Raw genomic sequence first — 57671 nt, forward strand, 5'->3', positions numbered from 1 at the left:
AGAAATGCTGCAATTAGGAGTACTGATCCTTGGTGGAATTGCGCTTACTATTGCTACTGTACATGCCGCTGGAGGCGTTTCTTCAATCACCGATACCATGAAAGACTGGGATTTAATTCTGCCGGCTACGGATCAGGATTTCCCATGGACTATGTACCTGGGTGGAGTGCTTTGTATCAGTGTTTTTTATTGCGCTACTAACCAGTTCATTGTTCAAAGAGTAATGGCTTCGAAAAATGAATGGCATGCGAGAATGGGTGTAGTGTTTGGCGATTACCTGAAATTCCTGGTGCCTATTATCATTACCGTTCCTGCTTTGGTAGCACCTAAATTATTTCCAAATCTGGAGAAACCAGATTTGTTATTTCCAACCTTAGTCGAAAAATTATTGCCATCCGGATTAGTAGGGCTGGTAATGGCAGGATTGATTGCAGCAGTAATGTCTCATCTTTCCGGAGCTATTAACTCCTGTACTACCATCCTGACGGTAGATGTATATCTCCCTTATTTCAAAAAACAGGCAACTGAAAAACAAGCAGTGAGATTTGGTCGTATAGCCGGTTCCGTTATTATTATGATCGGAATACTATGTACCGGTTTATTTCTGACCCAGTCAAAGAAACCAATATTTCTTTATCTGATGAATGCCTATGGGTTATTCACTCCAGGTATTGCTGCGATGTTCCTGCTTGGAATATTATGGAAACGAACCACACATGCGGGTGCATTGGCTGCGGGAATTCTGACGATTCCAATGTCTATTGCCATGGAACTGATTTTCCCGACTATGCCTTTCTTTAACAGAACCGGTATTGTATTCTGGAGTTGCGTAGTGTTATGTGTGTTAGTGAGTTTAGTGACTAAACCTAAACCGGAAGCTGAGTTGAAAGGACTTATCTGGAATAAGGCCAGTTTGTCTTTACCTCCCGATCAAAAGGCCTTGCAACAGGGTTGGCGTAATCCAACTATCTGGTGGGCTATTATTACTGCCGCCGTTCTATTTTTCTATATCCGTTTCGCATAAGATAATAACCAGCTATGTCAACTACTCAAACAAAAAAAAGCAAATCAATAGCCTGGCTTCAATCGCTTGGTCCGGGGCTTATCACCGCTGCGCTGGTGTTTGGACCCAGTAAGGTTACTATCGCTTCAATCATGGGAGCCGATTATGGTTTCTCCTTATTATGGTTGGTAGTAGTTGCCATCTTTTTCATGATCATTTTTACAACGATGGCAGCCCGGGTGGGTATCGCTACCAATAAATCGTTGCTTAGTACTATAGCCGATAAATGGGGTACTCCTGCACGAATTGCCATTGGGGTAGGAGTGTTTCTGGTTACTGCTTCCTTTCAGGCCGGAAACTCTATTGGTGCCGGCATTACACTGGCTGAAGCCACTCATACTCCCAAAGTAATCTGGATCATAGTATGTAATTTATTAGGGATTACTATTCTTTTGCTGAAAGGCTTTTATAAAGTACTGGAGAAAATAATGATCACACTCATCATAATGATGCTTTTTGCTTTTATCGTTACGATGTTGATGTCGCAACCTCCTGTAGGTAAGATTGTAGAAGGTTTTGTGCCTTCTGTTCCTGATAAATCAATGGGATTGATCATTGCCTTTACTGCCAGCTGTTTCTCTATTGTAGGAGCTATCTATCAATCATACCTGGTGCAGGAAAGAAGACGTATCAGACCTGATTTGAAACTCACAGGTAAAGAGGCTTTACCTGGTATGCTGATCCTTGGATTTATGAGTGCCACCGTTATGATTTGTGCCGCCATGGTATTACATCCGGCAGGTATCAAAATAACAACTGCCACAGATATGGCTAAAGCACTTGAACCTGTGTTTGGTAATGCTGCTGCTGCCTTATTCCTGGTTGGACTATTCGGAGCTTCATTTTCTTCTTTATTAGGAAATGCTGCTTTGGGAGGTACTTTACTGGGAGATGCATTAGGATATGGTGGCCAGCTCAGTTCAAAGATGGTACGTGTATTCATTGCTATCATCATGTTAATCGGTGCTACTGTTGCCATCACCTTTGGTAAACTGCCATTGGAGCTGATCGTACTGGCACAGGCTGTTACCATTTTCATTGTTCCATTTATCGGAATTGCACTGTTTTTTGTTGCCAATGATGAAAAGATTATGGGGCCGTTGAAGAACAGCAGGTTTACAAACATTGCAGCAATACTGGGTTTATTACTGATGATTGGTTTAGGAATTCATAGTGCTATAAAACTGTTATCATGAGAAAAGGAATTATAGGATTAAGTTCATTAGCGTTGGTTGCAACAGTGGGATGTGAATCAAAACATGCTGCTGATCAATTCCGGCAACCAATAGAAGCCGTGCTGGAATTGGATTCTACCAAGGTGGGGATTTCTACCATCATTTCTGATCTTAATGTGCCCTGGGAAATTACATGGGGGCCCGATAATCAGATCTGGTTTACAGAACAAAGTGGTACCATTAGTAAAGTAGATCCGGTAACAGGCGTAAAGAAACAATTAGTAAATATTCCAGAGGTATACAGACAACGTACTTTAGGATTATTGGGAATGGCTGTATCTGCCGATCCTAAACAGCCCTATGTATTTGTTGATTATACGCACATGAAGGAAGATTCTTCCATTGTATCCAGACTAGTAAGGTATACCTATACAGCCGATACATTGAAAGACCCGCTAACCTTGCTTGAATTACCAGGTAACACTGGTCATAATGGCTCAAGAGTCGCTATTTCTCCGGATGGTAAGGTATTTCTCTCAACTGGTGATGCGGCGAATGGATTAAATGCTCCTGATACGACTTCTATCAATGGTAAAACATTAAGACTAAACTTTGATGGTTCCATTCCTGCAGATAATCCTTATGCCAATAGTCCTGTATGGTCTTCAGGCCATAGAAACATCCAGGGGATGGTATTTACAGATAAGGGTCACTTATTTGCCAGCGAACATGGTGATGCAATTGAAGATGAGGTAAACTATATCCAGCGTAAACATTATTATGGATGGCCGTTTATAGAAGGCCCAGCAGATTTGCCTGCCGAAAAAGCACATGCAGATTCCTTTGCTTTTACTGCACCACTCCGCAGCTGGACGCCAACCATTGCTCCTGCGGGCGTAGATTATTATGGAAGCAATCAAATTCCTGAATGGCAGAACAGTATCCTGTTAGGAACTTTAAAAGCTGCCAGTTTAAGGGTGCTTTCATTGAATAAAGCCCAGGATAGTATTTTAAAAGAGAATATTTATTTCGCCGGAAAATTCGGCCGGTTGCGCGATATATGCGTGGCTCCGAACGGCGACATTTATATAGCTACAAGTAACCGCGATTGGAACCCCGGTAAGGGGTTCCCTTTACAACACGACGACAGAATTCTCAGATTAGCAGCGATTCATCCAGGTACTAATATTCCTGCTACCGCTGAAGTGTTGAAAGAAACTCTAGCTGTTGCAACAACCGTAAATAAAGGCCAGTCAACCTATAAAAGCTATTGCGAAGCATGCCACAAGCCAGATGGAAAAGGTGTGAAAGGCTCTTTCCCTTCTTTGGATCAAAGCAAATTAGTAAACGGGAAGCCCGATGCTCTTATTCAAACTGTGTTGAATGGTCGCTCAGGTTCCAATATTGGTGAGCAAATGCCGGCTTTTGCATTTTTAGCGGATGATGAGGTAGCCGAACTATTAACGTATATACGTAATAGTTGGAGCAACCATGCAGATAGTATATCGCCAGCCATGGTTAAAGCAAATAGAAAGTAAAAATCACTGATGAAGTAAAAGAATTCCTATCTTATTGCCATACAACTAAAAATAGAATATGCAGTTGATAGCTTTAGATCCCGGACATTTCCACGCTTCATTAGTACATCGGGAACAATACCCGGGTATTGATACTACTATACAAGTATTGGCGCCAGAAGGAAAAGAAGTAGCACAATATCTTCAGGAAATTGCCAACCATAATAGCCGGGCCTCTTTTAAAGAAAATTGGACAACAGAGATTTTCAGAGGCCCGGGATATTTAGAGCAATTGAAAGCATGCAGGCCCGCAAGTATAGTGATTCTTGCAGGGAATAACCGGCTTAAACCTGGGTATATTTCTGCTGCTGTCAACGCTAATATGCATGTACTGGCAGATAAGCCAATGGCTATAGATGCCGGTGGTTTTAATATGCTTAAAACATCTTTCGAAACTGCTGCTAATAATAATACTTTGCTTTTTGATGTAATGACAGAACGTTATGAAACCCGTAACGTTTTACAGAAAGCAATATCACAGTTACCGGAGTTATTTGGAGAACTGCTGACAGGTACTAAAGATGATCCGGCAGTTATTAAGAAAAGTGTACATCATTTTAAGAAAACAGTGGCTGGTAAACCACTTATCAGACCAGTTTGGTATATGGATACCAGAGAACAGGGAGAGGGAATTGTAGATGTAACCACACATTTGGTTGATCTGGTGCAATGGACTTGTTTTCCTAACCAGATCCTGAATTATAATGAAGAAATAGAAATAGATAATGCGGTTTCCTGGCCCACAACATTGAACCTGCAACAGTTTAATGCAGTAACAGGAGCAGAAAGTTTTCCTGCAGGGTTAGAGAAAATGATTGACGAAAATGGGTTGCTGAATGTTTATGCAAATGGAGCTTTTGATTATACAATCAGAAATATTCACGCTCATATTGCAGTTCAATGGAATTATGAGGCTCCGGCTGGCACCGGAGATACACATTATTCACTGCTAAAAGGAAGTAAAGCATGGTTGTATGTGCTGCAGGATAAAGAGCAACATTATCAACCTACCTTATATATACAACCAGTAAGTAACGACAAGAAATATATTAACACCTTACATAAGCAATTTGGCTTATTGCAAACAGCGTATCCAGGAATTGAACTGAAACAGGTTAAGGAACGTTGGGAAGTAATAATCCCGGACTCATTAATCAGAAAGCACGAATTACTGTTTGGAGCTGTAATGAAGCAATTCCTAAAATACATTAAAGAAGGAAGAATGCCTGAATGGGAAATATCAGCAATGTTGTCTAAATATTATACCACTACACAGGCATTGTTAAAAGCTAAAAGACTGACTGGGGATTAATAAAATATCCGAGCTATGACAGATTTCAACCGACGCAGATTCATACGTAATTCAACCCTTACAGGATTAGGGTTAGGTATACTTTCAGGACTTCGTCCGCTTATGGCAGTTGGCAAACCAGCTACTGATACTGTTATAAGAATTGGGATAATTGGATTGGATACAACCCATGCTATTGCGTTTACCAAAGCATTTAACAATGCTACTCCGGTAGCCGGATTGGAAGGAATGAGAGTGGTAGCAGCCTTTCCTCAGGCTAGTCTTGATATTGCGCTGAATCAGCAACGGCTCCCGAACTTTACTGAACAGGTGAAGAATATGGGAGTAGAAATAGTAGATAGTATAGATAGCTTATTATCGAAGGTGGATGTAGTGTTGCTCGAATCCAATGATGGCAGACCACATCTGAATCAGGCATTGCCGGTATTGAAAGCCGGAAAGAAGATTTTTATTGATAAACCTTTGGCTGCTTCACTGGTAGATGGTATGCGAATATTTGAGGCAGCTCAGAAATATAATGCTCCTGTATTTTCGGCCTCCTCACTAAGGTTTATGGAAAGCGCTCAGCAGGCAGGTGTACAGCAGGTTTTAGGTAAAGTGCTGGGTGCCGATACTTATAGTCCGGCGGCTTTAGAGAAAACACATCCCGATTTGTTCTGGTATGGGATACATGGAGTAGAAACACTATATACGGTTATGGGTACGGGTTGTGAATCAGTTACCCGCTTTAATACACCTGATATGGATGTTGTGGTGGGTAAGTGGAAAGATGAGCGGATTGGAACATTCAGAGGTACACGTAAAGGCCCTGACGATTTTGGAGGAAGGGTTTTTGGAGAGAAAGGCAATATGCCATTAGGTCCATTCAAGGGGTATGAGCCACTATTACAACAGATTGCCATCTTCTTCAGAACTGGTGTGGCGCCTGTACAACCAGCAGAAACATTGGAGATATTGGCATTTATGGAAGCGGCAGAAGAAAGCAAACGTAAGAAAGGAGCTCCTGTTTTATTAGCAGATATCTATAAAAAAGCCTATAAAAAATTGAAGTAGCGCTTTTATTCATCTTCGAAAAAAAATATATTCAATATGACGCAACTGGAACAATTGGTTGACAGCCTTCTGCAACCTTCTGAGGCATTGATAGCTGATATAGCTAAACTGGATGGCGATATCATTATTCTGGGTGTTGGGGGAAAAATTGGCCCCAGCCTTGCAAAATTGTTAAGACAAGCCATTGACCGCGCTGGCGTTCAAAAACGTGTAATTGGTGTTTCCAGGCTTACTGAACCAGGTCTGAAAGAAGAATTGGAAAGCTATGGCGTAGAAGCCATTGCGGCCGATTTATTGAACGATGCTGAATTACAAGCTTTACCAGACGTAAAGAATGTACTGTATCTGGCAGGTACCAAATTCGGAACTACCGGTAAAGAAGCTTTTACCTGGGCAATGAATACCTATTTGCCAGGCAGAGTTGCAGAAAAATATAAGAACTCCCGCATAGTAGTTTATTCTACCGGTAACGTATATCCATTAACCCCGGTATTTGCCGGTGGTGCTGATGAAAATGTAACACCTTCCCCTGTTGGTGAATATGGTCAGTCTTGCCTCGGTCGCGAGCGCATGTTCCAACATTTTTCAAATAAATACGGAACACCTATTCTCGTTTACAGATTGAATTATGCAAATGATCTGCATTACGGTGTATTGCTGGAAATTGCGAAAACAGTAAGGGAAGAGAGAGAACTGGACGTGCGCATGGGCCATGTAAACGTAATCTGGCAAGGAGATGCCAATGAAATGGCAATCCGCAGCTTATTACAAACCAGTGCTCCTGCTAAATTATTGAATATTACAGGTCCTGAAACCGCTCCGGTTAGATGGATTGCAAATGAATTCGGAAAAATATTCAATAAAAAACCAATTCTCGTTGGGGAAGAACAATCAACCGCTTTGTTGAGCAACGCTTCTGAAAGCTTCCGCCTGTTTGGTTATCCGAAAGTTACTTTGCTGCAAATGATCCAACTCACAGCAGCATGGTTAGATGCTGGTGGTAAGATGAACAATAAAGACACTCACTTCCAGGAAAGAGAAGGTAAGTTTTAATTAATTACTAAAGAAGGAACAATGGACGCTGCTATTGAACAGTTATTATATAAAGGAACAATTATTCCTGCACACCCGTTGGCAATTGATGAACAGCGGAAATTAAATGAAAACAGACAACGACTGCTTACCCGCTATTATATAGCAAGTGGAGTTGGTGGTGTAGCTGTAGGGGTGCATACCACTCAATTTGCTATCAGAAATCCGGAAATTAATTTACTGGAAACTGTTTTACGTTTAGCCGCTGAAGAAATTGAAGCTGCACAACTCGACCGCCCATTTATTAAAGTAGCCGGAGTTTGCGGACCAACAGAACAGGCTTTGTCTGAAGCCCGCCTGGCGCTGAAGTATGGTTACCATTTTGGTTTGGTAAGTCTAGGTGGATTGAAAGATTATTCTGAAGCCCAATTACTCGATCATGTCCGCAAAGTAGCAGAAGTAATCCCTGTATTCGGATTTTATCTGCAACCTTCAGTAGGTGGTCGTATCTTTAGCTATGAGTTCTGGGAGCAGTTCGTGGAAATCAAAGGAGTTAAAGCTATAAAAACTGCACCTTTCAATCGTTACCAGACATTGGATGTTGTTAGAGCAGTAGCTTGTTCTTCACGGAAAGACGAAATTGCGCTTTATACCGGAAACGACGATAATATTGTGGCAGATCTGCTGACCACATACCGATTCAATGTAAACGGCCGTATTGTAGAAAAACAGTATGCTGGTGGATTGTTGGGTCATTGGTCTGTATGGACTCAAAAAGTGGCAGGTCTGTTTGCCAGAGTAAAAAATTGTATACTTGAGGATTATAAGGGGGCCGGAGAATTGCTGACTGAAGGGATAGCTGTTACAGATATGAATGCCGCTATCTTTGATCCGTCACATGCTTTTCAGGGGTCTATTGCCGGTATACATGAAGTATTGCGCAGGCAGGGATTACTGGAAGGGATCTGGTGTCTGGAAGATCACGAAGTTTTATCACCGGGGCAGGCAGAGGAAATTACCCGTGTAAGTGCCGCATACCCGCATCTGGTAGATGATGACTTTGTGAAGGAATTCCTGGCCCTGGAACGCAATCAAAAATTATTGCAAAATGCTTAAAGAAAGGGTCCGGCAATTGGCCAAAACCGTTCAGGAAACGGCAATAAACAATCGCCGTCATTTACATATGAATCCTGAACTTTCTTATCAGGAATACCAGACAGCAGTATTTATCGAGGATAAATTGAAAGCATTGGGTATTCCGTTCGAAAGAATGGCCAATACAGGAGTAGTAGCTTTATTACAAGGTACTAAAGCACCTTCAGACCAGGTAGTGGCCTTACGGGCCGATATTGATGCTTTGCCAATTACAGAGCTGAATGCGGTTTCGTATCGTTCCACCAATGATGGAGTTATGCATGCCTGTGGGCATGATGTACATACTGCATCCTTACTTGGAGTAGCTGAAATACTTACCCAAATGAAAGCTGAATTTGCAGGAACTGTAAAATTCGTTTTTCAACCAGCAGAAGAAGTGATTCCAGGTGGCGCCAGTCTGATGATTGCAGCCGGAGTATTGGAGAATCCAAGACCACAACATATGATAGGCCAGCATGTGATGCCTGAACTGGCAGCTGGTAAAGTCGGATTCAGAGCCGGCAGATATATGGCCAGCAATGATGAAATCAACATCACTGTAAAAGGCAAAGGCGGACATGGAGCTATGCCTCATCTGGGGGTAGATCCGCTGCTAATTGCTTCTCATATTGTAGTAGCCTTACAACAGATCGTTAGTCGCCGTGCCAACCCTTCATTGCCTTCGGTTTTATCATTCGGTAAAATGATTGCCAACGGAGCCAGAAATGTGATTCCTGATGAAGTGAAACTGGAAGGTACTTTCAGGTCAATGGATGAAACCTGGCGGAATGCTGCACATGAAAAAATCAAGAAATTAGCTATATCCCTTGCAGAAAGCATGGACGGAAGCTGCGAAATAGAGATTCAAAGAGGTTATCCTGTTCTCATCAATGAAGAGGTACTTACTGCCAACACCCGGGCGCATGCTGTAGAATATCTGGGTGAAGAGCAGGTAGTAGATCTCGACATCTGGATGGCTGCAGAAGATTTCGCTTCATATTCTCAGGTCGCAGATGCTTGTTTTTACCGGTTAGGAGTAGCAAATGAAGAACGTGGTATCACGTCTGGTTTGCACACCGCTACTTTTGATGCGGATGAAACAGCTCTGGAGGTAGGTCCTGGCCTTATGGCTTACGTGGCTCTGAAAACTTTAGGTAACTGATAAAGGTTTCCCATACACTTTATTTGTTAACAGGAGGTTAACAGCACGTTTTTCATAACATTCACGGACAATAATAATGCTTTCACAAAATAAGTATTGCAACTAACGTGAATGAATATACCTTTGGTTCAGGTTTTTCATAGGATATGGTTAAAATATTAAAAGGGAGGTATTCTTGCCACCCTTTTTTTTATTTAATACACCGCCCTAAGATAAGTTGACACTACATCAACAGATTTCAGGACGGTCGGTCAACAGATCAACTGCACCAAAGATTATAATCCGTTAAAATATTTGAGGGATTGTATAACATCCGCCAAATTATTCTCCATATTATGTTCGCATTCAACATATATCATTCCTGTATAGTTCTGATCTCTAAGTTCACGTACTACTGCCGGAAAATTAATCACCCCAGTGCCTACTGTTACATCTGCTGCATTTATATTGTTTAATGAATCAATGTCTTTGAGATGGATGCCCAGGATATGACCCTTTAATTTTTTCAGACACTCAACAGGATCAAGGCCGCTTCTTGCCCAATGGCCCAAATCGGCACAGGCACTAAAATTAGGATGGCCTTTCATTGCCGCCAATACAGAATCGGGGTGCCAGTAAGCACTATGCCCACGTCCGTGTTCGTGAATGGCAACAGGAATACCATAAACCCCTGCCAGGCTATCGGCGATATCCCATTGGTTTCTGGCAGGTTCGCTGGTCAGAAATTTTGCACCCACCGCCTTAGCTATCTCAAAGTACCTTTTCCATTCTTCTACATTTCCACCTTCTGCATATAAAGATTCCATGGAAATGCCTTTATCCTTCATTATTTGCTGCATCCTGGCAATACCGGTTGGTGACAGGGAACCCAGCGTAGAGTCGGCAAACTCTTTTCCCAACATATAAAAGGAAAATCCTTCAACATATTTGATACCAGCACTATCCACCTTATCTAGTGCAGCAGTAAAAGAGTGGCGATTGAATGAGTACAATGCTATCCCCATCTTCCATTTCGCCGGAGTAGCAGTGGAATCAGCATTAGACCCCGTACCTGAAGAGCCATTACATCCAATTTGAGCCAGGAAGCCACATAGCAGGATTAGCAGGGCTGTTAATTTACCACCCAGCTTTAAAAAAATTGATTTAGGAGCAAATGTCATTTGTCTTTTATTTATGTTATTCAAATTGTTTTTTATATTGATAACCAGGCAATAAATGCCTCAACACATTCATAGTTTCCCAATAATTAAATTCATAACGATGGCAGAAGTTTTCCTGTGCTCCACCAGATTTTCCTAAAAATAATAAGCCATGCCATAGGAAAATATAATGAACTTACCCTTTTTCTTCATAGAATTACCCTCTGTGGGGCTTAACGGCCATGGATAAATATTTTGAGCTTTAATACTAACTGAATTTCCTTAAAACCATTATTTTAGCTGTTTCCCCGGGCCAATTTTTCATACAATCACCACGTAAAAAAATGAGAGTATTAAAAACAGAAATTACTCCTTTAACCAATGAAATTTTGCACATAGATGTAAGAGATCAGATGTTTTTATGGTCGCCCTATCATACACAACCCTGTTTTCATTCTCATCCTGAATTAGAACTTGTTTTTATTCTTGAAGGATTTGGAAAACGGATCATTGGCAATAAGATTGAACCTTTTGAAGCGGGAGATATGGTGTTCGTAGGCTCCAATGTGCCTCATTTATGGTTAAGCGATCCCGCATTTTACGAAGAAGGTTCAGAGCTCAGGTCTAAGGTGATAGTCACCTATATCAATCCCAAGGCTTTTATCGAGGTGTTTGATTCCATAAAAGAGTTTGAAAGCATTCGGGAAATGATCAAACAATCATCTAAAGGGATCAGAATTTTTGGTGAAACCCGGAAAGTCATTGCCGAAAAGCTGATCTCTCTTTCTAATATTGAAGGGTTTGAAAAGGTAAACGGACTTCTGCAGATCATGAATATTATCTCTGTTTCTAATGAAAAGGAATTCATTTTTAACAATTATGAGACTGATTATTACGACGATTTGTATCCCGACCGGTTGGTGGATGTCATAAAATTTTTAAAAGAGAATTTGCATGAACAAATCACTTTACGGCAGGTGGCAGATATAGCCAGCATGACAGAACAGAGCTTTTGCCGTTTTTTTAAAAAGAGAACTCAGAAAAACTTCTCCCGCTATTTGAGTGACTTGCGGATTGTGCATGCCTGTCATTTGTTGGTACAAAGCGACAACTCTATAAGAGAAATTGCAGGCCAGTGTGGCTATAGCTCGGCTTCGCACTTTTGTAAAGTGTTTAAAGAGCATACCGGGGTTAGTCCGCTGCAGTATAAAACATCAGCAAACCAGGAACGTTAGCCATTAATTGATTTAAGTACGAGTAATATCACTGTTAGCTGGCGGGTGGTGATAAAATAGGACCTTCCTGCAAAAGATTTCAAAGCTTTAACCTGATAGATAATAAAGTTGTATAACAGGTTAATATTTTGATATTTTTATCATTCCAGAGGATTTACTTTCACGTGAAAATGTGAATATTATATTACTATGCATAATTCGGTAAAATTTGCCAACATAATCAGAAGAGGAAAACTCTTGCTGCTTATTTGTTTTACGACTTTTTATAGTGCTTGTGGCCCCGGCGGAGCTAAAAAATACACAGACTGGAAGGTTACTGGCGGAAGCAGGGAAAATGTCAGGTATTCCTCCCTGAACCAGATCGATACAAGTAATGTGGATCAACTGAACGTTGCATGGGTTTACTACTCAGAAAAACAGGATAGTAGCAGGTATGGCTCTATGCAGTGTAACCCGATCGTCGTTGATAATACGCTTTTTGGAGTATCGCCAAAATTGAAATTGTTTGCTTTGGATGCTGCCACAGGAGTTGAAAAATGGTCGTTTAATCCTGCAGATACTATAGCCAATAAAACATGGCACCGCAGCAGCGTTAATATGAACCGTGGGGTCGCATACTGGGCAGATGGTGATGATAAAAGAATTATTTATACAGTTGGATCAGTTGCCTTGTGCGTAAATGCACAAACAGGTAAATTGGTTACTTCATTCGGGAAAGATGGGGGAATTGATTTAAGAAATGGTTTGGACAGGGATTCATCGAAAGTTTTCGTTGCACCTACTTCGCCAGTAATGATTTATAAAGATCTTTTCTTTCTTAGTGGACTTGTTGGGGAAGAAACACCCGGGCATATCAGAGCATTTGATGTGAGAACAGGCAAGCAGAAATGGATTTTTCATACAATTCCCTATCCCGGCGAGCCTGGTTATGAAACCTGGGAAGATTCAACCGCCTATAAATACATGGGATCTACCAATAGTTGGTCGGGCTTCAGTTTGGATGAAAAAAGAGGAATCCTTTATGCACCAACCGGCAATCCAACCAACGATTTTTATGGTGGGCAAAGAAGAGGAGCCGGATTATATGGAAACTGTATTCTGGCACTTGATGCAGCTACCGGGAAGTTGATATGGCATTTTCAGACAGTACATCATGATGTTTGGGATATGGACCTATCATCTCCTCCGGTTTTGGTAACGATTAAAAAAGATGGAAAAGCAATTGATGCTGTAGTACAATCAACAAAAACAGGTTTAATATTTATTCTGAATCGGGAAACGGGAGAACCTATTTATCCAATTGAGGAAAGAGCTGTAGATACTACTACTGCCTTGGCAAGAGAGCAATTATGGCCCACTCAACCCTTTCCAACATTACCGAAACCATTCGCACGGCATACCCTGACCGAAGCAGATCTCAACAGATTAGTAGATGATTCTTCCTACCAGGATATATTAACGCGTTTTAGAAGCTATCGTGCAGGATCAATTTTTACACCACCATCAAAGGAAGGAACAGTAGTATTTCCTGGCTATGATGGCGGCGGCGAATGGGGAGGACCTTCAGTTGATCCTGAAACCAATGTACTATATGTTAATGCCAATGAAATGGCATGGGTGCTGAATATTATTGATAACAATGCCCCGAAAGAAGAAAAGAGAACCAAACTAGAGGCTGGAGCAGCATTTTACAATCAGTATTGTATGGGATGCCATGGTCCTGAACGTATGGGGGGCGGTGACTATCCTTCTATTATCGGAGTGGAAAATAAATATAACTACACACGGTTTCTCGAATTGCTTTCAACAGGAAGAAGGATGATGCCAGGTTTTAATAATCTCGATTCATTGGAAAAAGATGCAATCGCATCATTCATTCTTAATATTAAGCAACAACAAAACCAGGAATATAAAGGCCGGAACGAGAAGCGGGATGCTCCACCAAGAGCACTTTATGGATTTACAGGTTATCATAAATTCCTGACAAAGGAAGGTTATCCGGCTATTAGTCCTCCTTGGGGTACTATAAGTGCAATTAACCTTAATAGTGGGGAATACCTTTGGAAAATTCCATTTGGTGAGTTTGAGGAATTAAGCAAGAAAGGAATACCAGAAACAGGAAGAGAGAATTATGGTGGCCCTGTTACCACGGCCGGAGGAATTTTGTTTATCGGAGCATCGGCAGATGGTTATATGAGAGCTTATAACAAGCGTACTGGGGCGTTGCTCTGGAAAGTAAAGCTTCCAGCTCCTGGGGTGGCTACTCCGGCAATTTACTCGATCAACGGAAAGCAATATGTTGTAATAGCATGTGGTGGGTCTAAATGGGGTGGACAATCATCCGATGCCTATGTAGCTTTTGCGTTACCAGGGAAATAATGAGGATCCGGTTTTGAGGCAGCCTTAATAAATAATATTTGGCTTCTAAGCCTAAAAATGTCAGAATCCGGTGAACTTTTTTGAGCCTTCTGCAGTTACAGACTGCAGAAGGCTTTTTGATTTCTGAAATATGCAACAAATATTATTAATCGGAGATATACAGGATTTACAGGAAAATATTGGTGAGCTACTGGAAATGAATGGGTACGAGGTAATTACTGCACCAAATGGGAGGGAGGGCATTAGCCTGGCGGAAGCACAGCAACCTGATATTATCCTGTGTGAGATGAATATGAAAGGTATTGATGGTTTGGGCGTTTTAAATCTTGTGCGCAAGAACCCAGACCTGGAAAAGGTGCCTTTTATATTTATAGCAGAAAAGTACAATGCCCGCCTATTTAGGTCGGCAATGAATCTGGGTGCAGATGATTACCTTATCAATCCGTTTTCCAATAATGATCTGTTGCTGACAGTAGAAAACAGACTACGCCAATATCGCAGGGAAATGGTTGATATGTCTAATACCTCTACAGTATCTGGGCATAGAGATATGTTGCGCCTGGTAAATGAATTCATAGAGAACAGAAATACTATGGTGCTGGCTCCACAGGAAATCGTTTACAAAGAAGGAGGGGTTCCCCGTTTTTTATATTATGTGCTTAAAGGAAAGGTAAAAACAATTAAGACGCATGAAGATGGGAAGGACCTGGTAATCGGATTATATAAAAAAGGCGATTTCTTTGGTTATATCGCATTATTGGAAGATACTCCTTACAAGGCTACAGCCATGGTGATGGAAGAAACTGAACTGGCATTAATACCAAGAGAAGATGCTGAGAAGATTTTAGAGAATGCACCATATATGCTGAAACGATTTGTTAGAATGCTGGCTGAAAATGTTACTGAAAAAGAACAACGACTACTTGGTATTGCTTATAATACTTTAAGAAAAAAAGTGGCAAGCGCATTAATCCACCTGCAAAATAAATATCAGCAACCAGGAACGCAACAATTTACGATTAAGATTTCCAGAGATGAACTGGCTGCTGTGGCAGGTACCGCAACAGAATCTTTGATCCGTACACTGAGTGAATTTAAAAGTGAACAATTGATAAAAGTAAGTAATGGTAATATCACATTACTGAAACCAGATAAACTGGAAGCTATCGCTTTTCATTAAAAAGAAAATCCGGTACACAGACGTATACCGGTTCGCTTTGCTGGAAATCTACATTTATCCTGTTAATTTATCTGTGCTTTATAAATGCAGATGTCCTTCTGATATGTGTGTATGAGTAAAGAAAATATTTTTTTGGGGTGGGTAATGACTGTTCCGGGCCGAAACAGCCATTACCTGTTGGAAACTGGATAACTGTTGTATTAGTCGCTTAATTTAGAAATTGTGGGTTTATCATGTTCTCGACAGAATAGATCTCATCCCACTGTTGCTGTGTTATGTATGATTTTTCTTCTACTACTATTTTATGAATTGATTTACCTGTTTTAAGAGCTTCTTTTGCAATGGCAGCACAGGTTTCGTAACCAAGAAGGGGGTTGAGTGCGGTCACAATCCCAACACTGTTCATTACCATTTCTCTGCATGCCTCTTCATTTGCAGTAATACCATCCACGCATTTTTCACGTAGTGTATTGCAGGCATTGGTCAGATAATTCAACATATTAAATAAGCTGAATGCAATAACAGGTTCCATTACATTTAATTGTAGCTGTCCTGCTTCTGCAGCCATTGTAACTGTAAGATCGGCCCCGATTACATAGTAAGCAGTTTGATTTACTACCTCAGGTATAACGGGATTTACTTTACCTGGCATTATAGATGATCCGGGTTGCATTTGCGGAAGGTTAATTTCGTTTAACCCTACCCGTGGGCCAGATGATAGTAGCCTGAGGTCATTACAAATTTTTGAAATCTTGATAGCGGTTCTTTTGAGAATGCTTGAAACCAATGTAAATGTTCCGGTGTCAGAAGTGGCTTCTACAAGGTCTTCGGCCAGAACAATAGGTAATCCGGTAAGTTCACCCAAATATTGAGTTACCAGTTGCGGATAGCCAGACGGAGCGTTGATAGTTGTACCAATTGCGGTTCCTCCCATATTCACTTCTGTTAGCAATGCCTGTACTTCTCTAAGTCTTTGCATGTCTTCTCTCAGCATGGTGCCAAATGCATTGAATTCGGCTCCCAGGCTCATTGGAACGGCATCCTGCAATTGTGTGCGCCCCATCTTCAAAACATGCGCAAATTCACTGCCCTTAAATACAAAGGACCTTTGCAGAATATTAACTGATTCTATAAATTCATTGAGTTTAAAATATAATGCGATGCGTAATGCAGTAGGATATGCATCATTGGTGCTTTGGGAACAATTGACATGGTTATTGGGGTGCAGATATTCGTATTGTCCTTTCTGATGGCCTAAATATTCGAGCCCTAAATTGGCTATTACTTCATTTACATTCATATTAACGGAGGTACCTGCACCACCTTGTATCATGTCGGTAGGAAATTGATCTTTAAACCCACCATTTATTAATTTATTACTTGCATAAATAATAGCGTCTGCTATATGTGCCGGTAAAACTCCTAAGTCTCTGTTTGCTAATGCTGCTGCTTTCTTAACATATCCTAATGCTCTGATCAGCATCATTTCGCTGGATACAGGTGTACCCGTTATATTAAAGTTCTCTATTGCCCGTAAGGTCTGGATTCCATAGTATACATTACTCTCTATTGTTCTTTCACCTAAGAAATCGTGTTCGATTCTGAATTCCTGTGTATTCATAAAAATACGTTTTAGGGTAGTGAGTGAATTGTGTTGTTCAACGATCACGATACAAAAGTACATTGAGCTGATACCCTGGAAAATGATGGTCATCAGGAAGGCAACTGATTCTGGTCAGGTGAAAAAGACAGGTAGGTTGATTGAAAATACTGCGGCAGTTCGGGTGTAAAATCCGGGTTATTAGTTGGACCGTCCTGGCCGCAGTATTCTCACTGGTAATAAGCAGAAGTTCTTATACCATTTATTATATCTTACTATTTAAATTTCTATACTCTATATTTCCGTTCATGGAAAAGCAGGCATAGCAATATTTTTCAATGCTAATACTTGTATTTCTCATGATAGTTTTACGGAAAAAATAAAAGATGTACAATATAAACAGGGTTAATTATGTTGAATATAGGAAAATAAACGCATTACCGATAGCATGATTCAGCTATAAAGATATATATATCTTTTATATTTAAATATATTTTTTCTAAGTAGATAAGTATAGTTTTTATTAACTTTCAGATTGATGTCAGTGTCCCCATTACCAAATATTAAAAGAAAAGTTCTAATACCACTTCCTGATTACGGTTTTGATCCTACAGAAGCTGCAATTCCATGGTCTTTGCTTACAGCCAATGGGCATGAAGTTTATTTTGCTACTCCCAGTGGATACAGTAGTATGTGTGACATGCGAATTCTGAGAGGTACTGGTTTAGGGATCTGGAAGCCATTTTTAATGGCCGGAACTAAAGCTTCCCTGGAATACAACTATATGTCGAATTCCGATACTTTTTGCAATCCCTATAAATATACCAGTTTACACCCGGAAGAGTTCGATGCGCTTCTGCTGCCCGGTGGCCACGATAAAGCCATAAAGGAGTACCTCGAATCGCCGATCCTCCAGGAAATTATAGCAGATTACTTTGTCAATTCCCGCCCGGTAGCTGCTATTTGTCATGGTGTTTTGCTCGTTGCCAGAAGTATGAATCCGCTTACCCAAAAATCCGTACTCTTTAATTACAAGACAACTGCTCTTTTAACAAAGCAGGAGCGTATGGCCTACCAACTTACCCGGCTCTGGTTAAAGGATTATTATCTTACCTATCCGATTTCAGTTCAGGACGAAGTAACTTCTTTATTGGCAAGCCCATCCCAATTTATTGAAGGGCCGCTTCCAATGTTGAAAGATAGTATTACCCATCCCGAAAGAGGTTTTTCTTTATTAGACCGCCACTATTTATCTGCTCGCTGGCCAGGCGATGTCTACCATTTTGCCAATGCTTTTCTCGAAATGCTGAAGTAAGTACAGCACTTACCTAAAGGATATCAGGCCCACCTTCCACTAGCTATTGTCGTACCTTTGCAGCTGTATTAAATGATAGATTAGCATATGAATAAAACAGGAATTAATAAGCCACTTTCAGTCCTGGACTTAGCTTCAGTTCTGGAAGGACAAACCCCCGCAGATGCTTTTCATAATAGTTTACGATTAGCACAACACGTAGAAAAATTAGGATATAGAAGGTTCTGGATGGCCGAGCATCATAGTATGATTAGCGTTGCCAGTTCAGCTACCGCTGTATTGCTCGGATATATCGCCGGCGGCACCAATACCATCCGCGTTGGTTCAGGTGGCATCATGCTGCCCAATCATGCTCCTTTAGTGATAGCCGAACAATTTGGTACACTTGAATCTCTATATCCTGGCCGTATTGACCTTGGTTTAGGCCGGGCGCCAGGAACAGATCAGATTACTGCCTGCGCACTGCGCCGCGACAGAATGAGTGCCACCAACGAGTTCCCGGAATCCATCCAGGAATTACAGCATTACCTCTCTGCCGATAATACAGGCCCTGTTAGGGCAGTTCCGGGAGAAGGGTTAGACATTCCCATCTGGATTTTAGGATCAAGTACAGATAGCGCTTACCTGGCCGCCGCAATGGGGTTACCTTACGCTTTTGCAAGTCATTTTGCACCAGCCCAATTACATGCAGCATTAAAAATATATCGCCAGCAATTCAAACCTTCAGAATTCCTGGATAAGCCGTACACTATGGCTTGTGTAAACGTAATTGCAGCCGATTCAGACGAAATAGCCAACCGCCTGGCGACTTCCTTTTACCAGATGTTCCTGGGAGTAATTCGTGGTAAACTGAGGAAACTACCGCCTCCGGTAGATAGTATGGAAGGTATGTGGAATGAGTATGAAGCCGCTCATATGCAACAGATGCTTAGCTGTACCTTTATCGGCAGTCAGAATACCGTGCAGGATAAATTACAGCAATTTATTGACCTCACTCAGATAGATGAGATCATGGCTACTTCTCACATCTATGATCAGCAGGCCAGATTGTATTCTTATGAGCTTTTGAAAAGCCTTTTTATATAATATTCAGATGAAAGACGCAGGGAAAGGAATTAAATATTCTCTCTTTGCGTCTTTTCTACTTTGCAGCTTTGCCAGAAAATTCTTTTAATTTGCAAAACAATCAAAATTCTGGATTATCGTTGTTTTGCGAAAAATATGCCTGCTGCTGTTATCTGTGCTGGGAATGACATCTGTCAAAGCACAAGGGTTATTATTTAATTCCAACGATAGTTTGCTGGCACAAAGAACCTCTTACGATGTTTTTTCTGGTACCGGCCCCGAATTCAGACAATCCTTCTCCATCAACTTCGATTTATCTATCTGGGATAGAAAACATTTTGGCTACATTTTCAGTTTGCGCGATCAGAAAAGTAAATCCTATAGCCTGAGCTATATATTTTCTGATGATCGTATCGGATACCTGTACCTGAATATTGATAATGAAAGCCAGAAAATCAGGATTCCTTTATCTCCATCCCGAATGGCTAAACGCCAATGGATACCCGTGCAGCTCAACTTTGATCTTAAAAATGATAAAGTGGTGATGAAGGTAGATAGTCAGATCTTTGTGGCAGATAAAATGGGATTGAATGAAACACTAAAACCCCGTTTGGTTTTTGGTAAGTATCAGTATTTCACCGATGTGCCAAGTATGGCAATTAAAAACCTTTGGATAAGAGGAGGGGGCCAGGAGTATAATTTTCCATTGAATGAATGGCAGGGGAGCATGGTACATACCCGCGAGGGCAAAGAATTTGGTACTGCCGAAAATCCCAATTGGCTGATTAATGATTCCTGGTTTTGGAAAGAGAAATACAAAAACAAGTTTTCCGAGATAGCAGGTTTAGCATATATCGATAGTACTCAACAAATATTAATCTATCAGAAACAAAAAGGTATTATCTACGATCTGCGTCAGGGCCTCGCCAGTGAAATTACTTTTCAGAATGAACTACCCGTTCCAATGATTCTGGGTAAAAGTCAATATAACCCGCGTGAAAACAAAATTTACGTATACGAGGCCAATAATGTTCCGATTCCCTTACCCACTATAGCAGCGCTGGATTTAAGCACACTTTCCTGGCAAACAATTGGGAAAGGATATATTAATGCACAACGTCATCACCATAATTCATTCTACGATAAATCACTGCAGGATTTATATCTGTTTGGTGGTTATGGCTCTTTTACCTGGTTTAATCAGTTCTTTAAGTACAACCCAACTGATGATAAATGGGAGGAACAGGCTTTTAGTGGCGATTCTATAATGCCGCGATTCTTTTCCGCTGCCAGTAAAGTAAATGAACAGAATGAGCTGTTAATTTTTGGGGGATTTGGCAACCAGTCGGGTAGTCAGATTGTAGGTGGTAAGCATCTGTATGATCTCTATAAAATCAATCTATCTACCAAAACAATTCATAAACTGTGGGAAATAACAACCCCTAAAGAGAATTTCGTACCCGCAAATAACCTGGTAATCTCTCCTGATGGCAAATACTTCTATGTAATATGCTACGCGCATCACATTGCCCGAACATCCCTGCAGCTTTTAAAATTTAGGATAGCCGACGGAACTTATGAATTGGTGAGTAGCCCAATTCCAGTTATCTCTGAAAAAATTGAAACAGATATTAATTTATTTTATAATTCATTTACAGAGGAATTTTATTGTGCCGTTCAGGAGTTTTCTGATGCCACACATTCAACAATTAAAATCTATTCTTTATCTGCTCCACCGGTTTCTTATTCCAGTTACGTAACAGCGAATTACGAAATTAACGGGTTTAGCACTTCAACGAAATGGGTATTAGCCAGCTTCCTCCTGACAAGTTTGGGATTGGCAGTTTACCTGTTCCGTAAACAACCCTACAAACCTCATTTACAGGAAGAACCAACACCAGATGAGGTTTTAACCCTCGATTTAACCGCCGAACAATTACCTGCCAGGGCTAATGCTGTGTACCTGACAGGTGAATTTGCTGTATTTGACCGAAAGCAAAGAGATATCACACACCTGTTTTCTCCAAAGCTCCGGCAACTATTTGTACTGATTCTGCTAAACCAGAAGGATGAACAAAACGGAGTATCCTCCAAACAGATTTCACAGGTTTTGTGGCCGGATAAGGAACCTTCCAGAACTAAAAATCTTCGGGGAGTAACTCTTAATAATTTAAGAAGTGCCCTGAATGATTTAGAGGGAATTAAGTTGCTTTATATTAATGACTCATATTGTTTTGAACGGACAGACGACTTCTTTTGCGACTATCTTGAAATCAATCAACACCTCCAGAACAAGATCAATGACCTGCATTCGACCTCTCCGCTTTTAAACAGAGGAACCTTATTGCCGGAAATGGATGAAGAGTGGCTGGATGAATTTAAATCCCGTTTTGCTTCCCTGGTGCTCGAAAGATGTCAGCATTCCATGAATCTGGCTTATAAAGCCGGCCAATTTGCTTTAGCCTATCAATATGCTACTATTATATTGTACAATGATCCTTTTCATGAAGAGGCAATTGCCTGTCAGCTCACCTTATTAAAAAGAGTAAAGGGCATGAATGCTGCAAAAAAGAGATTTGATGCTTACGTTCTTTCCTACGAGCAGGGTATGGGTGTCAGCTATCCACTTACCCTTGATAAAATTGATTTCGGGGCTTAATTTCCCTGAAATTGCCTGTGGTTAACGTTTTTTACCATTATTTAACCCTCTCTTTAACCCCTTTTTTAAGCCCCCTGCCGTTATTATTGTAACCGAAATACCACGTGTGAATCAATTTAAATTCCACCTGATACTATCATCCAATCCATTAAACCGTTATGTATATGATAAGATCCCGCATCCTATTATTAGGTTGTTTGCTAATTGGGTTTTTAGGTTGTGCCAAGAAGCAAAATAATGTAAGGGTGCTGACACTCGATTGTATGGAATCGAAAATCAGCAAAATCAGATCGATTTTAGACACTGCCAAAGTAGGAACCGATGATTTTATGTACCCGCAGCAAAGTGTAGACGATCTTCAAAAAGCCCTCACCGACATTCAAACAGGCATTTCCTATGCCAAAGCCGGTCGGTTTATTCTTCAGTATGAAGTAGACAACGTCTGCAACAAAGCCGATCAGGCTATCACCCAATTTCTTGGCTCCTACAATTATACTCTCGCGCCTGGAAGTGATGGGGAGCTGCTGGTAAATGGACTGAACAGAAAAGGGTCTATCGATTTTGGAGACCGTGCCGAATTCTCCAATAGTAACACTTTTACGGTAGAACTCTGGGTTAAGTACAATAAGGATTTCCTTGATTTTGAAATGGCAACTCTTATAGGTACTACCAGCGAAGGCCCTCAAAGCAACTGGCCTGATAATAAATTCGAAGGCTGGAATATCCACTACCAGCGTTCCGGGAATTTAAGAGCCAGTATGGGAGTAGGTACCGGCGTACTCGAGCAGGCAAAGGCTTTCCCTACCAATTATGGTAAATGGAATCACGTAGCCCTGGTTTGGGATATTAATGCTAAAGCCGGTGCAGGTGAAGATCGGCCTTATCACATGAAAATGTATGTAAATGGGGAGCTATTCTGGCAAAAGAATAATGATATCCTCGCAGGCGGAGTACCAAGAGCAATGCTGCCTTCTTCAACCAAAAAAATGCGCGCCTTCATCGATCCTTACCATCCCGATCGCTGCATGACAGGCTATATTAAAAAGTTCCGCCTCTGGAATGAAGCCAAAACTCCTGATCAGTTAAAAACATTAATGACTGCCGATGTTAAAGGCAATGAATCAAATCTTGTTTGTGCCTGGGATTTTACGGTAGTACCTACTGATCCGGATAATGTAAAAGATAAAACCGGCAAGTTTACTGCTAAAATTCAAGGTTCTTACAAATGGATGCCTGTTCAGTAATAATCAATCAAACATTCTAAAGTTCGCGCTATGATATTAAAACTGATAAGACGATCAGCCATCGTCCTGTCTGGACTTTTGCTAGCCTGCCCTTTATGGCTTGCGGCACAGCAGGCAGAAAGGAAAATAACAGGTACTGTGCAGGATTCCGCACATGCACCTCTTTCAGGTGTTTCCGTAACTATTGTCGGAACAACTAAAGGAACCACCACTGCTGCTGATGGTACCTTCTCCATAAATGCTCCTGCTACTGCCCAACTGGGTTTTTCAATAGTAGGATTCAAATCTCAGATCCGGGCTGTTGACAACTGGAACCCGAATGTTGCTGTAATTCTCCTACAAGACCCACGCTTGCTGGAAGATGTTGTTGTTATCGGATATGGTGCCGTAAAGAAAAAAGATCTTACCGGCTCTATTCAAAGCATATCCGGGAATACTTTGCAGAAAGCAATGACCGCAGATGTTACCCAGGCACTGAATGGTAGAGTAAGTGGGGTGAATGTGCTGAAAAGTTCCAACAGGCCTGGTGCAGGAATGTCGGTACAGATCAGAGGAACCAACTCCTTTAACTTCTCTAACGAGCCATTATATGTAATAAACGGAGTGCCTTCCACAAACGGTATGAGATACCTGAATGCTGATGATATTGAGTCGATAGACGTATTGAAGGATGCTTCTTCTTCCGCTATTTATGGCTCAAGAGGTGCAAACGGAGTAGTGATTATTACTACAAAAGGTGCTGGTAAAAAGGATGGATTTGAGGTTAACTATAACGGTTACACCGGAGTTAAAACCGCTGCCAGAGTACCTGATATGATCGGTTCCATGAACAAGGGGCTCGACTATGTAGATTACAGGGTTGCCTTGTGGAGCAATAAATATGGTCCTTCTTCTTTATCACGCCCCGATTTCCTGACAGATAAAGAAAAAGACAGAATCAGGTACGGTGAGTATTACGATTGGGCCAGGGAAATACTGCATACCGGAACAATCAATAGTCATAACCTATCCGCAGCCGGTGGTACCGATAAAACATCTTACTCTTTCGGTATCGGATATTTCAATGATGAAGGTATTATTGGAAAAGAGAACTTCAATAGGTTGACAGCCAACTTAGGATTGGAACAACGTTTCAATAAGCATATCAAGACAGGCATAAATGCTTATCTATCTAAAGTAAAAATAAATGAAGGGTCGGCAGAAGCACTCATCAATGCTTATTTCCTGCCGCCAATTGTAAGTCCATTTGCCGAAGATGGTAGCCTGTTGTTTAAAGTGCAGCCAACTTCCAGCAAAATCAATCCAATCATCGATATGCAAAATGATATTCGTGAACGGAATGAAATGCATGCCAATGCTGCTGCATTTCTTGAAATCACGCCGGTTGAATGGATTAGCTTCAAAACACAAATAGCTACTCAATACGATAGTTATGTACTTGGAAACTATAAAGGAACCTTCACCCAGGCTAAAGCAGGAGTGAATACACCGGAAGCTTCAAAATATAATGGATCAGATTTCAATTATGTATGGGACAACATTCTTACCATCCGTAAAACCTTGGCTACTGATCATAAAATACATTTCATCGGTTTATTCAGTGCTCAAAAAGATACACATGAAAGTGGTGGGATGACCGGAGAAGGACTACCTTATAATTCTCTCTGGCATGCCATTCAAACTGCCGATCAGATTAGAAATGTTACTTCCAATTATTGGGAGTCGTCGATGTTATCGATGATGGGGCGTTTGAATTATACTTTTAAAGATAAATATCTTTTTACAGTTACAACCCGCTATGATGGCTCATCCCGTTTGGCTAAAGGCAATCGCTGGGGCTTAATGCCTTCAGCTGCAATTGGCTGGCAGGTGAAAGAAGAAGAGTTCCTGAAATCAGTAGATGCCATCAGTGATCTGAAATTACGTCTCAGCTACGGTAAAACCGGTAATAATAATGTGCGCAATGATGTGACCATGACGCGCCTGGCAATGTCTAAATATAACTTCGGGGATCAGGGAGTAATAGGTTTTGGCCGCGGTGCTGAAATTGGAAACCCTGATCTGAGATGGGAAATGACGTCTGAATTAAACTTTGGTATTGATTTCGGATTTCTGCAAAACAGGATCAAAGGTACGCTCGATATTTATAACAGAACAACCAAAGACCTGATTTTCGAGAGAAAAGTAGCTAATATAAATGGATATAGTTCTTTCCTTGAAAACGTTGGCAGTACCGGAAATAAAGGGGTAGAACTTGGACTTAGCACCATAAATATTCGTAATAAAGATTTCTCATGGAAAACAGATCTGACTTTTAGCAGAAACAAAAACAGGATCATCGATCTGTATGGAGATAAAAAAGATGATGTTGCAAACAGATGGTTTATTGGTCAGCCTATGAGAGTAATTTATGATTATAAGTTCCTTGGAATCTGGCAGGAGAGCGAGAAAGAGGAAGCAGCAAAATATGGTAAAGCGCCGGGCCACATTAAAATTCTTGACGTGAATAATGATGGGTCTTTCGACGAAAGGGATATGCAGGTACTGGGTTCTCCAAATCCCGACTGGACAGGTGGTATTACCAATAGTTTCAACTATCGCAATTTCGATTTATCGTTCTTCGTATATGCGAGAGTAGGCGGATTATACAATGATCAATTTACCTATATGTTTACAGCCTGGGATAATGAGCATTGGAATAAACTGAATGTCAAATACTGGACACCGGAAAATAAAAGCAATGAATATCCGGGTGTTGGTGCTGTTTCTCTGCATACTCAGGTGTTAGGTAATATCAGGGGTACATTTGTTAAACTTCAGAATGCTACATTCGGATATACTTTGCCTGCCAGCATTACACAACGCTGGAGGATCAAAAATCTCAGAGTATACAGCAACGTGCAGAATATACTGACCTTCTCCAAATATCTAGGTTCAGATCCTGAATCTATCGGAGAAGATCCATATAACAATCTTTCTATTATGCCAAGAATTTATACCCTGGGCTTAAACCTTACTTTATAACCAATGAATTCCATGAACATGAATAAGGTATTTTTATCAATAGGGCTGATGGGGGTAATGTTACTGGGAAGTACTGGTTGCAGTAAGTTCCTGGATACAGCCAACCCGTCTTATACTACAGAAGATCTATATAAAACTAAAACAGGTATCGATAAATTATTAATCGATATCTACTCAAAATTGCGTAATCACTATAATACTGGTCAGTTACAATATTGGGGAACCGATATTTATATGGCAGCAGAGGATAATCCGGATTCCAAAATGTTCAATGCCTACGATAAGAGCTTTAACAGCACTGCCGGCATTGTAGGTGGATACTGGAATAATCTATATAAGATGGTGCAGGAAGCCAATATGCTTTTGGCTCGTATTAAACCGGATATGGAAGGAATGAATACAGCTTCCTATAATGCCACAGTTGCTGAAACGAAGTTTCTAAGAGCATTGGCATATTATTATTTGGTTGAAACCTTTGGACCTGTTCCTTTATTAACTACTGAAACTACAGACCCAATAACCACTGTAGAACGTACTTCAGAAACAGCTATTTATGATTTTCTGGTAGCTGAATTAAAAGCAGCACAGAAAGTACTGCCAGTTAAAAGTACTGCAAGAGGAAGAGTGAATGATGCTGCTGTGAATACACTGCTGGGTAAGGTTTATCTGACAAGGGCATATAAATCATTTAAACAATCAACTGATTTTACCAATGCAGCAGCGGCTTTTGATGCTGTGATCAATGATCCGGAGCATGTATATGATTTATTGCCTGTTTTTGAAGATGTATTTAATGAAAATAATCAAAACAACAGGGAAATAATTTTTGCGGTACAATATTCAGCAGATAAGAATTTTACGGGAGGAGGAAATCCGCAGCAGGGTTATTTTGGATTTTGTATTACCTGCTTCTATCCTGATATGTTTTCAGAAGTACAGAAAGATTACTCGTACATGCAGCGCCAGTTTTGGGTTAATCCAAAAGCACATGAATTGTATAGCAATCCTTCGATTGATGCAAGATATGAAGCTACTTTTCAGAGAACATTTACCATCAACAATCCGGAAAACAGCAATACAGGTAAAACAGGATTGTATTTTCCTGTGTGGAATGATGAATCCGGTGATCAGCATAATGCGGCCATCTTTATCCCATTCAAGGATGAAGAAGGTAACTACCTCTGGTATCCGCAGGCTGCAGGATATAAAGATCTGGCCAAGGGTACAGATAAAATGCCTGTCGTAAAGAAGTTCAAGGATACCAAGATGCAATGGCAGGGCCCTGGAACCAGAGAGGCTGTTGTATATCGAATGGGAGATCTGTATCTTTTATCTGCAGAAGCACATTTAGGTGCTGGAAACAATGGAATAGCATTGCAAAGAGTAAATGCAATTCGCAGAAGAGCAGCCGCTAACGATAACGTACGTACGCAAATGGAATTTGGAACTCTGGATCTCAACATTATTCTGGATGAAAGAGCAAGAGAACTAATGGGAGAATATGACAGATGGTTTGATCTTAAGAGAACAGGAAAGCTAATTGAAAGAACATTAGCCTACAATCCTCAGGCTAAAAGTGCGGGCAATCTGAATGCCAATCATCTTTTGCGTCCGATTCCTCAGGATGAAATTAACAAGTTGAAAGGTTTAGGACAAAACACAGGCTACTAAAACTTTTGCATCAACCTTAAACAAAATCAAATGAAAATAATGACAATAATATATGGATTAGTACTTGCTGCTATGCTCAATGCATGTCAGAAGTACGAACGCCCCGATCCTTCCAAACGTCCGGAACAGGTACCTACACAGATTTACAATGAAATCTACGACCCGTTTTCCGATCAGGGCCAATATTGGTTGCCACGTCAGAAAGCCGGTAAGAACTATTGGTTGGTAGTAGACTCACGAAGCAATAACAACAACGATGATAATAATTCGCTTCGCAATCATATTCTGGCTGAATCTATTATTGGAGTTACTGCCCTTGCCGTAAATGAGGGGAGAAGCGAAACAATGGTTTGGACACAGGACCCTAACTCCAACTATTCAGAGATTATTAAGAAAACAGGGATGTCACATAATGGTAATCAGTCGACCTGGGAGCTGATCCAATATCACGACAACGTGAAAAAGGTGATTGAAGGTTATATTCTCTGTGATGTAAACAAACAGGAAAGTATTACAGCGGCAACTGTAGCGGCGCATGTTTATAAATCTATTGTTGTAGATGTTAAATATGAAGATAGAGTGAAGAATATGGGTTATACCATGAAGTATGATGCACGAAATAAAACAACGGCAGATGCATGGTCGGAGTTTAAGGATAAGTGCAGCAATAATGCTTTGGTAATGATGCCAACTCTCACTGGTAACCAGAGAGGTTATGCCATCGCCAATAAATTAATGATGGTAAACTATAATAGGCAGTACCAGAATCCTGGTGGTGGAAACAACGAATCGCTGATTAAGGATGTAATGAATTGGTTGCAACCATTGTCGCCCGTTTTAGGATGGGAGCAGGTTGAAGAAAAACAATTTGTGGATCTGGTATCCAAATCGGGTAATCTCATGGTGCCATTCGACTGGGCATGGAATGCAACAATCATGTCGGCCAATTATGAGAATAACCAGGCTGGATTGGTGAAAGTTACTAATCCTCAGTTTATCAATTATGATAGTACTAAGCATTATACCTCGTTTTTGCTGACAGATGGAGATAATGTGCAGTGGATGATGAATGATTTTAATTCAGGAGATTTCTACAACAATCCATTGGCGAAAGACATGAATATCAGTTTTGGATTGCCGGTAGCAAATTTATCGATGATCTCCCCGTTTCAGTTGGATAAGCTGATAGGTCTGCAAAATGCCAAAACCTCCTTAATAGAGTATGGGGGCGGAGGATATTATTATCCGGATAATTTTGGAGAGAGTAAAAACAGAACCGAGTTATTAAATGCTATTGCTTCCAAAATAGGGATTCATATGCGTCAGCATAGAACCAAGGTGCTTGGATTGATTTGTGATCAGGTTACCAGTGCTAAATCCAAAGAAGCATTTCAGGCATATATTTCAAAAAATGATGAGTTGATAGGAATTGTAGCCTTGCAATACACTCCATATGCCGGCGGAAACGGAGAAACTATGTGGTTTAAAAATTCGAAAGGGATTGATATACCTGTTATAACTGCCAGGTATTCAATCTGGAACCATGGCGGCCAGAATATGTCAAACGAAGGTACTCCAGCCTATATTGCCAGCAAGATCAATAGTCTGGCTCAGGGAAATACAAGTACTCAAACCCTTACTATGGTGCATGCCTGGTCGGATTTTCGTGATATTGGAGATTCTAATGACCCACTGGCTGAAAATCAAAATGGCAATACGAGGGGGATTACTCCAATTCAGTGGTGTGTACGCCGGTTAGATAAGAAAGTGAAGGTAGTGAATGTTGAAGAATTGATCTGGCAGGCCAGAATGCAGCATAATAAGCAGCAAACCAAAGAATATCTTTCAAAAGTTTTTTAATCCTTTATTCCAATTGCAATAGCGACCCGGTATTTACCGGGTTGCTTTGTTTACCGGATCAGGGTTACAACCCCTTTACGGCTAAAACGGCGGCCGGTATAATCTACTCCCTGAACCATCCACACATAAGTATCTGCAGGAGCAGGAGTTCCTTTAATTTTACCATCCCATCCGCCCGGCAAATCGTTGCTCCTGAAAATTTCCTGACCCCATCTGTTCCAGATGCAGAAAAAATCAAGTTTCGGAACACCCGCAGCAATAACTCTGAAGATATCATTACGCCCATCATTATTAGGAGTAAAGGCGTTGGGAACATAGAACTCAGGGCCATTATAAACTTTGACGGTTATGTAATCAACATCCTGACATCCTTCAGTAGATGTAAGTGTAAGTTTGTAGGTCTGATCCTTGTATAACATGGCAACCGGATGATCGCTATTCGGATTATTTAACCCCATTGAGGGTTCCCATCTGTATCTCACTCCTTCCTGTAGCCATCCTGCCTGTAATTGTAATGGTTGTCCAACAGCTACGATCGTATCTTTACCAGCCTGGGCATATACATTGTTGACTCTAACCGGCACCGATACAATAGGAGAACTGCACCCTTCGGCGGTTATGCCATACATGGTAGCGCGATAAACACCGGTATCGGCAAATTGGTGGCTAACTATTTGCCCCTTTCCGGTTTTTCCATCTCCAAAATCCCAGACCCATTGGTCGATTGGCACGTTGGGCAATTGATTGGTACTATTGAATGAAGTGACGGTGCCAAGGCATACGTCCTTACCGGTTGCGGTGACATTCGGAGTACTACTGAAAAGAATATTTTTTTTAGCGGTACTGATACAGCCCCGATCAGAGGTAACGGTTAGTTGAATGGGCTTGGAACCAGGCATGGTAAAGGGAGGAGTAGGTTTGTTGCTGGTACTGTTGGTACCATCGCCCCATTCCCAGAGCCATTCTTTCGCTGCTCCGTATTTAATTTTTGTTTTGTCCTCCATCCAATTGTTGGTGCCTAAGCAATAAGGATTTGGCCCAAAATCGATTTCCGGATAGGTACCAATGGTAAAAGGAGCTTTCAGGGTATCGGACATGCATCCGCTATTGTCTTCAATTACCAGTTTAACTATATAATCTCCTGCCCCGGGATAGTTATGAGGAGGAGGTTTAGGATCGCCGGAAGTAGTACCATCTCCGAAATCCCACCACCATTTGGTGATAGTACCAAAAGAACTGGAGCCATCGAGGAACTGAATGGGGGTACCTTCACAGAATATTTGTTGTGGGTTAAAATCGAAAACCGGTCTTAATGCTGCACAAAACTGTTGCAGGTTTGATAAACCGCCAGTGCTACCGGCAAATCCCCAGAATACTTCAGGGTCTCCACCAAAGATATCATTTACAAGGTCTTTATCCAGCGTTAGCCGCAATTGGTTATCGATGCTCACTTCCATGTGTTTCAGGGTAGCATCCCAGTTGATTCTGAACAGATGCCATTGGCAATCTTCAATATTGTCGCTGTTTGCCAGAGCAGTAACCGGTCCGGCTAAATTGCCGGAACTATTATGGTTGGATAGGCCATTCATCTGAATGGCAACATGGTCGTAAGGCGGATCGTTTTCATCAAAGTTCTGGTACGTGTCGATCAGCACCCCCAAGGAAGGGGATATACCTTTAAAACCTAATCCCTGACCGGTTGCTCCCAGGTTTGTGCCTTTTGTTTGCAGTATAAAACCTATGCCATCGGCACCATCGGCATCTTTACAGCCAAGGAAAACATCGAATACATAGTTGAAAGAATTATTTAAATTGATTTTATTCTTATTCCATGCGGTACCGCTGGTAGTTTGGACGTCGGGAGTCAGCACATAGCAATTGCAGCTGGTTTGGGTAGCAGAGCCATTTAAAATATATGGCAAAACTCCCTGACCCTTAAGGGGAACGGTATTAAGAATAAATATACATAAGGTCAGGAGTCGTATAATTTTCATATCAGCGTGGAATTACCCAAAAAGCCGTTGGTTACTGATAACAAGTTACGCTCTTGTTGTCTAACATCAAAGCAGTTTTATGGGCTGATTTAACTATTTTGCGGCTGATTTAAGAGAAATATGGATATCAGTATCAATAAATATATCAGCGAAACAGGTTTTTGCAGCCGCCGGGAGGCCGATAAGTATATCGAACAGGGAAGAGTTACAATTAATGATAATATCGCTTCCAAGGGGAACCGTGTGCAGGCCGGAGATGTTGTTGAAATTGATGGGGAACCACTGAAGAAGAAAAAATCGACAGTTTATATAGCCCTGAATAAACCTAAAGGGGTTACCTGTACCACCGATCTGAAAGATAAAAGCAATATCATTGATTATTTAAACTACCCATCCAGAATTTTTCCAATTGGACGGTTGGATAAAAGATCTGAGGGGTTGATATTTTTAACCAATGATGGTGATATTGTTAACAAAATTCTGCGAGCAGGAAATCAACATGAAAAAGAATATATTGTAACCGTAGATAAACCTATAGATCTTGAGTTTGTGAAAGCCATGCGTAATGGTGTTCGTATATTAGGTACTGTTACTCAGAAATGCTTTGTGCAACAGGAAGGATCAAATAAATTCAGGATCATTCTGACACAAGGATTAAACAGGCAAATCAGGCGTATGTGCGAGGTACTTGGATTTGAAGTAACCTCATTGAAGCGTGTACGAATTATGAATATGACATTGAAAGATCTGGCACCTGGTAAATGGCGCTATTTCACTAAGGAAGAGATCACAAATATCAACGCACTGGTTGCAAGTAGCAGTAAAACAGAAAAAGGTAACCAGGGCAACGAAGGAATGGACGAATAGCAGTTTTTGACGAAATCCTATACTATGAAAATATTTATTCCATTATCACTTATCACATTGTTCTGTTCATGTAATCTTTTAGCGAAGAAGACAGATACTAGTTTAGCTAAAGATTCGGTTTCCCGTGGGAATTATCCTGTTGCAGCAGCCTACGCTACTGAAGCAGAATATACTAATCCAACTATTTTTCCAATAGATTCTTCCTATGGTAAAATGATTAGGGTAGGAAATTATCATAGTGATGAAGTAGAAGAGGGGGATACTGCCTTAACATATGTAGGTTTGTTCAGATCAGCGACTGATTATTATTTCAAAACAGCTCCTGTTTTCATTAATCATGCAAAAGATGCTATCGTAGATGAAGATGATGAAATTACCGGTTGGGAAGTGAAAACGACTCCAACTCAGGATTCAAGTATCTTTCTTATAGCCAACATGCAGCAGTTGGATGGCCAGCGTTTCAACGCATTAAATTTGTCTAAAACACAGATCCTGCCTGGCGATAGCCTTGAACTTTTTCTGGAGGGAAAAAGATATTTGCTCTATGCAACTGGCAATCGTGTAGGTGATTCCTATGAAAATTACAAATTGTTTTTATCGGCACAGCGTAACGGAAAAGCAGTGGTAGAGCTGCTTGCAGAGATTCTCAGTTTCGATGATCAGATGGTATCTATTATTTTGGCAGGTGATTTAGATGGAGATAAAGAGCTTGATTTATTGATTGATACCAGTTATCATTATAACCTTGAAGCACCAACGTTGTATCTCTCCAAACCTGCGGCAGAAGGACATTTGCTGAAGGTGGTAGCACGGCATAATTCAGTTGGTTGCTAAAAAACTTAAAATATTTTTGGTAGTTATTTAGAATTTTCTACCTTTGCGCTCCCTTCAACAGGGAATGATTCCGTAGCTCAGTTGGTAGAGCAATACACTTTTAATGTATGGGTCTTGGGTTCGAGTCCCAACGGGATCACAACAAGAATATCAAAGGTTATTAAAGCCGCTTAAATCACAGGATTTAAGCGGCTTTTTTGTTTTTACCAATAAAAGGTAAATCATACAAAACGAATCTGAAAGGATACAAAAAAGGATACACAAAACAGTTTTACTTTTAGTGTATCCTTTTTTCTGGTAAATGCTTATCAGTAAAGGGTTTTAGGACTTACAAACCGATGTAAAACAAACCAAACAAAAACAAAGTCAAACATCGGCACTAAAACTTTATGGACTATGAAAGTAAGTCAAGAATTATCAATCCTCTTTCATCTTCGGTATGATAATAATAACTCCGAAGGTAAGGCAACGATCTGCGTTCGTATTACTGTTACCGGTTTTCCCAGGGATGGGTTTTCACTGGGCTACAAAGTGGAACCTTCAAAGTTTAACAAAGATGCTGGCGCCATCACCGGTAAATCTGCAGAAGCAATTGAAATTAATAATCATTTGCAGTACGTAAAAAGTGAACTTATCCGCCATTATAATCTCCTGAAAGCAATTGATGCCACCGTAACCCCGACAATGATAAAGAATGCCTACAACGGTATAAACCGGGATAAGCGAACGCTTTTAGAAGTCTGCGACTTCCACAATGAAAAATTTCAGGAGAAGGTGGACAAGGATAAACGTAAAGGTAGCAGCATGAAAAAGTGGGTTACTACAAAGGAAAGGATTTCCGGTTTTCTCTCCAGTGTTTTTAAAATGAAAGATATTCCCCTGGGCAGGATTGAATATTCCTTTGCTGAAGATTTCTTCGATTACCTGACCTTAACGGTAGGTATCCAGGAGAATACAGCTATGAAGTACGTGAAAAATACAAAGCAGTTGCTGAAACTTGCCGTACAACGTAAATGGTTAAACGCTAACCCGATTGAAGGTTACGCCTGTTCCTATATCAATCCTGAAAGGGATATTTTAAACGCCCAGGAGTTAAGCGTACTTTATCATAAGGAATTTAGCATCCGCCGACTTCAGGAAACAAAAGACGCTTATTTGTTTATGGCTTTAACCGGCTATGCTTACAAAGATGCCCTGTTGCTTACCCGTGATAACATCGTGAAATTTTTCGACGGTGAAGACTGGATCGTTAAAAACAGGGAAAAGACTTGGTGTCGTGAAAACGTTCCCTTGCTGCCTATTGCAAAGGAAATCCTGAAGAAGTACGAAAATCATCCGTACTGCATCGCCAACAATGTTTTATTGCCTATCAATAGTAACCAGCGATTTAATGGTTACCTGAAGGAAGTAGCTGACCTGTGCGGCATAGATAAAAATCTGACAACCCACACTGCCCGGCACACCTTCGCTACCACTGTAACACTGGCCAACGGTGTACCGCTGGAAACCGTGAGCGCCATGTTAGGCCACAAGTCCATCCGGACGACGCAGATTTACGCTAAGATTGTGGCTTCAAAGGTGAGTCAGGACATGAAAAGTTTAAAGGCTTCCTTTAATCTGGCTATTCCGGAGTCCTTATTACTCAACGCAGTAGCATAGTGGCCTATTACGTAGGTGACCGGCGCCGGTCACCTACTATTACAAATCCGACATTAACAACTGATTAACAGAGTGTTATAATCTAAACTTATTTATTGCAGACCTTGTTGAAATAGCCGGACCCTCCCGGCTTTCCATATCCTTAAATAACCTTGAACACCAAACCTTCTGGCGCTAGAAAAACCATATTCCATGCAGCAGACCTATCAATTATCCTACTTTGAAAAACTGATCAGAATTGATCTTAAATCCGAATTCCAGCAACACAAGAAACCGGATCGTAATTATCTTACTGCAATCGTTGACGAGGCGACAAAGCATAAAGACCGGCTAATACAGGAATTCAGTCAACAGCTTTATAATCTTGGAAAGCGGAAACGGGCTAGGCATGTACAGAATCATCAACACCAGCTTATACTGTTGATGGACTTGACCACCGAACACCTGGACACAGACGACATTTTGAGCCGAACGGATGCCCCTCCGAATGACTCCTGGCGGTACCTGTACAGATTTTTATACAAGATACTGGCCGAAATCCTTTCTTTCATCGAAAGTCAGTACCCTCAAAATATGGATATAGACTGCAAAATTCCTGACGCTTATCTGTACCTGGTACGAGAAGGCTACGCAGCAGCCATGATGCTGTTGCAGGAAAAATCCGAAGATGGAGAGGTTGAATCTTCATTAATTCCCATACTGATACAACCTTTTGAGGACTTCCTCGAAATAGAACACCCTGGACAATTCATCAGTTACAGCCACCTGCATTATTTAACGAAACTTAGTATCCAGATTCGTAAGATCCTAGACAGTTCCCGCTGTGAAAAGACAATCACAGAAAGTATAGAATGGGAACTGCATGTTTTAAACTTCAACTCACCAGCTTACCTGCAATACTGGACAGACCGCACCAGTAAAGAAATTGAGCAGCTACCATCCTCACGCGACCGGCTAAACCGGTTAGTCTACCTACAGAAAAAAATTGCTCAGACTCGCACTAAACCGGGAATTAGTTTAAACAGACTTCACGACTCACTACAAAATCAGCTTCTGTGCTGGCTTTCGGCTGAAATAGTATACCAGGAAAAAGTGGAGGTTATTTCCCAGTCAATCCATTCGATAGGAGAACTTGACCGGTGGAAAGATTTTAAAGTTCAGACTGGCTTTTCAGTTCCACAGATGGGCGCTATTCTGAAACTCCTTTTTGACAGTGGGTACTACCTAAACAAAAACAAAACGGAGCTGCTGGACTTCTTTTCTTTTTTCTTCACCTCAGCCAAGCAGGACGCGGTTTCCAGTCAAAGCCTGCGAAGCCATTTTTATAAAGATAGTGCCGCAGTATCCAGAGCTGTACAGGAAATCCTGGGAGAACTGCTGGACATCTCACAGAAAGGCATCAACGTTTTATGCTGTTTTATCTGGAACCTGTATGTTTTCCATGATTTTCTTCCGCTAAGTGACTGGTTAGACCTATTCTAAAATAAATTTTAAAAATTTTTCTTCCTAATAATCAATGTGTTACAGGGGGTTGTGTATACCCCCGTGACTGTTTTTGTGTTCAAAAAGAATATTCTTTTGCTGCTGTATCAAACAAACATAAATCTTATGGCAGCAGAAATCCTAACACGTGAAGATCTGGCGATTTTCAAAGTTGAATTATTCAAAGAACTACGGGAAGTGATAGGTTCCCACCCGGCACAGCCCCGCAAATGGTTAAAGTCCTACGAAGTCAAGGACCTGCTCAACATCTCCTCCGGCACACTTCAGAACATGCGTATCAACGGCACCCTTGCCTATACGAAGATCGGCGGCCTGATATTCTACGACTATGAGGACATACAAAAACTCATGACTGCAACCGGACCGCATAAACGCTCCTGATGCCGGTGTTACCAGCACATACGAACTATATAAAGCATCTGAACTCCTTCTTTGCAAAAGTTTGGACAGATGATCGTCTGAATTCAAATCACATCAGTTTGTATATGGCTTTATTTCAAATCTGGAATCAATACCGCTTCAGTAGCCCGTTTCCGATTATTCGGGAAGAGGTCATGAGGTTATCCAGGATAAAGTCAAAGGATACTTATGTGAAATGTTTACGACAGCTCCACGACCGTGCTTATATAGTTTATCAGCCATCAGGTCAGATGTTCGCTCCGAGTCTGGTTTCAATTATTCCACTAAACATCATTTTGTCAGAGGAAGAGAGTCAGCAATTATTTCTTTTTTCTCCGCAGCATTATGAGCCTGAAAAGTTGGAAAAATTAGCAGAAATCAGACAAGCTATCGGACCTAAAATTATGCCCCATATGTGGCCTAAAATTATGCCCGGACAGGGGCCTAAAAATATACCCGATACGGGCCTAAAATTAGGTCTCTTTAATAAACAAATAAACAATAATAAACATGAGGGAGAAAACAGGCTCCCGCCCTCAAAAAAAAATAAAGATGAAACAGGTAAAAAAAATGACCTGCCACATAAGGACGCACCCCGCGCGGAAAATTCCAAAGAAGATCAACGGGAGCTCCCGACCTTATCCCAGGTCCAGGACTTTTTTAACTCCCACAAGTACGCACCACTGGAAGGTGACAAGTTTTTTCATCATTACCAGGCAAACGGCTGGCGGCAGGGTGGACAAACCCTGATTCTGGACTGGCAGTCAGCGGCTCATAAATGGATGCTCAACATTCACGCACAAACGCAAACAAACCATGACAAACATACCAAATCAACACACGGAGCAGGACGACTCCACTCCAATGAAAACAAAAACTATTCAGACCCCTTATGATTACCACCTGCTCATGCAGCAGTTGGAAGAACATGGGAAAACTGTCTATGGCCCGGCCTTTAAGATCGAAGAAATAGACCGCCCTGTTGTACTGAAGTTGCTGGCGTATTTCTTACAAGACGAGGAAGTGGCTAAATTCGAGGGATTAGACCTTCAGAAAGGGATACTCCTCACCGGGAGGATTGGATGCGGTAAAACGTCCTTAATTACGCTAATGCGACCCCTTTCGGCAGACTCCTATATGCCGCATATGGTTTCCTGCCGTGAAATCAGTTTTGAGTTTAGCAAAATCGGCTACGATATTATCAGCAGATATAGTCGAAACGCCTTCTTTCCATACACTGACACGCCCCGCGTTCATTGCTTTGATGACCTGGGCGTTGAGCAGCCGGTAAACCACTGGGGGAATAGCTGTAACGTAATGGCCGAAATTCTGCTGTCCAGGTATGACCTGTGGATCTCCAAAAAAATGCTCACCCATATTACCACAAATCTGAATAGCCAGGAATTGGAAGACCACTATGGTAACCGGCTACGGAGCAGATTGCGTTCCATGTTCAATCTGATTGCCTTCGATCCCTCGACGGCTGACAAAAGGCGCTAGAGCTACTTACCCATTTATTCAAACCATAATTACAGATACAGTCGGTACTATTGGATAAACAACCTAAGCTTTGACTTGTCCCATGGAGTTGTGAATTCTATACCCCATTTGCTTTGCTGGATTCAAGAGAATTATAACATGGCAATGACGGCCCTAACAATGGCTATGATTTCTGGTTGATTTTGAAATGGAAGAAGTGGTGGTTCGTTCACGGGTTCTAGTTGGGAGCGAATTTAGGCCAATTATTTTAAGATGTTAACTAATGACGATTTGATTTTCTGGTAAAGATGGAAATATAATGAACGTATGGAGGCTCACTATTGCGAATTGGAAAATCTAATTAGTTTAAATAATTAAAGTTTCCAAGTGTAGGAGCCTCCATACACTTTCCCCTTTACGTTTCTGATTGCAAGCTTCTGTTCCGTCCAATCTCCAGGTAAATAAAGATTAGGTTCTAGGCCTTCGTTTATTAGTCCTTTGTAGACTTGCTCAGTCAATAGAATGGCGGGGTAGGTGTACTCCTCAACATTTTTTTTAAGAGATATGACTTGTCTTGATCTGAAAAAAGATATTCCATTCTCAATCTTTACGCCAGAAAGAAATTCCGATTCTGTTACTGAAAGCGGTTTGGGTTGGTATAGGTATGTTGATGCTGGAAATTGATATTTGCCTGTTGGAGTATTTAATCTATATGGCTGGGATTGAGAAAAATAATCAGATAATATGGATTTTACATTAAGTTCATACATTGTTCTTGTTATTTTTTTATTACCCATATCTGTCAATCGAGACGCTATATTAGCCGGAATTCCAGCCCAGACCAATCCTCTGTTTGGTTGATTTTCTTTTCCTTTTCTTGGAACGCCCACTTTTGTAATCTGCATTTTTCCATGGTCGATTCCAATTCCGCATTTAAAATCAACACCTTTGAACTTTTCATTGATTATTTTCGCTACATGGTTAATAGAAATTGCACATCTTATTGCATTAGTGAAACATTTTTCTTGAGGAAAGACAATCATAACCCTGTCGCCAATGATGTTACGTGTATGGCCACCATGATGCCTGGCTGCCTTTATTACTCCTTTAGTAAAAGCGGTATATATTTTCCCCATGACTTTTGAACTGTGCTTTTCTGTGAGTAAGACAGAGTTTCTGATATCCACATATAATACACATGAGGTAAGTTCTTTCCCTTTCTTTTCTTTATTCTTTTCATAGCTTAATCCTGAATCATCAGAAGGAGGAACAGTTTCTGTATCATTATAAACAAAGTCTGTATTGGTAATGTCATTCACATCTTCTTCTATTTCAGACATTATTGATTTTAAACCCATAATACTTAGCTTTATCTTGGATATTTAATTCTAAAAAATTGATTATAAGAGATCCCTTGTAGTTGACCAGGAGGGATGAGCCTACCAAAGTGTGACCAATAATTAATGTTGCCTAACGGACTTTTGTAAAATTCCCTTATTGGACTATCGTCAAAATAATTAATACAATTTGCTTCACTAATGCTTTCTAAACGAAATAGTTCTGTCAACGGCTTCCCAATAATTGTGTACTCATTATAAAAACCTGATTTGTTTTTGAAATAGTTAATGGTTCCAGCATGAAATGCAATCTTCGATGCGTGTTTCGTCTTAATTGTCTTTTCAATTATTTCTTTGGCTGCTATATTTGCTGCATTAATACAGTCCGCAAAATCTTCACACATAAAAGGGGGGCCAAAAATGCAAACAATGCCGTCTCCTATTATTTTATCAACCTCGCCACCATATTTGTAGATGATAGGAATAACAGTTCGGTAATATTCGTCAAAATATTCCCCAATTTCCTCTCCATTTAAATGTGAAAATTGAGTTGAGAAATTACAAATGTCAATGAATAGCAGGGCTACTTCGGCAGGAAGGCCAAAGTCAAAATAACGTGTGAACTCTGGGCCAAGTTCTGCAAGGGAGCTTGAAAGTGCTTTCTCAAGCCAAAAAGAGTTACTGTTTGCTATACTCTGCAGAGAGCCTTTAAATTTTGAAAGTTTGCTGTTTTTATGATAGGTGCAGTTTAGTTTTTGAACAAGATCCAGATTGGGCATTGGCTTATTTAATATTGCTTATGAAATATATAATTACCGCAGTTACCAATATCAATAAGCTAATACCAAAGCACCATACCGATATTCCCGTGCAGATATATTTGCTGTTGGTTACCTTCGCAATGCTATGGATTTGCTCAGTTAAATGATCTGTGTATTTATCTTCATCATCTAGTATAGAGTGGGCAGCTCGTTTGTACTCACTTGCTGAAGTGTATTTTTCTTGTATATGCCTAAAATATAAAATTGACGTTGGATTTCTATTTCTTAGCCGTGGTCTTACTGCCAATATAGCAGCGATAATTGATATAAGGCTTAATGAACCAAATAATACTACAAAAGTTAGGGTGGTTGTGGAGTTTGTCAATGATGCAAAAACGGAATTTGCATTTGTATAAAATATTGTGAATAACACGCCGTAACTAGTAAGTATAATACTTGCTTTTGTTTCTGAAAACCTCAACCATTCAATGTTGTTTTGTAGGATTAACCAGTATCGCTCTCCATGGTCAGCTGGAATAGACATCGTATTCTGGTTTGGTGTTGAGGATGTGTTTGGAGAGGGGGTATTTGCCGTTGCACTTCTTTGTGGTCCAGGAGTTGGACTCGAAGTGTGAGAATTAGAGTTCATCGAAAGGTCTGTTTAATCAATAAATGAAATATCTACTACCTTAACAATAGTATAAAAAATGCCACTGTTAGAATAGTTAATAATAAATAATAATAGTACCTATAGGCTTACCTAGAGATTATGCATATTTAGCCCTATTTTTTAGAGTTTAAATATTGCTCTTAAAATAGTTCTTACTAGTTTTTACTCTATTGGGATTACTTTTCATCGATTAGACTAAGTTGAAAAGGTAGTCCATATGTTCGGCAGTAATCTTTAAGGAAGTCGTACCAGTTGTCGTATCGCTCCATCATCGCATTGGCATCATCTCTAAATTTTTTAAGACTTTCTAGGCCTTTGGGAGTGAGGTGTTGAAAAAATTTAGCGTGTCGATTACCATCGGGCATTGCATGTTTTCTCAAAAATGGTAATACCTCTTTTTTGAATCGCAGATAGATCAAGGTGATAACAATTTTAGCGACTACACTCGGCTTGGCATAGTTATTAGGATTTTTATCAGTCCATCCGCGTAGACGAAATATATTCTTGAAGAATGGATTTTCATTGGAAAATACTGGTTCATATGGTTGCCTCAAAGCTGTAATTTCTGCTTCGAGTTCTTCAAGGGAGGTTTTCTCTCCTCCTTGTAATTCAATTACTTCTTTTGCACGATTTCGCTTTCTTTCAACATCCTCTTTGGCTAACTGATCTGCACCTTTCGATAATAATTGAATCAGTTGCAGTTGTATCTGAACGTCATGTATAGGTTCATTGTTATTCATCATTCCTGACTCAATATCAGGATCAGCTTCTGCTTTAGAAACGTTTGCTCTTTTTTTATCCATGTTAATACTAATTATAGATTTCTTTTTTTTGCTTCTGTAGACTTTCAGAAGTTATTTCCTCATTCCATGGGATTTCCATTAAATTCGTTGCCTCTGCAATACCCGGAGAAGTTTTGCGAGCCATGGCCCAATACTTACCACTGTTTCTGGAATCAAAAGCTTGAAATAAGTATATCATACTATAGTGGACGTGATTTTCTTCTGCGAATTGCTTAACATAGGTTTCATCTTGTAAATACTTCTTGATGTAAGTAGATTTTTCCACAGAGAATAAATAAGTTCTCGCAAAGTTATCAGCCATTTTATCGCGCTCCTTTACTGTTAATGGAATATCATCGCCATCTTCTGTGATATGATATGAATTTGTCGAAATGTCCTCTAGATCAAACAATACGTGATATAATTCATGCATCAAAGCAAACCATAGTGTGCCATAAAAGCCCATTAAATCCGTTAGGACTATGCATGGAGTTGTATTTATGGTCATTGTAGCTCCCCTTAGCTGCAAAGTTGGCATCGGAGGTTGATATATAACCGTTATGCCTAGTTTGTAAAGTGATCTTATTACCTCAATTAGTCCTTTTTCAACATTTGTGCAGTGCCATCGAATTTGAGGAATATATTCAATCAATTGCTGTCTGTGATATGGGTAAGGGTTGTCTAGTTCTTCAAACATCCATTTGGCAGTGGTGATCCAGAGAGCTCTAGTAAGTTCATTCTTTGGTTGGATTATTCCGGCACTAAATGCCACATGGTTTTCTGGCTTGCGGTACTCATATATAGAGTTAAGGCCAAGTCGATTTAATAACTTATTTTCGATATGCTTAAAATCACCTAAAGTATTAATAAAGCCAGCTTTCCTTAATACAGCGAGATCAAAGTTTTCTTTAATAAATCGTATTTTTTCAGTTGATACTTCATTATTTGAGATGTATTTCTCAAGTGCAATTGCATATAGTTTGACAACACGGTCTAGTGGTAGTTGTAAAAAGTTAGCAAGTTTTACTAGGTTGGTGAAATCAACCATTTTTTGTGTGCCATCAAGGATGCCGTCTAATGCACGTGATTGCATTTCCAGCAACGGTAAAACGGCATTTGTTGATGTATCTAGGTTTCTTATCCTTTCTTCGAACAAATCTCTTAGTGACTCTTCTGGTCGAAAGAGATTGTTTATTAATTCGTTAGCAAATTCGTTATCCGGCATTTTTGGCTAAAGTTCTTGTTTCTTGTAAATTTACAAGACAAATGTAGTTTATTTTTTCATTTTGCTTGTAAAGTTACAAGAAATTGTTTTCCACATTGTGTGAAAAATTAATTGTTCAACTTAAATAATGATTATATGCGTATTGCCATAATGAAAGCGTAGATCTAAGCGGTTTATAGGTCTCGCTTCGGCCTCAGTCGGCAAAAAGGGCGCCAGTCCGCTACGCCCCTCCGCTTCGCTCCGGGGCTTCGCTCCCTGTCACCCTTTTTGCGCTCCTTCGTCCTCCGCTCGGGCAGCTCTCGGTCTTGCTCATTTCTTACGATGCTGTGTCCCCGCTAGGACCGCAATCCCTTCGCTGCCCACTTTGTCCGCCCCCCGCCTCCGCCCCCTGTATCGTCCTAAAATAAGTTTACAAATTTTGCAAATAAGTCCTAAAATAAGTTTGCGTTTTGTTATTAATCCGATTCTTCCTTTACAACTGTCTTTCTATGATAATAATTTTTCCATAACCTTGTTGTTTCAACTTGATTGTGATGAACAAAATTAGGATACAAGTTGCTAATGCTCATATGTGGTCTGTCATTATTATATAAGCCTACAACATCATGTAATAAATTGCAGGCCTCCTTAATGGATTCTACCTGGTATGCACTCAGATATTCGTTTTTGAGTATTCCATTTATTCTTTCGGCTATGGCATTGTCTCTTGGATCACCTGATTCGGTCATGCTAATATCAATTTCATTATCTTGTAACAGTTTTACGTATTGATTACTGCAATATTGAATGCCACGGTCACTATGATGGCAAAGTGGCAAACGACTACCCAAAATTAACTTGAGTGTCCTTACGGCCATTTGTAATGCCTGCAGACATCCCACTGCTTCCAAATTATCAGCGACATGGTAACCCACAATTTTCTTAGAGTAAGCATCCGTAACCAGACTTATGTACAGATGTCTGTCATCATTAATTTTCCAATAGGTTATATCACTTACCCAAATTTGATTGGGCCTTGACGGAACTATACCCGTGATTAAGTTGGGATATTTTCTAAACCAATGCTTAGACATAGTTGTCATTGCTTTCCTTTTTCTACGCCTGATTAATAAATTGTTCCTGGCTAATAAATCGAATAGGGCATCTCTACCCATTTTAATTTGATGCGATTTAAGAAATGGGTCTATTTTTCCATAAATTTTACGCACCCCCAGCTTCGGATGTAGCGTGCGTATAGCATTTATTTCTTTTAATACCAGGCTTTCTTCTATGCCAACCTCTATTTGTCTGTAACTATCCTGGTAATAGGCCTGACGGGTAATACCAAACCAACCGCATAACCTGGCCAGACTTATGCGAGAATATTGTTCCTTTATAAGTGCTATGGTTTGGTACTGTACTTTTTTCTGATATTTATTTTAAACTCTTTTTCAGCAATATCAACCATGGTAGAAAAGGCAATAGCTTTCATTTCGGCGTCTTTTAGTTGCTTCTCCAATTCAGTAATACGCTTTTCCAATTGCTTTTTCTCGAAATCGTTATTAGCAGATTGATTTGGTTTTGTTGCTATTAGAAAGGAGCTTTGATCAGGTAATCTACGTTTTTTCTCCGATGTCTCATATCCCAATTCCCGCATCCATTTCAAAATCTTACCATGTTCTTCCATTTGACCAGTATATTCTTCCCAGATAGATTGTTTCGTTCTATTTGAGCTCAAAAAGGCCTGAATGATAAGATGCTTGTCGCTTTCCTGATAGTAACCTTCCCTAAGTTTGACGATTTTCATCATTTTTTACACGTTTTGTGTAAACCTATTTTAGGACAAGACACCCGGCCTTTCATTTTTGATTTTGCCGTCCGCTCCGCTCCCGGCGAGACATATGTCGAAGGCGCGGCTTGCTGTGGCTTCGCCTCACTTGCCCTGCGCTTGCCCTTCACTCGCCCCTCCGCTTCGCTACGGGGCTCGTTCCGGGCTTCGCTCCGGGCTGCGTTCGGCTCCCGCCACAGCAGCCGGGGGCGGTTGGGCGGCGGGGGCGGGGGCCTCCACTAATCTACGATCAAATCAACGGCGCCACCTGGATGCTATAACCCCAACGGCTCGACGATAACAGCGGAGATATAAATGGGAGATGGTAGCGGAGATCGAAATTTGAACAAAGAAAAATCGAAAAAAGGAAAGCAAAGATCGGAACGGAAATGAAAATAGGAAAAAGACTACGGCATAAAGCTTTAGAATATGGGCTCAACTTCTGATCCTGCACCAGCGACATCAAGTAAATCAGCTTTTGTGCTACACGAATTTATTCCGTTTCCTTTTTCTCTTTTCATTTTGCCGTTCCGGGAAGATGGCTTTCTTTTTTTCTGTTTTTCTTTGTCAAAATTTTTTATGAAAGCCCGTATATGATAGTAGCGATGATTGGTGCGGTTGGCCATTGTTCGCTTCCCCTGGCATACGGTATCATCGCCGGCGCTGTATCTATTTCGGCAGCCATAACGATTCACGTTAATCGCGTAGGCATCTCCACAGAGTAGCTTTATCCAACCTGCAGTATTATTGATAATAGCGGATAGGGCATGAGAATAAGGGAGCGCGAACCTGAGCTTCAGAACCTTGATCAACTTTTGTTTATCGCGCTGCGTCCGTGCCAAAAGATGATGGGGGCAGCTTTTAGTTAAGTGCTTGGCATCCGATCTTTGACCAGCGAAAGAATATGGGCCGATCAGCTGTTACCCATCATCTATTTGTCCCGGACGTTCCTGTTTTTTGTTGTTTACTGGCGTTAACCAGCGTGTATAAATGATTTCTGACGGGAAATCTTCTGACTGGGAAAAAGCGGATAAAGGAGCGTTTATAGTTAACCGTTAACATATAAGTAACAGCTAAGCACGCATTGCCATAACTCCTCGCAACCGAACAACCCCACCAATCGAGGCCCCACACCTGGGGCCTGACTGGTACCATAAAATCAATAACATACGGATCCCCTTGCCATGATAAGCAGGTAGTCAAAATGAGAATTAAATTATTATGGATTGGGTAGAGGTGGAGTTTACAGCCTATAGCGCCTTTTTGGCTCTTAGTTTATATCTTTTTCTTACTTCTTTGAGATCTTTTAATAAAAGCTCAATGTTGCCGTAATATTTGAGGCTCATTTCTTCTTTAATTCGCCGAGCCTCGGCCACGGCGTCATACGGTTTGTCTTGTTTCATGGCAGATCTGGTTTTAAGATTTCTCTTGGTGTCCGAATGTCAATTGTTCGGTAACCCATCTGCAAGTTAATGGAATTATACATTTTAATCCTGTTTAGATTAACGAGGTGTTTGAAATTCCAACTGGCAAGCACATCAGCATTTTGCAAGGTTGCCAAAGCGATATGTAAGGCATCGTTATGGCATTTGTTAGTTAATGCGCCTTGCTCAATATATGCCTGTGCTAATTGCGCGGCTTTCAATGTTGTTTTGATTTCAATTTTAAATCTTGTTGGAACCTCATCAGGTTTGCTAAGTATATTGGGCCCTGCCCGTTCTAATTCTGCTTTTACAACATCTGAAAGTATGAGCTTACTTGTACCAGATTTAAATTCTTCAAAGAGGGCATTGCTATATACCTCAAATTCTTTGTCGAAACACCCTCCAATAACGGAGGTGTCAGTATAAATATTTAACATATGTGGGTTAACTAAAGGTTTTTCAATTTTGATTAGCGGCTTCTCAGATAGTCCGTAAGCATTTCCTTATACTTATCTGACAGATGGTGGGGTGTAGGCGATTTCTCTTTTATTGTTATGTTAAGTGCGTTATCCTGGACAGTGATTTGAACCGTGTCGCCTATCTCAAAGCCGGCTTTTTCCAGCCATACTCCTGAAAGGCTAATCCAAGGAGAACATCTGCAATCATTTAGCCTTGAAAAGGCTTTGTAGGTAATTTTGTGAATTCTGCTTTTGTGTTCCATAAGACTTAATTTTTTAATTATTTTATACTACAAATGTAGTCTTTTGGACTCATATAAAAAAGTCTAAAAGGGCTTATTTGATTAAAATAGTGTCATATTAACGTCATTATTTGAGTCTTATGGGTATTTAAAGAGTTATATTACACTCTTTGTAAGTGTAGGTGTTGTATGTATTTTTTAATGTATGTGTAAGCGGGGTTGACTTCAACTTTTACTTTAAAGTCCTATTTTTAGTGAAATCACAATGCTTTATGTCATTCGGAGAAAGACTAACACTATCCAGAAAACGGAAGAATTTAACTCAGGACCAGTTGGGAACCGCTATAGGTACAAATCGGGATATGGTAGGGAAATACGAAAGGGATGCTACAGTGCCTTCGATAGATACAGCTGGCAAAATGGCTGACGTTTTAAGCGTATCACTTGACTATTTGGTTCGGAACATCAACCCTGAAGCCGAAACTGCTTCGAACCTTTCACCTTTACTTTTAGGGAAATTAGAAAACCTTGAAAAGTTATCAATAAAGGATCAGGAATATTTGATGGCGGTAATTGACGCTTTTATTGCCAAATCAAAGCTTGAATCAATCATGAAATAAAAAAAGCCTTCGCAGACGCGAAGGCCGAACAATACACCAAACAAATCCTATAGGTAACCAACACCTTATGGACAAGCTTTTCTAAAGGCTTTAACTTCCTTCTTCTTCGTGGACCGCTGCCTGGCTTACGCCGCTCATAACGGTTCCGGCTACAGCCAGATAACCGGCAATCTTAGCGACAATGACCGGCAACGCAGGAACGCCCAACAAAGCGCCACTGATGGCAGTTAGGATCAAACCTATATTTCTGACCTTACCGAAAAAAGGAGGCGTTTTTGCCACAAATCTTTGTGTAAGTTTCATACAACCAAATTTAAAGGGTGAACAAAATCAGATACCATCTTGGATCTTACGGGGTAACCGGTAAGCCGGACACCTCCACCATTGACAGCGCATTGAATGCACCATTCCGCAGACTGTAAAGGGCTCCATTGATTAGCTGGAAGAACTCAACACCCAGGACTAAGAAAATGGGGTGCGTGCTGCCGGCGGTCAGGGTGACCTGTTGGCTCATCGCCAATGGCGGGGCTGCTTCCAGCGCGATATCACTAGAATCAGCATAGCCATTGACGAAGGTTTCAGCCTCGAAATCAATAGCTGCAGCTCCGACCCTGATTTTACAGTGAGTAGCGGCAGCAGGTGCTGAAACCATGTTGAGGGCATCGAATACCGGAATGTTGACGGTTGCCGTACCGGCCGCGCGATCAATTACTGCAGTATAGGGCGCAAAAATGGTAGACCCTAACCGCGCATTACTGTTAAATTCAAAGCCTTTCAGCAATTCCGCCTCCCCATCGATCACGTTACGCTGACCTCTGGCGTTAGTCGCATCCGCCTGGATAACCTTCACCATCATACGTGTAAGTCTGCCAGTTACATAACTGTCACTTACATTCATCAGCAATGGACGGAAGGCAGTACGCAGCAGCTTTCCAGCTTTGCCGGCACGTCCGAATTCGGCCCCATTCTCACGGGTACGGACAAACGCCGGATCATTGGCAATCCTGTTTCCATCAACGCCGCCTTTTTCCCTGGCTAAATTCCCGGCTTTGGTCTTGTAAAAGGTGATATTACCAATCGTGCCTTTTAATGGGATAATTCCGCCTTGTTTTGCCATAAAACACAATTTTGGATTAATGATATAGGCTTTTCCATAGCCAAGCCTTACGGGCTCACATCTGCGCAGGATGCTGTAATTTTGATTACAACCACCAAACAAAAGCCGGTAGCCAATCCTACAAAATTTCCATTCCGATTATGCCAAAATCACATAAAATAGTACCTACTCGCATAGTGATTTATGCAAAAGATGTCATGAACATTACCGGCAGAAGTGAGCGAACGTCCAGGAAGATTTTACAGCAGATCCGGCAGGCTACCGGGAAAAAGCGGGGAGACATGATAACTATTATAGAGTTTTGCCAGTTTACCGGCATAGCTCAACACCTGGTCACGGACTTTTTACTATAGGGCCGATTTCAGTCTGAAACCCGTATCAGACGTGTATAAAGCGTGTGTAACTGTTAATAAGTTTTAGTGTGTTTTGTGCTGATTCAGCAATGCTTTTCGTATATTTGTAGTGGTTATAAGTTCTTTACAATCCAGCACAAAGTAAGCTATTCCAGAAGGATACAAATTCGGATACATAAGCTTTTAAAACCGTGAAAAGTGGCTCTGATAGAGCTTTTGATATAGTCCCAACGGGATCACAGAGAAAGAAACATCCTAATTTAGGGTGTTTCTTTTTTTACGGCAATTAAATCTCTGAATAGCTGTTTCCCCTAATATTCTACTCCATTTATCAATATTTAAAACATTTACAGAATGTAATTATTGGCCACTGATTTTATCTGGTGAAATGAAATAGTAATTTCATGCCAACCTGATTCCCTGCAAAATGAGACTATCAGTTTGTATTTTGAGACGATTTGATGAAGTCACTTACCTATTTTTACCAATCCATTTAATAATGATACTTGAACGAAACGTATGAAAACTGAGGCATCTGGGGTTTTGGCCCGTCCAATGAAAAATATTAAACTTTCCACGAAACCACATTACCCAATATTAGACGGATTACGAGGTATTGCAGCCATTATCGTTGTAACCTTTCATTTGACCGAGCCATTAGGAACCGGGCATCTGGATATATTGGTTAATCATGGCTACCTGGCTGTTGACTTTTTCTTCCTGTTATCTGGTTTTGTGATCGGCTATGCATATGACGATCGCTGGCAGAAGATGACCATGAGTACTTTCTTTAAGCGCCGGATCGAAAGGCTTCAACCGATGCTCGTATTGGGAATGACCCTCGGGGCAATTGGGTTCTATTTTACAGATTCAACTATCTGGCCACTTATTCATACTATTCCTGTTTGGAAAATGTTGCTGGTGATGCTCATCGGGTATACAATTTTACCTGTACCATTATCAATGGATATAAGAGGGTGGGAGGAAATGCATCCGCTTAACAGTGTTGGCTGGTCGTTGTTCTTTGAATACATAGCCAATATCCTGTATGCCATCGGAATCAGGAAGTTCTCAAAAACAGCATTAAGTATTCTGGTGCTGATCTCGGCAATAGCACTCGCTCATCTGGCCATTTCCAACGGAGATGTTAGCGGGGGGTGGACACTAAACACAGAGCAGGTACGTGTGGGTATCACCCGCATGATGTATCCCTTCTTTGCAGGTTTGCTACTTTCACGAATAGCCAAGCCTACACAGATTAAGCATGCCTTTCTATGGTGCAGCCTTTTAGTAGCCCTGGTATTGTATATGCCTCGTATAGGCGGTGCGGAGCACCTTTGGATGAATGGTATTTACGAATCTGTATGTATCATACTTATTTTCCCGCTTATTGTTTATCTGGGTGCTAGTGGAGTAGTTCATACTCAAACTGAAAGCAGGATTTGCAAATTCCTGGGCGATATATCCTATCCGCTTTACCTGGTACATTATCCGCTTGTTTATTTTTACGTTGCCTGGATCAGTAATAATAAAGGAGTAACTATTTTACAGGCATGGCCTTATGCATTATTGATTCTTATAGGTAGTATTATACTGGCTTATGCAACATTGAAATGGTATGATGAGCCGGTTCGTAAGTGGCTGAGAAAAAAACTTGGGTAAGATTAAGATCATTCAAATTATCTTAAAGCCGTCTCTACATCTTAGAGGCGGTTTTTTGTTTTTAGAATCCTGGCTCAACCAACCCCTAATAAAGTCGCTTTTTACCCCTTAAAATTAAGAAACAGCCACTATTTTTGATAGACTGTAAAATAAGTTATAACCATGGCATTTATTAATCCTTACATCCACTTCAACGGAAATGCTGAAGAGGCATTTTTGTTTTATAAATCAGTATTTGGAGGCGAATTCGAAAAGATGTTCCGGTATAAAGATCTGTTAGGCACTGAACATCCGATATCTGAAAATGAGGCAAATAGAATTATGCATATAGCCTTGCCAATTGGTACAAATAATGTGTTATTGGGTAGTGATGTTTTGGAGATAATGGGGCATGTAAATGAAAGGGATAACAGGAATACTATATCCATTAGTGCGGAAAGTCGGGAAGAGGCCGATAAATTATTCAGCGGGCTATCGAAAGGAGGGGGAGTAGAAATGCCAATGGCTGATGGACCCTGGGGTTCGTACTTTGGAATGTTTACGGACAAATTTGGAATTCAATGGATGGTAGACTTTTCTATCAAAATAAAAGAATAAAAGTTATAAAACAGGAAGATAAAAATCTATCAGAATGAAAAAACTAGTATTTGGAATCAATCTTACTATCGATGGCTGTTGTGACCATACGAAAGGAACTGGTGATGAAGAAATTCATGAATATTTTGCAAACCTGATAAGGGAGGCAGATGTACTTGTTTATGGACGAAAAACCTATGAGTTAATGGTTCCCTTTTGGCCCGATATAGCTAAAGATCTTTCAGGACCAACAAAATCAATCAATGATTTTGCGCTGGCATTCGATGCTGTGGACAAAATTGTCGTTTTTTCTCACACGTTAGATAAAGTGGAAAACCCGAAAGTGGAAGTTGTAAATACTGACCTTAAGGAGGAGATAATTAAATTGAAACAGGGAGAAGGTAAAGATATTTTATTAGGAGGAGTTGATCTTCCCTCACAGCTTGTGGCACTTGATTTGATTGATGAATATCGTATTGTAATTCAACCCTATATAGTGGGAGAAGGAAGACGGTTGTTTGATGATGTTAACTTGCTTGAGAAATTAAAGTTAGAACTTGTTGAGTCGAAACAGTTAAAATCAGGAGCAATTGCGCTTCATTATGTAAAGAATCCTCGCTCTTAATAAACAAGTTTAATTAGTCTTCTGGGTCCATTAATATCACAACTTGTATAATCTGTATCATGTGGTATTGATATTTTATGTTTCATATCTGGTTGATGTTTATGTATTGTTTTTATTCAAATTTGCACTTGAGTGTACATACTCCTGTGCAGTGTCTGTGGCTCCGTAGATACCATTCTATTTACATAAATAATCAGAAATTTTACCTAAGTGGTTATTAAAAAAATGCTCTTTCATCTATTAGACAGTAAAAACTCCAATTTGGTCACATAATTTCTACAATTCATCACATCAGTTGAGTACAGTATAATTCCCGGAATTATCTTGCTGTCACAATTTAACTTTGAAAACCAGATATGAAAATCAGTGCTTTATTATTGTTATGCCTAATTGTAACGGGTAGTTGGCAATCTCGCCCGGAAATGCCTTCCCTGCATGAACAAGTTGGTATCCAAACAGATGAAATTTTTGAGAAACTAATAAAGATCCGAAGAGATTTTCATTCCTACCCGGAGCTGGCAGGAAAAGAAGTACGTACCCAGAAAATAATAGCAGAATATTTGAAAGATTTAGGGATGGAAGTCGACACTACAATATATGGACATAGTGTTGTAGGGATTTTGCATGGAAGTAAACCAGGCAGAAATGTAGCGTGGAGATCTGATATGGACGCATTAGCCAGTAATTTTCCCGACAAAGTAGATTTTAGCTCAAAAGTTAATGGAGTGCAACAGGGTTGCGGACATGATATACATATGGCAATTGGACTGGGAATTGCCGAAATTTTGGCGAAAAATAAAGAGTCGATAAACGGAACAATGTATTTCATTTTTCAACCTGAAGAAGAAACATTTGTTGGTGCAAAAGAAATGATTGCTCATGGCTTATTTTCTAAAATACATCCCGACGAGATTTATGGATTGCATATTACTCCCTTACCCGTTGGGCAAATTATGGTGAAGCCAAATGAAATGTATGCCTATCAGAAAGGGGTAAGAATCAACCTGAAAAATAATTTATCAAAAGAAGAAGGAGCAGATCTTGCAAAATTAATTTATAATTCTTTATCTCGTTTTCAACCAAATACTAAGCCATGGAAAATTCAACATATCATTGATCCTGAAAGCGGATTAATAAATCCAAATACTATATATAAAGACTACTTGATCATGGATGAGCAATTCAGGATTTATTCAGAGAAAAATGAGCTGTTTTTAGAAACCTATCTTTATGAAACAAATCAGTCAAACCTTCAAAAAATCATTCCAAAGATTAAACGACTAATCGGAGAAACTAAATATAAGAATCAACTATTGTCTGTTTCTTACACACAGGAAAATCCAACTATCATGAATGCTAAAAAGCTGACTAATGGGGCAATCAATACATTGAATCAAATTTATGGTCCTGATTTAATAACGCCTGATTACGGACAAGTGCCTTATTTTAATGATGACTTCTCTTACTTTCAACAAGAGATTCCAGGAGTATATTTTTTCTTAGGTGGTTCTAATTTTGGTAAAGGAATTATTGCAATGAATCATGCACCCAATTTTAATGTTGATGAAGAAAGTATAAGGGTAGGAGTTAGAAGTTTTTCATCTTTAATGCTGGAAAGACTGAAGAATAAGAGATGAATTCTATACCACAATAAATTCAATGCATATTATTTGATCTCTACCTGTTTTCTATCCATTCTACCATCAATTTGCGTTCTGAAAAGAGCCATTTTTCTTCATGCTTAATGAATTTGTCTTCATAGCGAATAGCGGCAACCATCAATTTCTGAATACCATCCGTGATTGTTAGGTGATGTGCCATGCAATAGGTGATTCCTGTTGCCTCTTCACCGCTTAATTGAACGGTACTTTGGCCATTGAAGTGCATAGTAGCGTTGTAAGTATTCAGGTTGTCAAAAACTGGAAACAGGTCTTTCCTGCTTTTAATTACCTGCGATGGGGTTGCAGATTTAGGGTCATAATAAACCTCAAAGATAGTGTCTTCGGTAAACAAGTCCATTTGCCCCTGTGCATTTCTTGAATCAGCATAAAAAGCGTAATTGTCTACTAATTCACGGATAGCTAATCGATCTTCTGCTTCTGCAATTTTTTGTTCAATATTCATTTTGTTATTTTTAAGGTTAAACTATTGTTTAGGAATTTTAATAATTCCTAAGAGATATATCAATTGAATGATTGCCTGTATTTCAACGGAGAAACCCCTGTTTTGGTTTTAAAAAATTTATGGAAAGATTGAGGATGCTCAAATCCCAAAGTATAGGCAACTTGAGCAACAGATGAAGTACTTGTAGATAATATTTCTTTAGCTTTTTCAATTATTTTGTTGTGAATGTGTTGTTGTGCATTCAAACCAGTGGTCGAACGAAGCATATCGCTGAGATAGTGGGGAGATACATATAATTGTTCTGCCAGATATTGAACTGTTGGTATTCCTTTTAAAAGTGGAGCTTCCTTGTCGAAATAATTATCCAGAAGAGTTTCCAATCTAATCAGCAGATCGGTATTAACGGCTTTTCTGGTAATAAATTGACGTTTGTAAAAGCGGTTACTATAATTTAAAAGTAGGTTGATTTGCGTTACAATAACATCCTGACTGAAATCATCAATACGCTGTTTTAACTCATCATCAATACTTTCAAAAATAGAAAGAATAGTTACTTTTTCTTTGGCAGATAAATGCAAAGCTTCATTAGTAGCGTATGAAAAAAAATAGTATTTCTTAATCAGATTAGCTAACGGATAAGGCTGCAGGAAGTCGGGATGTACAAAAAGGCTTATACCCTCAGATTCATCATCATCCGGGGCTGTAACTAACTGGTTAGGAGAAATGAAAACCATACCTCCTTCGTCAAAGTCGTAATATCCCTGTCCATATTTTACTTTGCCGCTAAGATTAGGCTTATAGGAGATTTTATAAAAATCGAGGAGTACCACTTCTGGAAATTCTTCTTTTACATTTTTTACATCTTTATTCCTTACTAATCCCACCAGTGGATGCAACGGCTCGGGAAGATGGAGCATCCGAAATAATTGTGAGATTGAATTAATTCTATATGGAGAATTATCTGTCTTTTTCATCTCTGAAATTTATTAAGTTTTATATTCCCGGAAATTCCATTCCTATTGATGGGCGGAGAAACTTCCGGGAATATCAATTATAATTTTTCCACGAAAAATGACTTTAGTTTCTCGATTACAGGTGTTATATATTCCATATTCCAGTAAAGATCAACGTGTGTTGCATTTTGAATTACAAAGGCTTCCTTAGGCTCTTTTGCTTTTGAAATGGCTTCTTTTGTCATCCATTGTGTAACTGCATTGGAACCATAAATCATCAAAAGCGGACGTGGTGCAATTAAATCTATAAAATTAAAGGCATCGAAAGCTGCTAGTCGATCTACACTTTTCCAGACGAATGATTTAGCACTACGCGGATGTTCTCCTAATTTAGTACAATAATATTTCCAACCCTCATAAATGTGCTGACCCCCCGCTTTTGCTTCAGCTTCTGACGCAGGAAATAAAGGAAAGGTAGCAGGTTCAGCTCCATTTGCTTCAGCATTTCTGGCTTGAGCAGCTAAATCCAGCATTCCTTGAATTACTGAAGGAGATTGAGTTCCATCTGCACCATTTCTGAATTGGCGACCCATGCATGCCCCGCTAACAGTAGCAATTGCTTTTACTCTGTGGTCGGTTGATGCAGCAGTTATACCATAGCCGCCTGAAGCACAGAGACCAAGAATTCCTATTTGCGTTGAATCAACCTCAGCAACTGTATTCAGAAATGAGATTGCAGCTTTTAAATCCTCCACTCTTTGTGCCGGATCTTCCAACCCTCTGGGTATACCTTCGCTTTCTCCCTGAAAAGCGGCATCAAAGGTTAACATTATAAACCCTTTTTTGGCTAATAGTCCTGCATATGTTGCTGGCATTTGTTCTTTTACCGCTGACCCCATATGTCCAACTACTATGGCTGGTCCACGTTTTACATTGGAGTATACGTCTTTGGGTAAATAAAGAATTCCATCGATTTTTATTCCGTTAGAAAGGAATGAGACTTTTTTTTCCTCTACTTCATAAGTAGCATTTTCTTGATTTGTTGTATTCATAAATGATGCTTTAATGATGAATACAAAATTCCTTCACTGTATCATAAAGGTAGTAACTATAATGCCGAAAAAAGTAGTCAAAATGCATTTTTGGGAGAACCATATAACAAAGTAACTTTGATCTAAGCGGCAAACCTGATTTTGCATTTTATCCTCACCTTTACTTAAACAAATTTTAATAACATGGTAACGAAAACAGTATTAATTACAGGTGGAGCAACAGGTATAGGAAAACAGACGGCCTTAAAACTAGCCTCAGAGGCTGTTAATGTAGTGATTAGCGGACGCCGCGCTGATGTAGGAGCCGAAACTGTAAAGGAAATTGAATCGGTGGCAACGAATGGTGCAAGAGTATTATTTATAAAAAATGATGTTACTAATGAAGCTCAGGTTAAAGAAATGATTGACCTTATTGTAACTACATTTGGGAGCCTGGATCTGGCAGTAAACAATGCTGGTCTATACAATGAAAGTGCTACCCTGAATAATTCTGATTCGGATAGTTTCAAAGCAATGATAGATACGAATATAATGGGGGTATATTATTGTATGAAGTATGAAATAAATCAAATGCTGAAACAAGGAAAAGGTGCAATAGTTAACCTTGCTTCCATTGCCGGACTTAACGGTATTCCGTTTACAGGTACTTACTGTGCTACAAAGCATGCTGTAGTGGGGCTTACGAAAGCGGCGGCTTTAGATCATGCAGCTCAGGGGATCCGTATTAATGCTATTGCTCCTGGGGCGGCCCGAACTGCTATTATTGCAAAAGATCTTGAGGGTGAGTCGGAAAATTACGATGCCGACAGAATTACTTCCATGTTTCCAATGCACCGGATTGGTGACCCTAAAGAAATGGCCAATGGCATTGCCTGGCTTTTATCTGATGAAGCCAGTTTTGTAACCGGACATATTCTTAGTATTGATGGCGGCTTCCAGGCAAAGTAATATTAAATAGTTATTCTATAATCACAATATTATCCTTGTTCGTGAATTTCTCCACCATTGCTTTTGAAGTATGAAAGTTTCCTTCCAGGATATCTAGAGGATTTGCACCTATCCAGGAACTGAGGTCAATACTTTCATAATCACCATTATTGAATCCTACAAGAACTTTTAATACTGAGCTACCGGTATTTTTAATGTAGTGTCCGGCGCCCATGGGTGCATAGCCTATATCTCCAGCTTCATATTGGTCGATTACTATTGTGCTTTGTGCCAGAAATACCCCCATTTCGGCTGTTCCTTCCAAAAAATATTGCCATTCAT

The 57671-nt window shown here is 40.2% G+C and carries 51 protein-coding genes and 1 tRNA gene (2 of these 52 running past the window's edge); 33 read left to right on the top strand and 19 right to left on the bottom strand.

Annotated elements, in window-relative coordinates; genetic code table 11:
• The 8 genes in view from DVR12_RS20215 to DVR12_RS20250 are tightly spaced (at most 58 nt apart) and all read left to right on the top strand, a layout consistent with a single transcriptional unit that may run on beyond the window.
• A protein-coding gene (locus DVR12_RS20215) for an SLC5 family protein (RefSeq protein WP_116977611.1) crosses the window boundary here: on the top strand, positions 1-1024 show its 3' portion. The gene continues 548 nt to the left of window position 1, outside the view; 1024 of the gene's 1572 nt are visible here — the last part of the coding sequence; its start codon lies off the left edge, out of view; it ends in the stop codon at positions 1022-1024.
• A gap of 14 nt (positions 1025-1038) precedes the next feature.
• Positions 1039-2259 carry an Nramp family divalent metal transporter gene (locus DVR12_RS20220; RefSeq protein WP_116977612.1) on the top strand — a complete coding sequence of 407 codons (1221 nt, stop codon included), beginning with the start codon at positions 1039-1041 and terminating at the stop codon, positions 2257-2259.
• Positions 2256-3776 carry a PQQ-dependent sugar dehydrogenase gene (locus DVR12_RS20225; protein ID WP_116977613.1) on the top strand — a complete coding sequence of 507 codons (1521 nt, stop codon included), beginning with the start codon at positions 2256-2258 and terminating at the stop codon, positions 3774-3776. The genes DVR12_RS20220 and DVR12_RS20225 overlap by 4 nt, the downstream gene beginning before the upstream one ends.
• 58 nt (positions 3777-3834) lie before the next feature.
• Positions 3835-5127: a putative oxidoreductase C-terminal domain-containing protein gene (locus tag DVR12_RS20230; protein ID WP_116977614.1), complete on the top strand. Its 1293-nt coding sequence runs from the start codon at positions 3835-3837 to the stop codon at positions 5125-5127.
• 15 nt (positions 5128-5142) lie between these two features.
• Positions 5143-6180: a Gfo/Idh/MocA family protein gene (locus tag DVR12_RS20235; RefSeq protein ID WP_116977615.1), complete on the top strand. Its 1038-nt coding sequence runs from the start codon at positions 5143-5145 to the stop codon at positions 6178-6180.
• Positions 6181-6216: 36 nt separating this feature from the next.
• Entirely contained in the window at positions 6217-7233 is a 1017-nt protein-coding gene (locus tag DVR12_RS20240; protein WP_116977616.1) for an NAD-dependent epimerase/dehydratase family protein, read from the top strand.
• 21 nt (positions 7234-7254) lie between these two features.
• A complete protein-coding gene (locus DVR12_RS20245; protein ID WP_116977617.1) occupies positions 7255-8328 on the top strand; it encodes a dihydrodipicolinate synthase family protein in 1074 nt (357 codons plus the stop codon).
• Complete coding sequence (locus tag DVR12_RS20250) at positions 8321-9508, top strand: M20 metallopeptidase family protein (RefSeq protein ID WP_116977618.1); 1188 nt, start codon at positions 8321-8323, stop codon at positions 9506-9508. The genes DVR12_RS20245 and DVR12_RS20250 overlap by 8 nt, the downstream gene beginning before the upstream one ends.
• Positions 9509-9783: 275 nt before the next feature.
• Here the strand turns inward: DVR12_RS20250 and DVR12_RS20255 are convergent, their stop codons facing one another.
• Positions 9784-10668, bottom strand: coding sequence for a sugar phosphate isomerase/epimerase family protein (locus tag DVR12_RS20255; protein WP_116977619.1), 885 nt, complete (start codon positions 10666-10668; stop codon positions 9784-9786).
• A 323-nt stretch (positions 10669-10991) separates the two neighbouring features.
• Between DVR12_RS20255 and DVR12_RS20260 the strand changes: the two genes are divergently transcribed.
• From DVR12_RS20260 to DVR12_RS20270, 3 genes are all read left to right on the top strand, one after another.
• Positions 10992-11882, top strand: coding sequence for a helix-turn-helix domain-containing protein (locus DVR12_RS20260; protein ID WP_116977620.1), 891 nt, complete (start codon positions 10992-10994; stop codon positions 11880-11882).
• A 189-nt stretch (positions 11883-12071) separates the two neighbouring features.
• Positions 12072-14261 (top strand): outer membrane protein assembly factor BamB family protein, encoded by a 2190-nt coding sequence (locus DVR12_RS20265; protein WP_199417160.1) that lies wholly within the window; start codon positions 12072-12074, stop codon positions 14259-14261.
• A 130-nt stretch (positions 14262-14391) separates the two neighbouring features.
• A complete protein-coding gene (locus DVR12_RS20270) occupies positions 14392-15441 on the top strand; it encodes a cyclic nucleotide-binding domain-containing protein (protein WP_116977621.1) in 1050 nt (349 codons plus the stop codon).
• 208 nt (positions 15442-15649) lie between these two features.
• Here the strand turns inward: DVR12_RS20270 and aspA are convergent, their stop codons facing one another.
• Positions 15650-17062, bottom strand: a complete 1413-nt coding sequence (gene aspA, locus DVR12_RS20275; RefSeq protein ID WP_116977622.1) for an aspartate ammonia-lyase — start codon at positions 17060-17062, stop codon at positions 15650-15652.
• Between the two features lie 517 nt (positions 17063-17579).
• Between aspA and DVR12_RS20280 the strand changes: the two genes are divergently transcribed.
• The 7 genes from DVR12_RS20280 (at position 17580) to DVR12_RS20310 (ending at position 29879) form a co-directional block, all read left to right on the top strand.
• Positions 17580-18356 carry a type 1 glutamine amidotransferase domain-containing protein gene (locus tag DVR12_RS20280; RefSeq protein ID WP_116977623.1) on the top strand — a complete coding sequence of 259 codons (777 nt, stop codon included), beginning with the start codon at positions 17580-17582 and terminating at the stop codon, positions 18354-18356.
• A gap of 87 nt (positions 18357-18443) precedes the next feature.
• The gene (locus tag DVR12_RS20285) at positions 18444-19442 is read left to right on the top strand and encodes an LLM class flavin-dependent oxidoreductase (RefSeq protein WP_116977624.1); all 999 of its coding nucleotides are present in this window, start codon (positions 18444-18446) and stop codon (positions 19440-19442) included.
• 163 nt (positions 19443-19605) lie between these two features.
• Positions 19606-22080 (top strand): Kelch repeat-containing protein, encoded by a 2475-nt coding sequence (locus DVR12_RS20290; RefSeq protein WP_116977625.1) that lies wholly within the window; start codon positions 19606-19608, stop codon positions 22078-22080.
• A gap of 164 nt (positions 22081-22244) precedes the next feature.
• Positions 22245-23324 (top strand): LamG domain-containing protein, encoded by a 1080-nt coding sequence (locus tag DVR12_RS20295; RefSeq protein WP_199417161.1) that lies wholly within the window; start codon positions 22245-22247, stop codon positions 23322-23324.
• 30 nt (positions 23325-23354) lie between these two features.
• Positions 23355-26348 carry a SusC/RagA family TonB-linked outer membrane protein gene (locus DVR12_RS20300; RefSeq protein WP_116977627.1) on the top strand — a complete coding sequence of 998 codons (2994 nt, stop codon included), beginning with the start codon at positions 23355-23357 and terminating at the stop codon, positions 26346-26348.
• An 18-nt stretch (positions 26349-26366) separates the two neighbouring features.
• Positions 26367-28019 (top strand): RagB/SusD family nutrient uptake outer membrane protein, encoded by a 1653-nt coding sequence (locus tag DVR12_RS20305; protein WP_116977628.1) that lies wholly within the window; start codon positions 26367-26369, stop codon positions 28017-28019.
• A 39-nt stretch (positions 28020-28058) separates the two neighbouring features.
• Entirely contained in the window at positions 28059-29879 is a 1821-nt protein-coding gene (locus DVR12_RS20310) for a GxGYxYP domain-containing protein (RefSeq protein WP_158563316.1), read from the top strand.
• A 50-nt stretch (positions 29880-29929) separates the two neighbouring features.
• Here DVR12_RS20310 and DVR12_RS20315 read toward each other — a convergent pair whose 3' ends face one another.
• Positions 29930-31873, bottom strand: a complete 1944-nt coding sequence (locus tag DVR12_RS20315; RefSeq protein WP_116977630.1) for a lectin-like domain-containing protein — start codon at positions 31871-31873, stop codon at positions 29930-29932.
• Positions 31874-31993: 120 nt separating this feature from the next.
• Between DVR12_RS20315 and rluF the strand changes: the two genes are divergently transcribed.
• The 8 genes from rluF to DVR12_RS20355 all read left to right on the top strand — a co-directional run bounded on the left by rluF (position 31994) and on the right by DVR12_RS20355 (position 38635).
• A complete protein-coding gene (gene rluF / locus DVR12_RS20320) occupies positions 31994-32740 on the top strand; it encodes a 23S rRNA pseudouridine(2604) synthase RluF (protein ID WP_116977631.1) in 747 nt (248 codons plus the stop codon).
• A gap of 24 nt (positions 32741-32764) precedes the next feature.
• A complete protein-coding gene (locus DVR12_RS20325; protein ID WP_116977632.1) occupies positions 32765-33574 on the top strand; it encodes a hypothetical protein in 810 nt (269 codons plus the stop codon).
• A 66-nt stretch (positions 33575-33640) separates the two neighbouring features.
• A tRNA-Lys gene (locus DVR12_RS20330) sits at positions 33641-33713 on the top strand.
• Between the two features lie 257 nt (positions 33714-33970).
• The gene (locus DVR12_RS20335) at positions 33971-35233 is read left to right on the top strand and encodes a site-specific integrase (protein ID WP_116977633.1); all 1263 of its coding nucleotides are present in this window, start codon (positions 33971-33973) and stop codon (positions 35231-35233) included.
• Positions 35234-35425: 192 nt separating this feature from the next.
• A complete protein-coding gene (locus DVR12_RS20340; protein ID WP_116977634.1) occupies positions 35426-36715 on the top strand; it encodes a hypothetical protein in 1290 nt (429 codons plus the stop codon).
• A 126-nt stretch (positions 36716-36841) separates the two neighbouring features.
• Entirely contained in the window at positions 36842-37117 is a 276-nt protein-coding gene (locus DVR12_RS20345) for a helix-turn-helix domain-containing protein (RefSeq protein ID WP_111594541.1), read from the top strand.
• Complete coding sequence (locus tag DVR12_RS20350; RefSeq protein WP_116977635.1) at positions 37117-38031, top strand: hypothetical protein; 915 nt, start codon at positions 37117-37119, stop codon at positions 38029-38031. The genes DVR12_RS20345 and DVR12_RS20350 overlap by 1 nt, the downstream gene beginning before the upstream one ends.
• Complete coding sequence (locus DVR12_RS20355) at positions 38000-38635, top strand: ATPase (protein ID WP_116977636.1); 636 nt, start codon at positions 38000-38002, stop codon at positions 38633-38635. Before DVR12_RS20350 ends, DVR12_RS20355 begins: the two co-directional genes overlap by 32 nt.
• Positions 38636-38988: 353 nt before the next feature.
• Here DVR12_RS20355 and DVR12_RS20360 read toward each other — a convergent pair whose 3' ends face one another.
• The 10 genes from DVR12_RS20360 to DVR12_RS20405 form a co-directional block, all read right to left on the bottom strand.
• Positions 38989-39972 carry an adenylate/guanylate cyclase domain-containing protein gene (locus DVR12_RS20360; RefSeq protein ID WP_116977637.1) on the bottom strand — a complete coding sequence of 328 codons (984 nt, stop codon included), beginning with the start codon at positions 39970-39972 and terminating at the stop codon, positions 38989-38991.
• A gap of 11 nt (positions 39973-39983) precedes the next feature.
• The gene (locus tag DVR12_RS20365) at positions 39984-40730 is read right to left on the bottom strand and encodes an adenylate/guanylate cyclase domain-containing protein (RefSeq protein WP_116977638.1); all 747 of its coding nucleotides are present in this window, start codon (positions 40728-40730) and stop codon (positions 39984-39986) included.
• Between the two features lie 4 nt (positions 40731-40734).
• Positions 40735-41256: a Pycsar system effector family protein gene (locus DVR12_RS20370; protein ID WP_116977639.1), complete on the bottom strand. Its 522-nt coding sequence runs from the start codon at positions 41254-41256 to the stop codon at positions 40735-40737.
• A 302-nt stretch (positions 41257-41558) separates the two neighbouring features.
• Entirely contained in the window at positions 41559-42185 is a 627-nt protein-coding gene (locus DVR12_RS20375; protein WP_116977640.1) for a P63C domain-containing protein, read from the bottom strand.
• Between the two features lie 7 nt (positions 42186-42192).
• Entirely contained in the window at positions 42193-43389 is a 1197-nt protein-coding gene (locus tag DVR12_RS20380) for an ImmA/IrrE family metallo-endopeptidase (protein ID WP_116977641.1), read from the bottom strand.
• Between the two features lie 455 nt (positions 43390-43844).
• Complete coding sequence (locus DVR12_RS20385; RefSeq protein ID WP_116977642.1) at positions 43845-44774, bottom strand: IS3 family transposase; 930 nt, start codon at positions 44772-44774, stop codon at positions 43845-43847.
• Complete coding sequence (locus tag DVR12_RS20390) at positions 44771-45178, bottom strand: hypothetical protein (protein ID WP_116977643.1); 408 nt, start codon at positions 45176-45178, stop codon at positions 44771-44773. Before DVR12_RS20390 ends, DVR12_RS20385 begins: the two co-directional genes overlap by 4 nt.
• Before the next feature lie 1268 nt (positions 45179-46446).
• Positions 46447-46599, bottom strand: a complete 153-nt coding sequence (locus DVR12_RS27640; protein ID WP_158563317.1) for a hypothetical protein — start codon at positions 46597-46599, stop codon at positions 46447-46449.
• Positions 46596-47057 (bottom strand): PIN domain-containing protein, encoded by a 462-nt coding sequence (locus tag DVR12_RS20400; protein WP_116977645.1) that lies wholly within the window; start codon positions 47055-47057, stop codon positions 46596-46598. The genes DVR12_RS27640 and DVR12_RS20400 overlap by 4 nt, the downstream gene beginning before the upstream one ends.
• 32 nt (positions 47058-47089) lie before the next feature.
• A complete protein-coding gene (locus tag DVR12_RS20405; protein ID WP_116977646.1) occupies positions 47090-47341 on the bottom strand; it encodes a SymE family type I addiction module toxin in 252 nt (83 codons plus the stop codon).
• A 251-nt stretch (positions 47342-47592) separates the two neighbouring features.
• On the opposite strand from DVR12_RS20405, the gene DVR12_RS20410 reads away from it, so the two are divergent.
• Entirely contained in the window at positions 47593-47940 is a 348-nt protein-coding gene (locus DVR12_RS20410) for a helix-turn-helix domain-containing protein (protein ID WP_116977647.1), read from the top strand.
• A gap of 90 nt (positions 47941-48030) precedes the next feature.
• Here DVR12_RS20410 and DVR12_RS20415 read toward each other — a convergent pair whose 3' ends face one another.
• Together DVR12_RS20415 and DVR12_RS20420 are read right to left on the bottom strand one after the other, a co-directional pair.
• On the bottom strand, positions 48031-48243 hold the full coding sequence (locus tag DVR12_RS20415; protein WP_116977648.1) for a hypothetical protein: 213 nt from the start codon (positions 48241-48243) through the stop codon (positions 48031-48033).
• A gap of 46 nt (positions 48244-48289) precedes the next feature.
• Positions 48290-49057, bottom strand: a complete 768-nt coding sequence (locus DVR12_RS20420; RefSeq protein ID WP_116977649.1) for a hypothetical protein — start codon at positions 49055-49057, stop codon at positions 48290-48292.
• A 140-nt stretch (positions 49058-49197) separates the two neighbouring features.
• Between DVR12_RS20420 and DVR12_RS20425 the strand changes: the two genes are divergently transcribed.
• From DVR12_RS20425 to DVR12_RS20445, 5 genes are all read left to right on the top strand, one after another.
• Complete coding sequence (locus DVR12_RS20425) at positions 49198-49410, top strand: hypothetical protein (RefSeq protein ID WP_199417162.1); 213 nt, start codon at positions 49198-49200, stop codon at positions 49408-49410.
• Positions 49411-49929: 519 nt separating this feature from the next.
• Positions 49930-51072, top strand: a complete 1143-nt coding sequence (locus DVR12_RS20430) for an acyltransferase family protein (protein WP_233522433.1) — start codon at positions 49930-49932, stop codon at positions 51070-51072.
• A gap of 162 nt (positions 51073-51234) precedes the next feature.
• Positions 51235-51669, top strand: coding sequence for a VOC family protein (locus tag DVR12_RS20435; RefSeq protein ID WP_116977650.1), 435 nt, complete (start codon positions 51235-51237; stop codon positions 51667-51669).
• A gap of 34 nt (positions 51670-51703) precedes the next feature.
• Positions 51704-52273: a dihydrofolate reductase family protein gene (locus DVR12_RS20440; RefSeq protein WP_116977651.1), complete on the top strand. Its 570-nt coding sequence runs from the start codon at positions 51704-51706 to the stop codon at positions 52271-52273.
• Between the two features lie 356 nt (positions 52274-52629).
• Complete coding sequence (locus DVR12_RS20445) at positions 52630-53910, top strand: M20 metallopeptidase family protein (protein ID WP_116977652.1); 1281 nt, start codon at positions 52630-52632, stop codon at positions 53908-53910.
• A 40-nt stretch (positions 53911-53950) separates the two neighbouring features.
• Here the strand turns inward: DVR12_RS20445 and DVR12_RS20450 are convergent, their stop codons facing one another.
• The 3 genes from DVR12_RS20450 to DVR12_RS20460 all read right to left on the bottom strand — a co-directional run bounded on the left by DVR12_RS20450 (position 53951) and on the right by DVR12_RS20460 (position 56402).
• Positions 53951-54397 (bottom strand): nuclear transport factor 2 family protein, encoded by a 447-nt coding sequence (locus DVR12_RS20450; RefSeq protein ID WP_116977653.1) that lies wholly within the window; start codon positions 54395-54397, stop codon positions 53951-53953.
• A gap of 59 nt (positions 54398-54456) precedes the next feature.
• Entirely contained in the window at positions 54457-55371 is a 915-nt protein-coding gene (locus DVR12_RS20455; RefSeq protein ID WP_116977654.1) for a helix-turn-helix domain-containing protein, read from the bottom strand.
• Between the two features lie 77 nt (positions 55372-55448).
• Positions 55449-56402 (bottom strand): alpha/beta hydrolase, encoded by a 954-nt coding sequence (locus DVR12_RS20460; protein ID WP_116977655.1) that lies wholly within the window; start codon positions 56400-56402, stop codon positions 55449-55451.
• A 183-nt stretch (positions 56403-56585) separates the two neighbouring features.
• Between DVR12_RS20460 and DVR12_RS20465 the strand changes: the two genes are divergently transcribed.
• Positions 56586-57350: an SDR family NAD(P)-dependent oxidoreductase gene (locus tag DVR12_RS20465; protein ID WP_116977656.1), complete on the top strand. Its 765-nt coding sequence runs from the start codon at positions 56586-56588 to the stop codon at positions 57348-57350.
• Positions 57351-57360: 10 nt separating this feature from the next.
• On the opposite strand, the gene DVR12_RS20470 is transcribed toward DVR12_RS20465, so the two are convergent.
• Positions 57361-57671, bottom strand: the 3' portion of a protein-coding gene (locus DVR12_RS20470; RefSeq protein ID WP_116977657.1) for a cupin domain-containing protein. The gene runs 721 nt beyond the window's last position; 311 of the gene's 1032 nt are visible here — the last part of the coding sequence; its start codon lies beyond the right edge, outside the window; it ends in the stop codon at positions 57361-57363.

Origin of the sequence: Chitinophaga silvatica, from assembly GCF_003419895.1 — a bacterium.
GTDB classification, from domain to species: domain Bacteria; phylum Bacteroidota; class Bacteroidia; order Chitinophagales; family Chitinophagaceae; genus Chitinophaga; species Chitinophaga silvatica.

Excerpts from the sequence above, each read along its gene's own strand:
- DVR12_RS20220 (WP_116977612.1), top strand. The coding sequence starts at position 1,039 with ATGTCAACTACTCAAACAAAAAAAAGCAAATCAATAGCCTGGCTTCAA.
- DVR12_RS20225 (WP_116977613.1), top strand. The coding sequence starts at position 2,256 with ATGAGAAAAGGAATTATAGGATTAAGTTCATTAGCGTTGGTTGCAACA.
- DVR12_RS20230 (WP_116977614.1), top strand. The coding sequence starts at position 3,835 with ATGCAGTTGATAGCTTTAGATCCCGGACATTTCCACGCTTCATTAGTA.
- DVR12_RS20235 (WP_116977615.1), top strand. The coding sequence starts at position 5,143 with ATGACAGATTTCAACCGACGCAGATTCATACGTAATTCAACCCTTACA.
- DVR12_RS20240 (WP_116977616.1), top strand. The coding sequence starts at position 6,217 with ATGACGCAACTGGAACAATTGGTTGACAGCCTTCTGCAACCTTCTGAG.
- DVR12_RS20245 (WP_116977617.1), top strand. The coding sequence starts at position 7,255 with ATGGACGCTGCTATTGAACAGTTATTATATAAAGGAACAATTATTCCT.
- DVR12_RS20250 (WP_116977618.1), top strand. The coding sequence starts at position 8,321 with ATGCTTAAAGAAAGGGTCCGGCAATTGGCCAAAACCGTTCAGGAAACG.
- DVR12_RS20255 (WP_116977619.1), bottom strand. The coding sequence starts at position 10,668 with ATGACATTTGCTCCTAAATCAATTTTTTTAAAGCTGGGTGGTAAATTA.
- DVR12_RS20260 (WP_116977620.1), top strand. The coding sequence starts at position 10,992 with ATGAGAGTATTAAAAACAGAAATTACTCCTTTAACCAATGAAATTTTG.
- DVR12_RS20265 (WP_199417160.1), top strand. The coding sequence starts at position 12,072 with ATGCATAATTCGGTAAAATTTGCCAACATAATCAGAAGAGGAAAACTC.
- DVR12_RS20270 (WP_116977621.1), top strand. The coding sequence starts at position 14,392 with ATGCAACAAATATTATTAATCGGAGATATACAGGATTTACAGGAAAAT.
- aspA (WP_116977622.1), bottom strand. The coding sequence starts at position 17,062 with ATGAATACACAGGAATTCAGAATCGAACACGATTTCTTAGGTGAAAGA.
- DVR12_RS20280 (WP_116977623.1), top strand. The coding sequence starts at position 17,580 with ATGTCAGTGTCCCCATTACCAAATATTAAAAGAAAAGTTCTAATACCA.
- DVR12_RS20285 (WP_116977624.1), top strand. The coding sequence starts at position 18,444 with ATGAATAAAACAGGAATTAATAAGCCACTTTCAGTCCTGGACTTAGCT.
- DVR12_RS20290 (WP_116977625.1), top strand. The coding sequence starts at position 19,606 with ATGACATCTGTCAAAGCACAAGGGTTATTATTTAATTCCAACGATAGT.
- DVR12_RS20295 (WP_199417161.1), top strand. The coding sequence starts at position 22,245 with ATGATAAGATCCCGCATCCTATTATTAGGTTGTTTGCTAATTGGGTTT.
- DVR12_RS20300 (WP_116977627.1), top strand. The coding sequence starts at position 23,355 with ATGATATTAAAACTGATAAGACGATCAGCCATCGTCCTGTCTGGACTT.
- DVR12_RS20305 (WP_116977628.1), top strand. The coding sequence starts at position 26,367 with ATGAATAAGGTATTTTTATCAATAGGGCTGATGGGGGTAATGTTACTG.
- DVR12_RS20310 (WP_158563316.1), top strand. The coding sequence starts at position 28,059 with ATGACAATAATATATGGATTAGTACTTGCTGCTATGCTCAATGCATGT.
- DVR12_RS20315 (WP_116977630.1), bottom strand. The coding sequence starts at position 31,873 with ATGAAAATTATACGACTCCTGACCTTATGTATATTTATTCTTAATACC.
- rluF (WP_116977631.1), top strand. The coding sequence starts at position 31,994 with ATGGATATCAGTATCAATAAATATATCAGCGAAACAGGTTTTTGCAGC.
- DVR12_RS20325 (WP_116977632.1), top strand. The coding sequence starts at position 32,765 with ATGAAAATATTTATTCCATTATCACTTATCACATTGTTCTGTTCATGT.
- DVR12_RS20335 (WP_116977633.1), top strand. The coding sequence starts at position 33,971 with ATGAAAGTAAGTCAAGAATTATCAATCCTCTTTCATCTTCGGTATGAT.
- DVR12_RS20340 (WP_116977634.1), top strand. The coding sequence starts at position 35,426 with ATGCAGCAGACCTATCAATTATCCTACTTTGAAAAACTGATCAGAATT.
- DVR12_RS20345 (WP_111594541.1), top strand. The coding sequence starts at position 36,842 with ATGGCAGCAGAAATCCTAACACGTGAAGATCTGGCGATTTTCAAAGTT.
- DVR12_RS20350 (WP_116977635.1), top strand. The coding sequence starts at position 37,117 with ATGCCGGTGTTACCAGCACATACGAACTATATAAAGCATCTGAACTCC.
- DVR12_RS20355 (WP_116977636.1), top strand. The coding sequence starts at position 38,000 with ATGAAAACAAAAACTATTCAGACCCCTTATGATTACCACCTGCTCATG.
- DVR12_RS20360 (WP_116977637.1), bottom strand. The coding sequence starts at position 39,972 with ATGGGTTTAAAATCAATAATGTCTGAAATAGAAGAAGATGTGAATGAC.
- DVR12_RS20365 (WP_116977638.1), bottom strand. The coding sequence starts at position 40,730 with ATGCCCAATCTGGATCTTGTTCAAAAACTAAACTGCACCTATCATAAA.
- DVR12_RS20370 (WP_116977639.1), bottom strand. The coding sequence starts at position 41,256 with ATGTCTATTCCAGCTGACCATGGAGAGCGATACTGGTTAATCCTACAA.
- DVR12_RS20375 (WP_116977640.1), bottom strand. The coding sequence starts at position 42,185 with ATGGATAAAAAAAGAGCAAACGTTTCTAAAGCAGAAGCTGATCCTGAT.
- DVR12_RS20380 (WP_116977641.1), bottom strand. The coding sequence starts at position 43,389 with ATGCCGGATAACGAATTTGCTAACGAATTAATAAACAATCTCTTTCGA.
- DVR12_RS20390 (WP_116977643.1), bottom strand. The coding sequence starts at position 45,178 with ATGATGAAAATCGTCAAACTTAGGGAAGGTTACTATCAGGAAAGCGAC.
- DVR12_RS27640 (WP_158563317.1), bottom strand. The coding sequence starts at position 46,599 with ATGAAACAAGACAAACCGTATGACGCCGTGGCCGAGGCTCGGCGAATT.
- DVR12_RS20400 (WP_116977645.1), bottom strand. The coding sequence starts at position 47,057 with ATGTTAAATATTTATACTGACACCTCCGTTATTGGAGGGTGTTTCGAC.
- DVR12_RS20405 (WP_116977646.1), bottom strand. The coding sequence starts at position 47,341 with ATGGAACACAAAAGCAGAATTCACAAAATTACCTACAAAGCCTTTTCA.
- DVR12_RS20410 (WP_116977647.1), top strand. The coding sequence starts at position 47,593 with ATGTCATTCGGAGAAAGACTAACACTATCCAGAAAACGGAAGAATTTA.
- DVR12_RS20415 (WP_116977648.1), bottom strand. The coding sequence starts at position 48,243 with ATGAAACTTACACAAAGATTTGTGGCAAAAACGCCTCCTTTTTTCGGT.
- DVR12_RS20420 (WP_116977649.1), bottom strand. The coding sequence starts at position 49,057 with ATGGCAAAACAAGGCGGAATTATCCCATTAAAAGGCACGATTGGTAAT.
- DVR12_RS20425 (WP_199417162.1), top strand. The coding sequence starts at position 49,198 with ATGCCAAAATCACATAAAATAGTACCTACTCGCATAGTGATTTATGCA.
- DVR12_RS20430 (WP_233522433.1), top strand. The coding sequence starts at position 49,930 with ATGAAAACTGAGGCATCTGGGGTTTTGGCCCGTCCAATGAAAAATATT.
- DVR12_RS20435 (WP_116977650.1), top strand. The coding sequence starts at position 51,235 with ATGGCATTTATTAATCCTTACATCCACTTCAACGGAAATGCTGAAGAG.
- DVR12_RS20440 (WP_116977651.1), top strand. The coding sequence starts at position 51,704 with ATGAAAAAACTAGTATTTGGAATCAATCTTACTATCGATGGCTGTTGT.
- DVR12_RS20445 (WP_116977652.1), top strand. The coding sequence starts at position 52,630 with ATGAAAATCAGTGCTTTATTATTGTTATGCCTAATTGTAACGGGTAGT.
- DVR12_RS20450 (WP_116977653.1), bottom strand. The coding sequence starts at position 54,397 with ATGAATATTGAACAAAAAATTGCAGAAGCAGAAGATCGATTAGCTATC.
- DVR12_RS20455 (WP_116977654.1), bottom strand. The coding sequence starts at position 55,371 with ATGAAAAAGACAGATAATTCTCCATATAGAATTAATTCAATCTCACAA.
- DVR12_RS20460 (WP_116977655.1), bottom strand. The coding sequence starts at position 56,402 with ATGAATACAACAAATCAAGAAAATGCTACTTATGAAGTAGAGGAAAAA.
- DVR12_RS20465 (WP_116977656.1), top strand. The coding sequence starts at position 56,586 with ATGGTAACGAAAACAGTATTAATTACAGGTGGAGCAACAGGTATAGGA.